The organism is Flavobacteriaceae bacterium (genome assembly GCA_003443635.1).
Lineage (GTDB): Bacteria > Bacteroidota > Bacteroidia > Flavobacteriales > Flavobacteriaceae > AU392.
On record CP031964.1, the window covers coordinates 3229600 to 3287270 of the forward strand.

At 30.0% G+C, this 57671-nt stretch carries 44 protein-coding genes, 1 tRNA gene and 1 pseudogene (1 of these 46 running past the window's edge); 24 read left to right on the plus strand and 22 right to left on the minus strand.

What is annotated here, in order from left to right; genetic code table 11:
* Positions 1-55: 55 nt before the first annotated feature.
* The 6 genes from D1817_14840 to D1817_14865 all read right to left on the minus strand — a co-directional run bounded on the left by D1817_14840 (position 56) and on the right by D1817_14865 (position 6171).
* Positions 56-1333 (minus strand): outer membrane protein assembly factor, encoded by a 1278-nt coding sequence (locus tag D1817_14840; GenBank protein ID AXT21098.1) that lies wholly within the window; start codon positions 1331-1333, stop codon positions 56-58.
* A 102-nt stretch (positions 1334-1435) separates the two neighbouring features.
* Positions 1436-2719, minus strand: a complete 1284-nt coding sequence (locus tag D1817_14845) for a hypothetical protein (protein ID AXT21099.1) — start codon at positions 2717-2719, stop codon at positions 1436-1438.
* The gene (locus D1817_14850) at positions 2716-3474 is read right to left on the minus strand and encodes a hypothetical protein (protein ID AXT21100.1); all 759 of its coding nucleotides are present in this window, start codon (positions 3472-3474) and stop codon (positions 2716-2718) included. Before D1817_14850 ends, D1817_14845 begins: the two co-directional genes overlap by 4 nt.
* Entirely contained in the window at positions 3461-4444 is a 984-nt protein-coding gene (locus D1817_14855) for a glycoside hydrolase (GenBank protein ID AXT21101.1), read from the minus strand. Before D1817_14855 ends, D1817_14850 begins: the two co-directional genes overlap by 14 nt.
* A 68-nt stretch (positions 4445-4512) precedes the next feature.
* The gene (locus D1817_14860) at positions 4513-5430 is read right to left on the minus strand and encodes a hypothetical protein (protein AXT21102.1); all 918 of its coding nucleotides are present in this window, start codon (positions 5428-5430) and stop codon (positions 4513-4515) included.
* A 30-nt stretch (positions 5431-5460) separates the two neighbouring features.
* The gene (locus D1817_14865) at positions 5461-6171 is read right to left on the minus strand and encodes a DUF547 domain-containing protein (GenBank protein ID AXT21306.1); all 711 of its coding nucleotides are present in this window, start codon (positions 6169-6171) and stop codon (positions 5461-5463) included.
* A 203-nt stretch (positions 6172-6374) separates the two neighbouring features.
* Here D1817_14865 and D1817_14870 point away from each other — a divergent pair, with 203 nt between their 5' ends.
* From D1817_14870 to D1817_14900, 7 genes are all read left to right on the plus strand, one after another.
* Positions 6375-7673 (plus strand): NAD(P)/FAD-dependent oxidoreductase, encoded by a 1299-nt coding sequence (locus D1817_14870; protein ID AXT21103.1) that lies wholly within the window; start codon positions 6375-6377, stop codon positions 7671-7673.
* 11 nt (positions 7674-7684) lie between these two features.
* Positions 7685-9283, plus strand: coding sequence for a 4Fe-4S binding protein (locus D1817_14875; protein AXT21104.1), 1599 nt, complete (start codon positions 7685-7687; stop codon positions 9281-9283).
* Positions 9284-9355: 72 nt separating this feature from the next.
* Positions 9356-10183: a hypothetical protein gene (locus D1817_14880; protein AXT21105.1), complete on the plus strand. Its 828-nt coding sequence runs from the start codon at positions 9356-9358 to the stop codon at positions 10181-10183.
* Positions 10180-10869, plus strand: coding sequence for a glycosyltransferase family 2 protein (locus tag D1817_14885; protein ID AXT21106.1), 690 nt, complete (start codon positions 10180-10182; stop codon positions 10867-10869). The genes D1817_14880 and D1817_14885 overlap by 4 nt, the downstream gene beginning before the upstream one ends.
* The gene (locus D1817_14890) at positions 10869-12359 is read left to right on the plus strand and encodes a glycosyltransferase (protein ID AXT21107.1); all 1491 of its coding nucleotides are present in this window, start codon (positions 10869-10871) and stop codon (positions 12357-12359) included. The genes D1817_14885 and D1817_14890 overlap by 1 nt, the downstream gene beginning before the upstream one ends.
* Before the next feature lie 104 nt (positions 12360-12463).
* Entirely contained in the window at positions 12464-13906 is a 1443-nt protein-coding gene (locus D1817_14895) for a mannosyltransferase (protein ID AXT21307.1), read from the plus strand.
* A 64-nt stretch (positions 13907-13970) separates the two neighbouring features.
* On the plus strand, positions 13971-14474 hold the full coding sequence (locus D1817_14900) for a DinB family protein (protein AXT21108.1): 504 nt from the start codon (positions 13971-13973) through the stop codon (positions 14472-14474).
* 69 nt (positions 14475-14543) lie between these two features.
* On the opposite strand, the gene D1817_14905 is transcribed toward D1817_14900, so the two are convergent.
* The 6 genes from D1817_14905 to D1817_14930 form a co-directional block, all read right to left on the minus strand.
* Positions 14544-15386, minus strand: a complete 843-nt coding sequence (locus D1817_14905; protein AXT21109.1) for an rRNA pseudouridine synthase — start codon at positions 15384-15386, stop codon at positions 14544-14546.
* 37 nt (positions 15387-15423) lie between these two features.
* Positions 15424-16374 (minus strand): carbon-nitrogen hydrolase family protein, encoded by a 951-nt coding sequence (locus D1817_14910; protein ID AXT21110.1) that lies wholly within the window; start codon positions 16372-16374, stop codon positions 15424-15426.
* Position 16375: 1 nt separating this feature from the next.
* On the minus strand, positions 16376-17281 hold the full coding sequence (locus D1817_14915) for a ubiquinone biosynthesis protein UbiA (protein ID AXT21111.1): 906 nt from the start codon (positions 17279-17281) through the stop codon (positions 16376-16378).
* A 48-nt stretch (positions 17282-17329) separates the two neighbouring features.
* The gene (locus tag D1817_14920; GenBank protein ID AXT21112.1) at positions 17330-18259 is read right to left on the minus strand and encodes a mevalonate kinase; all 930 of its coding nucleotides are present in this window, start codon (positions 18257-18259) and stop codon (positions 17330-17332) included.
* Between the two features lie 95 nt (positions 18260-18354).
* Positions 18355-19437, minus strand: coding sequence for a diphosphomevalonate decarboxylase (gene mvaD, locus D1817_14925; protein AXT21113.1), 1083 nt, complete (start codon positions 19435-19437; stop codon positions 18355-18357).
* A 98-nt stretch (positions 19438-19535) separates the two neighbouring features.
* Positions 19536-20747: an NAD(P)/FAD-dependent oxidoreductase gene (locus D1817_14930; GenBank protein AXT21308.1), complete on the minus strand. Its 1212-nt coding sequence runs from the start codon at positions 20745-20747 to the stop codon at positions 19536-19538.
* 76 nt (positions 20748-20823) lie between these two features.
* Between D1817_14930 and D1817_14935 the strand changes: the two genes are divergently transcribed.
* Positions 20824-21648 (plus strand): hypothetical protein, encoded by an 825-nt coding sequence (locus D1817_14935; protein ID AXT21114.1) that lies wholly within the window; start codon positions 20824-20826, stop codon positions 21646-21648.
* Positions 21649-21689: 41 nt separating this feature from the next.
* Positions 21690-22757, plus strand: coding sequence for a metallophosphoesterase (locus D1817_14940; protein ID AXT21115.1), 1068 nt, complete (start codon positions 21690-21692; stop codon positions 22755-22757).
* A 59-nt stretch (positions 22758-22816) separates the two neighbouring features.
* Here the strand turns inward: D1817_14940 and D1817_14945 are convergent.
* Both D1817_14945 and D1817_14950 read right to left on the minus strand, forming a co-directional pair.
* A pseudogene (locus D1817_14945) lies at positions 22817-26498 on the minus strand (phosphoesterase).
* A 129-nt stretch (positions 26499-26627) separates the two neighbouring features.
* On the minus strand, positions 26628-27470 hold the full coding sequence (locus D1817_14950; protein ID AXT21116.1) for an AraC family transcriptional regulator: 843 nt from the start codon (positions 27468-27470) through the stop codon (positions 26628-26630).
* A gap of 137 nt (positions 27471-27607) precedes the next feature.
* Between D1817_14950 and D1817_14955 the strand changes: the two genes are divergently transcribed.
* Complete coding sequence (locus D1817_14955) at positions 27608-28816, plus strand: phosphohydrolase (GenBank protein AXT21117.1); 1209 nt, start codon at positions 27608-27610, stop codon at positions 28814-28816.
* Here D1817_14955 and D1817_14960 read toward each other — a convergent pair.
* A complete protein-coding gene (locus D1817_14960; GenBank protein AXT21118.1) occupies positions 28806-31181 on the minus strand; it encodes a GAF domain-containing protein in 2376 nt (791 codons plus the stop codon). The two genes, D1817_14955 and D1817_14960, sit on opposite strands and share 11 nt — an antisense overlap.
* A gap of 184 nt (positions 31182-31365) precedes the next feature.
* On the opposite strand from D1817_14960, the gene D1817_14965 reads away from it, so the two are divergent.
* Positions 31366-31791 (plus strand): hypothetical protein, encoded by a 426-nt coding sequence (locus tag D1817_14965; GenBank protein AXT21119.1) that lies wholly within the window; start codon positions 31366-31368, stop codon positions 31789-31791.
* 56 nt (positions 31792-31847) lie between these two features.
* Here D1817_14965 and D1817_14970 read toward each other — a convergent pair.
* Together D1817_14970 and D1817_14975 are read right to left on the minus strand one after the other, a co-directional pair.
* Positions 31848-31932, minus strand: a tRNA-Leu gene (locus tag D1817_14970).
* Between the two features lie 61 nt (positions 31933-31993).
* On the minus strand, positions 31994-33472 hold the full coding sequence (locus tag D1817_14975) for an SLC13/DASS family transporter (protein ID AXT21120.1): 1479 nt from the start codon (positions 33470-33472) through the stop codon (positions 31994-31996).
* A gap of 166 nt (positions 33473-33638) precedes the next feature.
* On the opposite strand from D1817_14975, the gene D1817_14980 reads away from it, so the two are divergent.
* From D1817_14980 to D1817_15010, 7 genes are all read left to right on the plus strand, one after another.
* On the plus strand, positions 33639-35027 hold the full coding sequence (locus D1817_14980; GenBank protein ID AXT21121.1) for a dipeptidase: 1389 nt from the start codon (positions 33639-33641) through the stop codon (positions 35025-35027).
* 175 nt (positions 35028-35202) lie between these two features.
* On the plus strand, positions 35203-36063 hold the full coding sequence (locus D1817_14985) for an EamA/RhaT family transporter (protein AXT21122.1): 861 nt from the start codon (positions 35203-35205) through the stop codon (positions 36061-36063).
* A gap of 86 nt (positions 36064-36149) precedes the next feature.
* Entirely contained in the window at positions 36150-36515 is a 366-nt protein-coding gene (locus D1817_14990) for a BlaI/MecI/CopY family transcriptional regulator (protein ID AXT21123.1), read from the plus strand.
* A 2-nt stretch (positions 36516-36517) separates the two neighbouring features.
* Positions 36518-39241 (plus strand): hypothetical protein, encoded by a 2724-nt coding sequence (locus D1817_14995; protein AXT21124.1) that lies wholly within the window; start codon positions 36518-36520, stop codon positions 39239-39241.
* A 166-nt stretch (positions 39242-39407) separates the two neighbouring features.
* The gene (locus tag D1817_15000) at positions 39408-40844 is read left to right on the plus strand and encodes a TlpA family protein disulfide reductase (protein AXT21125.1); all 1437 of its coding nucleotides are present in this window, start codon (positions 39408-39410) and stop codon (positions 40842-40844) included.
* 115 nt (positions 40845-40959) lie between these two features.
* Positions 40960-43434: a hypothetical protein gene (locus D1817_15005; protein AXT21126.1), complete on the plus strand. Its 2475-nt coding sequence runs from the start codon at positions 40960-40962 to the stop codon at positions 43432-43434.
* Positions 43435-43576: 142 nt separating this feature from the next.
* Positions 43577-44677 carry a DUF4407 domain-containing protein gene (locus D1817_15010; GenBank protein AXT21309.1) on the plus strand — a complete coding sequence of 367 codons (1101 nt, stop codon included), beginning with the start codon at positions 43577-43579 and terminating at the stop codon, positions 44675-44677.
* Between the two features lie 33 nt (positions 44678-44710).
* On the opposite strand, the gene D1817_15015 is transcribed toward D1817_15010, so the two are convergent.
* The 3 genes from D1817_15015 to D1817_15025 form a co-directional block, all read right to left on the minus strand.
* Positions 44711-45289 carry a PhnA protein gene (locus tag D1817_15015; protein AXT21127.1) on the minus strand — a complete coding sequence of 193 codons (579 nt, stop codon included), beginning with the start codon at positions 45287-45289 and terminating at the stop codon, positions 44711-44713.
* A gap of 78 nt (positions 45290-45367) precedes the next feature.
* Positions 45368-45844, minus strand: a complete 477-nt coding sequence (locus tag D1817_15020; protein ID AXT21128.1) for a hypothetical protein — start codon at positions 45842-45844, stop codon at positions 45368-45370.
* 139 nt (positions 45845-45983) lie between these two features.
* Positions 45984-47297 (minus strand): hypothetical protein, encoded by a 1314-nt coding sequence (locus tag D1817_15025; GenBank protein AXT21129.1) that lies wholly within the window; start codon positions 47295-47297, stop codon positions 45984-45986.
* A gap of 136 nt (positions 47298-47433) precedes the next feature.
* Between D1817_15025 and D1817_15030 the strand changes: the two genes are divergently transcribed.
* Genes D1817_15030 through D1817_15055 form a run of 6 tightly spaced genes read left to right on the plus strand, consistent with a single transcriptional unit; the run spans position 47434 to position 55454 of the window.
* The gene (locus tag D1817_15030; protein ID AXT21130.1) at positions 47434-48393 is read left to right on the plus strand and encodes an ornithine cyclodeaminase family protein; all 960 of its coding nucleotides are present in this window, start codon (positions 47434-47436) and stop codon (positions 48391-48393) included.
* Complete coding sequence (locus D1817_15035) at positions 48386-49450, plus strand: proline racemase (protein ID AXT21131.1); 1065 nt, start codon at positions 48386-48388, stop codon at positions 49448-49450. Before D1817_15030 ends, D1817_15035 begins: the two co-directional genes overlap by 8 nt.
* Positions 49431-51446: a trehalase gene (locus D1817_15040; protein ID AXT21132.1), complete on the plus strand. Its 2016-nt coding sequence runs from the start codon at positions 49431-49433 to the stop codon at positions 51444-51446. The genes D1817_15035 and D1817_15040 overlap by 20 nt, the downstream gene beginning before the upstream one ends.
* Positions 51446-54481 carry an aminotransferase class III-fold pyridoxal phosphate-dependent enzyme gene (locus D1817_15045; protein ID AXT21133.1) on the plus strand — a complete coding sequence of 1012 codons (3036 nt, stop codon included), beginning with the start codon at positions 51446-51448 and terminating at the stop codon, positions 54479-54481. The genes D1817_15040 and D1817_15045 overlap by 1 nt, the downstream gene beginning before the upstream one ends.
* A 39-nt stretch (positions 54482-54520) precedes the next feature.
* Entirely contained in the window at positions 54521-54952 is a 432-nt protein-coding gene (locus D1817_15050; GenBank protein AXT21134.1) for a nuclear transport factor 2 family protein, read from the plus strand.
* Between the two features lie 25 nt (positions 54953-54977).
* Positions 54978-55454 (plus strand): GNAT family N-acetyltransferase, encoded by a 477-nt coding sequence (locus tag D1817_15055; protein ID AXT21310.1) that lies wholly within the window; start codon positions 54978-54980, stop codon positions 55452-55454.
* A 2-nt stretch (positions 55455-55456) separates the two neighbouring features.
* Here D1817_15055 and D1817_15060 read toward each other — a convergent pair whose 3' ends face one another.
* Positions 55457-56680: an aminopeptidase P family protein gene (locus D1817_15060; GenBank protein AXT21135.1), complete on the minus strand. Its 1224-nt coding sequence runs from the start codon at positions 56678-56680 to the stop codon at positions 55457-55459.
* A gap of 21 nt (positions 56681-56701) precedes the next feature.
* Positions 56702-57671, minus strand: partial view of an aminopeptidase P family protein gene (locus D1817_15065; GenBank protein ID AXT21136.1) — the 3' portion only. Its footprint extends 815 nt past the window's final position; only the last 970 of its 1785 coding nucleotides appear in the window; its start codon lies beyond the right edge, outside the window; it ends in the stop codon at positions 56702-56704.

The window sequence follows — 57671 nt, forward strand, 5'->3', positions numbered from 1 at the left end:
TTACAATATCAAATTTCGAATTTTTTGCTATAATTTCAAAACAATAAAGTACAGTTTAAAAATATTGTCCGACGCCAAAAACTAAACCATTGGTAGCATCTCTAGTAATACCAAAGCCATAATCAACTCTAAAAGTTGCATTAAAGATTTTTTTATGAATAAATCGGAATCCTATACCTGGATAAATCCGAACATTTTGAGAGTTTCCAAAGTCACTAAAATCTCCCCCAGGATTTCGCCAAGTTCCAGCATCTATAAATCCATTTCCTTGAAATACAATCGTCTCTTTTTCAAATAATGTGTATCTGTATTCTGTATTAACAAGGATTACACCTGTTCCTCTATCAATAGTATTACCAACACCTCTCACATTAAGGTTATTATCTACAGAAAATGGTGCGAATGGAGAATCAGGGTTAGAAGCTAAGCCTATGCGCAATCGATTAGCCCAGTTCCCGCGTTCTCCTACTCTTTTAAAATATAAAAAGTCATTCCAAAATATCAAAAAATCAGGAAGCGTAGCACTATTCTCTTGGTTATTATTTGTAGTAACATATTGCACATTTAAAGTACTTTTAAAGCCTTTTACGTATTGATAATAATAATCTAAATCATTATATTCATAAACTCCTTTATACAATTGTTTATCTAAATTAAAATCTTGTGGTATAGAAGGGTCTGTTGCTCCAAAAAGATATTCATAATCTTCATTAAAGAGCGTTATTCCAAGCTCTATACGATGATGAAAATTAAAAGCATATAAGCCTAAAACTTCAAATGATGTATTATTATAACGATATTCAGCACTTCCATTATTTAAAAAAACTGGCTCTTGCGTTGTGAGGTCTTGAAAATTCAATGCTAATCCTATTTTATTATTGAAAAGAAAGGGGGCACGTAGATTAATACCGTAAGAATTAAAAACATCACGTTGAAAAAATCCTCCAAAAGTGATATTACGACCTAATGTATTAAACTCGTACAAACCAGTTCTAAAAGCAAATTCATCATTATTAGTAGTATATAAACTAAGTTGTGGGTTGAGTGTAAAATTTTCTTCTACATAAAAAAACACATTGTATTTGTTTTCATGAGAATAAAATATTTGATAATATGCATGAGATACTGCCGGTAATCGTTTTAATCGAATTATATCTTGTTCAATAATAATTGAATCTAATTTAACTCCAGCTTTAGTATCGCTTATTAAACGTATAAAAGATGTTTTGAGCCTCTTATTCCCTCTTACATATAATTCAGCAACTTCTAACTCTTGAGCATTACCACTGAAGCTTATAACTAATATTATAAATAAAAGTAGTTGTTTTAACATTAAAAGACTATCTGAGTAATATGATTTACTTCAAAAATACTCCTTTTTTAATCATATATATTATATAATCTGACTCAACAATGTTAAATTATGTATTTCTAATTAAAAAAACTGTCCTATTCCGAAAACAAATCCACTATCAGAATTATTTCCTGTTCCAAATCCATAATCTAATCTAATCACAGCATTAAATATACGTTTATGAATAAATCGTATTCCTAAACCTGGATTAAAGCGGATAGCATCACCTTCAACTAATTGATCAAAATCATTACCTGGAGTGCGCCAAGTACCCGCATCAATAAAGGTATTACTTTGTATAACAAACCAATCTTTTTCATACAAAGTATGTCTATATTCAGTATTTATAACTACTGAAGCTGTGCCCCTGTCTACTGTATTACCAACACCTCTTATGTTAATCTGGTTGTCTAATGCAAAAGGTGCAAAAGGTGAATTTTCATTAGATGTATAGGATAACCTTAATCTATTCGCTAAATTCCCTTTTTCCCCTACTCGTATAAAATATTCTAAATCATTAGTTCCAACAAAAGCATCTTCTAAAAAACCATCTCCACCAGAATTAAATATATATTGAAAATTCGCTTGGTTTCTAAATCCAGAAACGTATTGATAATCAATATCTAAATCATTATATTCATATTCACTCGTAATACTAAAGTTTGTTGCATCTAATTGATTTGGTAAACCAGGGTTAATTTGATTATCTTCTATCTCATATTCTTGATCACCTATTAAAAACCCTAATTCTGCTCTATTATGAAAATTAAATTCATAACTTAAAAATGTTTGAAAAGTTTTATTTTGAAACCTATAATCAGTTCCTTCTTCTTGGTTATCATTAATAAAAATTGGTTCGAAAGTAACATTATCTTGATAATTTATACCAAATCCAAATTTGTTATTAAATAGGAATGGAGCTTCCCAAAATATTCCATAAGAATCAAATACATCTCTTGAATAGAACCCTCCAATAATTTGATTACGTCCAAGAAGATTAAACTCAAAAGCCGAAACTCTAAAAGCTACATCTTCATCATTATTAGCTTGAGAAATGCGAAGCCCCGGTATAATTGTAAAATTTTCTACAATTGAATATTTTAAAGTATAATCTGTTTTAGATTTTTTTACAATCGTGGATGTTGCTTTAGCAATACCAGCCAATCTATTAAGTCTCTCTACATCTGTCGCAATTTTTAAAGAATCATATACGCTTCCTTCTTTTACTTTAATTAATCGTCTTAAAAAAGATTCTTTTGTACGCTTTAAACCTTCGATTTCTATTTTAGATATAGTTTTCTCTTGAGCATATCCAGAAGTTATAACTATCATTGCTAAAATTAAAACTCCAACTATCTTTTTCATTCTACTATAAAGTTTTGATTAAGTATCAATAAATTAACCCAGTTATCTTCACTAACATCCATTACTGTGAAGTTATAATCTCTGTTTATTTCTAATTCTGGAGGTATTCCTTGGGTAATATTTAAGACTACGTTAGACGTATCATAATATTGAAAATTACTATCAAATGTATATGTTCCAGATAACAAATTATTTTGATTATCTGAAATAACTTGAAAATAAATTGCATTATCTCCAACAGCATTGTCTAACCAGTTAAATTTTGGCATTTTAGTTATTTCTTGATTAATTATAGCACTTTGCTGATAAACAGTTGGTTTAGAAATTTGCTTTGTTCGAATTGGATTGGATATTTTAATTTCTCCGTTTAATTCATAAGTAATTATTATCCATTTCTCAATTTCAGAACTCCTTGTAAACATCCCTAAGGCACCATTAAAAAAAGGCTCGCTTTGTAAATTTATTTGTGTATAATTTGAAAAATCATCATTGTTAGCATCTATATTTTCTGTTTCATAAAATCTAACATTAGTCCCTTCTCTTTCAATATAATAGTATGCCAATATATCATTTGTTTCTTGAGCACTTGCTGCACAAGCAATGACTGCACTTGTTTCAATATTTCTATTCTCTACGTATGCTTCTAAACTACTTAAAATTGGTTCTTCAATTAGAGTAATATCATCATTAGAGTTTGAGCATGAAACAATGCTTAAAGAAATAAATATGTATTTTATAATTTTATTTATATTCATTAAATTTTGCTCTCAATAGTTCTTCTACTGGCTTATTTTGTGGCGTAAATCTCGAATTATCTACTCCTCCTGAAGTTTCGTAATTATGAAACCATTTCCAAATAAATCCTCCTGCAAACCAATCTTCGTTCCAAAAACTATCAAACACTGCCTGAGTTGCATTAACCTGAGCTTTTAAGTTTACTACATTCAACTCTCTATCTGATCTCCACGGCTCTCTAGCTGTATAGTTTACGCTCCTATAGCCATATTCTGTAAATAAAATTGGTTTTTTATATTGATCTGAAATTCCTTTTATAACTATTTTATGAGGTTTCCAACCTTCAATACAAGCTTCAACACTAGGTGTTTCTTGATCACTTACGGGGAAATATGCATCTAAACCTATAAAATCTAGTTTGCTCCAAAATGGGGTTCGTTTAAATTCATCCCAATTTGCTGCGTAAGTTAATTTTCCTTTATATACTTTCTTCACTTCGTCTATTAAATCAAACCAGAATTCTGGACGATTTGTTATGAACGCTTCTAATTCAGTTCCAATACAAAAAATTTCAGCATTAATATTTTGAGCTACTTTAGCATATTCTAATATAAATTTCAGATATGAGCTCTCGAAGCTTTTCCAATCTGCCTCATTTTCCATTTTAATAAAACCTGTGTATGCGCCACGAGCAATCCATACTTGGGGTTTCATCATTATTTTAATTCCTTTTTTTTGAAGCTGTTCTGCATATTGTTGTGCACCAGTTATTGTTTCTCCATAATATTGCCTATTGTTATAAGCTACTGAAGCAGAATTCAAATCTCGCATAAATGCAAAAGGCATAATTGCTGCATAATTAGCATTTAATTTAACTACAGGTTCTACGTGTTTATCAGAAATAGGAATTCGTGACGACACAAAACTCACTCCATTAACCTTAGAATTCTGCCCTAGTACAATTTGTACCAAGAGCAGAATATTTAACATTATAGCTTTCTTAAAAAAGTTATAATAGGTTCCATTATATTTTTTAATCTTTCTAGACAAATAAAAATTTATTTTAATGTAACATATCGAAGACCTATGTTGTATGATTCTCCAAGTCCAGTATCATTCCCTCTTGCAAAATAAGACCATAATGTTTCAATATTAAGTCTTTTTGTTAATTGATATTTCGCTCCAGCTCCTACAGCAGTTAAATCTTGCTCAAAATCATTCCCTAAATCTATAAGTTGAAAATGTTGTATAAATGTTTGTATTGTAAACTTTGATGAAGGGAAGAAGCTTAGAAAAACACCAGGTGTTAAACGCAAACTATCATTTGCAAAACTACCATCAGATCTTCCATCTGCTCCAAAAGTTAAACCATCTCCAAAGTTTAATTCTGTATTTAAGTCAAAAAACAATTGCCATTTATTTCCTCCTAAAGGAAGGTCATAAAAAAATCTGTTTTGAAATGTAAATCCATCTTGATCAAAGAAAACTCCGTTGTCAAACTCACTTTCAATAAGTGGGATTACAAAAGACGTTTGTATCGAGAATTTTGGCAAGTTTTTAAATGGTACAAATTTAATACTAGGTGCTATACTAGTGAGTCCACTTCTTGCAGTCCCTGATTCGCCATCAAATTGAAATACATCAAAAGCTCCTCTACCACCTATTGTATTAGAACGAAATTCTAATACTAATCCTAAATTAATTCTTCTACTATCTGAAACTCCTATAAATGCGTCTAAAGTAGATGTGAAAAAGTTTTCTCTTGGTACAGTAAATGTATCTGCTCCACCTCTTTGATTAGATCTAGTTTGTGTAAATAAGTTATTGAACCATTTAATATCCACCTGTCCTTTTTTTATTAACTGAGATGGTGTTAAATTTTGAATTACAGAACCTTCATCTTTTTCTTCTTCTTGAGCGAATCCAAAGAATACAATTCCAAACAAGGCAACAATTAATAGTGTACTTTTTTTCATTTTATTTTTTTTAGTTGTTATTTTTAATATCTATTGTTTATTTAAATTCCAATTATAAGTGAAGTAACTTAGTTTATAATTATTCGGAATTTTTTCTGTTCTATAAGTATTTATAAAGTCAATTTCATTTCCATTCTTTATAAAATCTTCTTTATACCATTCTAATATCTGAGATCCTTCTACTCGCTTTTTTTTGGCATTTACCTTCAAAAAATTTCCATTTAAAGCAATTTTAGTTTGCTCATCCATTTGTGCATCTAAAGTATTTGGCAAATAAGCTTTGCTAATTAATGGCGGGCACCCTATAGCCCCACAAACCAATACAAAATGAAAACGAGCATCTTTAAATTCCGCTCTTAAAATTTTGTTTTCTATATCGTTTAATGTTATAGATTTTCCTGCAATTCTGTAAGTTGTTTTGTCAAAAAATCCAGCATTATCTAAAGGAGATTTTGTAGGATAATTATCTACAATTCCTTTTATTACAGATAAATTGTAAGCATTAATCCAAAACGCTTGATAAGCATTTGCATCACTTTTTGCAACTGTGATTTTCTCTATAAGGTTTGTTAATTCATTTAAAGATGCTGGAGCAGATTTTATTTTTGAATAAGCAACCTTTCCATTATTAACATAACTATTAAAAAAAGTATCTGCTTTGGCAAAAAACGTATTAATATCTTGTGTGAATCCTGAATTAGATATTAAAATTACAGTTAGTATAAGTATATATTTTTTCATTTTATTTTTTTTCAAGTTCATTTTAATTGTAGCTTCTGTCGAACAAAAATGTTGTTTACTTACATTTTTTAGAAATCATTATCTATTTCTTAACCTTACACTTAAATCAATAATATTAACTTATTTATACTAAATCTAAATAATTGATAGCTAATTAAGTTTGTATATTTATGTCCGACTTAGTAACGAACAACAACTAATTTATGGAACACATTGTTATCATTGGAAATGGAATATCTGGCGTTACAGTAGCTAGGCATATTCGTAAACTTTCAGACAAAAAAATCACTATTGTTTCTGCAGAAACTGATTATTTCTTTTCTCGTACTGCACTTATGTATATTTATATGGGGCATATGAAATTTGAACATACACAACCTTATGAGAATTGGTTTTGGGAGAAGAACAGAATTGAATTAAAAAATGGGTATGTATCTAAGGTCAATACTTCTAACAAACAGTTAGAGTTTGATAACGGAGAAACTTTGTCTTATGATAAATTAGTTATTGCATCTGGTAGCAAGCCAAATAAATTTGGTTGGCCAGGACAAGATTTAAATGGTGCAATGGGAATGTATCATAAACAAGATTTAGAAAATCTCGAAAAACGTGCGCCTAATAATAAAGTTTGTAAACGCGCAGTAATTGTTGGTGGCGGCCTTATAGGTATTGAGTTAGCAGAAATGTTAAATAGTAGAAACATCCCTGTAACATTTTTAGTTCGTGAGAAAAGTTTTTGGAATGGTGTTTTACCAGACGGTGAAAGTCAAATGATAAACAGGCATATTAAAAATCATCATATCGATTTACGTTTAGGGTTTAATCTAAAAGAAATTTCCTCTGACGAAAACGGAAATGTAAAATCTATTACAATTGCCGAAACTAATGAAGTTATAGAGTGTAATGTTGTTGGACTAACTGCGGGTGTTTCTCCAAACATTAATTTTCTTAAAGATTCTGGTATAGAACTAGGAAGAGGTGTTAAAGTAAATCGTTTTTTAGAAACTAATATTAAAGATATTTATGCTATTGGTGATTGTGCAGAACAACACGAAGGTATAAATGGACGCCGCCCTATTGAAGCTGTCTGGTATACCGGACGCATGATGGGAGAAACTTTAGCGCAAACTATTTGTGGTAATCGTATACAATATAATCCTGGACATTGGTTTAACTCAGCTAAGTTTTTAGATATAGAATATCAAACTTACGGATGGGTATTTTCCAAGCCAAGAGAAAATGAAGCACATTTTCATTGGAAACACGAAGATGACACTAAATGTATTACCGTAAATTATAATACAGAAACTAATGCTTTTATTGGCATCAATACTTTTGGTATTAGAATGCGTCATGAAACTTTTGATCGTTGGTTAACTGAACAGAGAGATGTAGATTATGTTATTAATAATCTTGCCGAAGCTAATTTTGATCCGGAATTTTATAAGACTTTTGAGTCAGAAATTCAATCAGCATTTAAAAATCAATTACAAACAGCATAACAATATTAAAAATGAGTAATAAATTAAATCATAGTATGTCTTTGGCTAAACCTGATCCACAAGACATTTCAAACAAACAAAAAATAGCATTAGCTTTAGGAGTAATTGGTTTGTTTATCTTAGTATTAGCGTTAGCAAATATAAATTTGCCCAATAAAGCTATATTTTTAGTTGTTTCTTTAGGGCTTATTTCTTTAGGTACAGTTATTTATTCAAGAGATATGTATTTATCTAAATTAGAGGGCATTAAAAATGATGGCCTTTGGTTTAAATCTATTTCATCCCGTGGTGCATGGGGTTGGATAGCAGGTATTATACTTACTGCATTTTATATCGTTTTATATTTTAAAGCAGAATTATTAGGTAAAGGGCAAGGTATTGATGGAGCTAATACTGGATTAATATCATTATTTGATCCTCTAAGTCAACTACTGGCAGGTCGAGATGCCAGTGAATGGTTTGTTTACGGCGTACTATATACATTAGCTATTTTTGCTTTTGGCTATAAATTTATGTTAAAATATAAGCATAATCGTTATCAGCAGTTACGTACAGCATCGGTTATGTTTTTCCAATTAGGGTTTGCTTTTTTAATTCCTGAATTTCTACATCGTTTAAATTCTGATTTACCATATAACAATTTAGCAAATATGTGGCCTCTTAATTATTATAACTTTGATCAATACAGAATTGATGGTTTTATTAATAGTGGCTCGCTTGGAATGGCATTTTTAATTTTTGGAATATTATCAATTTTTGTAATCTCCCCATTTTTAACTTATAAATACGGAAAGCGTTGGTATTGCTCTTGGGTTTGTGGTTGTGGAGGACTGGCAGAAACTGCTGGAGATTCATTTAGACAGTTATCCTCTAAAAAGATGTCAATTTGGAAATTGGAGCGTTGGATGATACATGCTGTTCTCGTATTTTCTGTAATTATGACTATTGCTTTAGTGTATACCTATTTAGGATATGACCCAAATAAATATTGGCTAACAAAAGGCACTTTCCTTTTATTATCTGGAGGATTCTTAACTTTAATTTTTGCAGCAGTTATGATTTTTAAACGCAAAGAGTTAGGTAAAGATACTAAATACGGTGCAATAGGCTACTTTGTTGTTTTAGGGTTACTAGTAGCGCTTCACCTTACAGGGACAATTAATGAAGTGTTTTTTATAAATAATGGAACACTTAGATCTACATATGGTATTTATATAGGATCTATATTTTCAGGAGTCATTGGTACTGGATTTTATCCAATATTAGGAAATAGAACTTGGTGTAGAATGGGATGTCCTATGGCTGCAATTTTAGGGTTTCAACAACGTTTATTCTCTAAATTCAGAATTACAACAAACGGTGGGCAATGTATTTCTTGTGGTAATTGCTCTAATACTTGTGAAATGGGTATTGATGTAAGAGCTTATGCTCAAAAAGGAGAAAATATTGTACGTTCAAGTTGTGTGGGTTGTGGTATATGTGCTGCTGTTTGCCCAAGAGGGGTTTTAAAATTAGAAAATGATTCTATGGAAGGACGTATTAACCCAACAGATGTATTGTTAGGAAACGATGTAGATTTAATGGAGTTAGTAAATTCCAAAATCAAGTAAATTATAATTAGATAGGTATTTGCATTCTTAACGACCAAACTTTAAGAAATTTTAGTTTAATCTATTCAGAATATGATTTTTAAGATGGTGAATACCTATTTTAACATATACACATCCTCATTTAAACTAAAAGGGAAAACCTCTATTTTAAATACAATTTCCTTATTTGTATTCCTTTCTATTTCAGCACAAAAGGTCTATCAAAAAACATATTATGATAATGGTAATTTAAAGGCTGAAGGTTGGTTAATTGGACAAATCGAAACAGATTACTGGAAATTTTATTATGAAAACGGACAATTAGAAAAAGAAGGCACTTATTTAACCGGTAAACAAAATAATTTCTGGAAATCTTACCATAACAATGGAAAACTTAAATCTGAAGGCTATTATAGATTGAATCAAAAAACAAAACATTGGAAGTTTTATTATGAAAATGGTTCACTTCAAAAATATGGTGATTATAAGGTTGATAAAGAAGAAGGATATTGGAAGTTTTTATATGATAACAAATCTTTAGAAAAAGAAGGTTTTTTCTTATCGGGAGAAAAAGTAAAATATTGGAAATTCTATTATAAAAATGGAACTTTGCATAAACATGGTATATATGCTATGAATAAAGAAACTAATTTCTGGGAATTCTATCGTATGGATGGCAAGAAAGAGAGTGAAGGACATTACAAATCAGGTAAAAAAAGTAGTTGGTGGGTATTTTATGACAAAATGAATTTAATTAACCATAAATGTCAATTACACGGTGAGAAAAAAGATGGTTATTGTTTACGCTACGAAAATGAAAAATTAGTTAAAGCCGAAAAATATAAAGACGGAAAAAAAATTAAAGAATGGACAGATTATAAGTCCTTTAGAAAAGATAACAAACTCTCCGACCTTAAATGACACTTATAAAAGTTATCATTCCTGCATTTAACGAAGCAGATTCCATAGTAAATGTAATTAATGATATTCCTGATACTGTTGACGAAATAGTTGTTGTTAATAACAATTCAACAGACAACACAGAGGGTGAAGCTATTAAAGCTGGCGCTACCGTTATAAAAGAGCCTAATCGAGGTTACGGATATGCTTGCTTAAAAGGATTAGAATACATAGCAAATTCTGATAAAACACCTGATATTATTGTTTTTTTAGATGGCGATTACAGTGATTACCCTGAACAACTGATCGAAATAGTAAACCCTATTATAACAAATGATATCGATTTTGTAATTGGAGCACGAGTAAAACGACTACGAGAATCAGGATCTATGACTCCTCAACAAGTTTTTGGAAACTGGTTAGCTACATTTTTAATGAAAATCATGTTTCGAGCCAAGTTTACAGATTTAGGGCCATTTCGAGCTATAAAATACGATAAGCTCTTAGCGTTAGATATGCAAGATGAGACCTACGGTTGGACAGTAGAAATGCAATTAAAAGCATTAAAACAAAAATTATCGTACATAGAAATTCCTGTAAAATATAAACGAAGAATAGGGGTCTCAAAAGTTTCAGGAACTGTAAAAGGTACTATCTTTGCAGGGTTCAAAATTTTAAGTTGGATTTTTAAATATAGTTTTAAGTAATGATATTAGAAACCATAATTATATTAATTTACTCAACAGCACTCATACTTATTTTTATGTATGCGCTAGCTCAGTTAAATCTATTATTTAATTATATCACTGCACAAAAAAAAGACACAAAATGTGAGCAGTTTAACTTAAAAAATAAAAACGAAATTCCTTACGTAACTATACAACTTCCTGTATATAATGAATTATACGTAATGGATCGATTACTCGATAACATTGCTAAAATAAAATATCCAAAGGATAAGTTAGAGATACAGGTTTTAGATGACTCTACAGATGAGTCTATACAAACTACGGCTAAACGTATTAAAGAATTACAAATAACTGGTTTAGATATTCAACACATTCGTCGTGAAAATCGAGTTGGATTTAAAGCTGGTGCACTTAAAGAAGGTCTTACTACAGCAAAAGGTGAGTTTATTGCTATTTTTGATGCAGATTTTCTTCCAAAAGAAGATTGGTTAGAATGTACAATTCCTTATTTTAAAGATTCAGAAATAGGTGTTGTACAAACACGATGGGGTCATATAAATCGTAATTACTCTACATTAACAAAAGTACAAGCCTTTGCACTAGATGCCCATTTTACCTTAGAGCAAGTAGGCCGAAATAGTAAAGGGCATTTTATTAATTTTAATGGTACAGCTGGGGTATGGCGCAAAGAATGTATTATTGATGCCGGTAATTGGGAAGGAGATACACTTACAGAAGATCTAGATCTTAGTTATAGAGCACAACTTAAAAACTGGAAATTTAAATATTTAGAGAATGTTGAAACCCCTGCCGAACTTCCTGTAGTTATTAGTGCTGCACGTTCTCAGCAATTTAGATGGAATAAAGGTGGTGCAGAAAATTTCAGAAAAATGCTTTGGAAAGTTTTACAGAGTAAAAATATTTCATTTAAAAGTAAAGTGCATGGTATTTTACATTTACTTAATAGCACTATGTTTTTAAGTATTTTAATTGTAGCTATCTTAAGCATTCCGATGTTGTATATAAAAAATGAATATGCACATTTAAAAACATACTTTATAGTAATGAGTTTCTTTGTTATAAGTACTCTTATTTTCTTTATATGCTATTGGTTTATGTATAAAAGTATTTATGGTAGTGGTATTAAAAATTTCGCTAAATATGTAGGTACTTTTTTCACATTTTTCTCGATAGCAATGGGGTTTTCGCTTCATAATTCTATAGCTGTTTTAGAAGGACATATTGGTAAGCGAAGTGAGTTTGTACGCACTCCTAAATTTAACATCAATACTTTAAAAGATAGTTGGAAAGGAAATAAATATTTAAAAAAGAAACTTTCTTTTAATGTAATTATCGAAGGCGCCTTAATGCTTTATTTTGGATTTGGACTATATAGTGCTTTTGTTGTAGGAGATCAAGGTGGTGATTTTGGATTATTCCCATTTCATTTAATGTTATTCTTCGGATTTGGGTTTGTGTTTTTCAAATCATTAACATCAAAAGTATAATATGCTTTTTGGGAAGTATAGTTTAATTTTCACAAAGCTACATTTCGTTTCTCGTTTAAATCTTTTTGACTTACAAAAAAGATAATTATTTTACTGATACAGCTATGCTTAATAAAGCTTATTTACAACAACATAAGATTCCTTTATTATTTACTATAATTTGTATTTTATTTTATCTAGCATTTGCTTATGATTTGCTAAGAACAGATTATGTAAAATTAATTACGCTTTATTCAGCACTTTTCTTTCTCTTTTACAAACTAGTACAATTTAAACTCGATATTAAATTTTTAATTGGAATTGCTTTCTTATTCCGTTTACTATTTTTAATAGCTATTCCAAACTTATCACAAGATTTCTATCGTTTTATATGGGATGGTCGAATGATACTAGAAGGGTTAAATCCTTATTTACATACTGTCACTTCTTTTATTAGTTCTGGAGAACTTCCTGTTAATCAAGCGCAAGAATTATACAATGGCATGGGAGCTTTAAATGCAGGGCATTATACTAATTACCCTCCAATTAATCAGTTATGTTTTGCAATTGCTGCTTTATTTGCAAGCAAAAGTATTGTTGGTTCTGCTATGGTAATGCGTTTGCTTATTATCGCTGCTGACTTTGGAACACTTTATTTTGGAAAAAAGCTTTTAAAAAAACTAAATATTCCAGTTCATAATATATTTTGGTATATCTTAAATCCGTTTATCATTATTGAGCTTACAGGCAATCTTCACTTTGAAGGAGTAATGATTTTCTTTATTATTTGGAGTTTATATCTCCTTAATTCTGGCAAATGGAAACTTGCCGCAATAGTTTTAGCATTATCCATATCTGTAAAACTTATTCCTCTTATTTTTTTACCGTTATTTTTTCAATGGTTTGTTAAACGTAAAAATATTGTAGTGAATGAAGCAAAGCAATATGTTGAAAAGAGTAGTAGGATTAACACCTCATTAAAAACAACTTCTCGCAATGACATATTTAAAGGAATAACAAAGCTCATTGGTTTTTACACAATAATATTTGGTACTATAGCATTACTTTTTGCACCATTTTTTTCAATACAGTTTATAAACAATTATGCACAAACTGTAGGTCTTTGGTTTCAAAATTTTGAATTTAATGCGAGTATATATTATATAGCTAGAGAAATAGGTTATTTATTTAGGGGGTACAATGAAATAGCTATTATTGGTAAAATATTTCCGATAATAGTATTCTTATATGTATTGTATTTAACTTTCTTTAAAAAGAATACTACAATTACACAACTTATTGCCACAATGCTATTTGCGTTAACCATTTATTTTTTTAATTCAACAACTGTACATCCCTGGTATGTTGCAACACTTTTAATACTATCCGTTTTCACAAATTATAAATTCCCTTTAGTATGGAGTTTTATCATCATTATAAGTTATTTAGCCTATGCAAATGCTGATAATACAGAGAACTTATGGATTATAGCTTTAGAGTATCTTGTTGTATATAGTGTGTTTATTTGGGAAGTTTTTTTCAAGAAACTCCAATTAAGGAATACTTAACACAGCTTCATTTTAATTTTCTTAATTTTAGATTTACTTTTTAAACTTATAAAACATTAAAAATATGAATCTTAATGAAGTATTACTTCCAGAATTTGAACAAGAGATGAATACAACTAAGAATGTTCTTAACGAGCTATCTGACGATTTTTTCTCTTTTCAACCACACGAAAAATCTATGAACACTCAAGAGCTTGCAAATCATATTGCAGAGATTCCAACATGGGTTAATGGTACTCTAGAACAAGAAGAAATGGATTTTGCAACTGCTAATTACACTCCTGCTAACTTTGGATCTAAACAAGAAGTGATCGATTTTTTCGAAAAAAATGTTGAAGCTGCAAAGCAATCTCTACAAAATACGACTAACGAAAAAATGCTGGCAAACTGGTCTCTCAGAAATGGTGATCAAATTTATTTTACAATGCCACGAGCTGCTGTTTTAAGAACTATGGTAATGAGTCATATTGTACATCATAGAGCGCAACTTGGTGTTTATTTACGAATGAATGATGCCAAGGTTCCTGCAAGTTATGGCCGTTCTGCCGATGATATGGGAATGATGTAATAAAAGTGGAAAGTATTCTATATAAAAAATGCCTTATTTAAATCTAAAATAAGGCATTCTTATAAGCAGTTATAACATCTTTAAATTACTTATTTCTAACTCAGTTAAGTGTTTCCAATGTCCTCTCGGAATATCTTTTTTGGTTAAATGACCAATCATTACACAATCTAACTTAATGATATCGTATTTAAAGTGTTCAAAAATAGAACGAATAATAGTATTTCCAGTGTTCTTTATTTTTAATCCTATTTCTTTTTTAGGAGAACCTTCTATATAACTTATTTCTTCAACGGCAATTAGTTTACCATCAATTTTAAATCCCTCCTTTATGGCTTTTAGGTCTTCATATTTTAAATTCTTGTCTAATTCTACATGAAATAAGCGAGCTACTCCATTTTTAGAATTCGTGAATTTTTCAACAATAACCTCATCATTTGTAAAAAGTAAAAGTCCTGTTGAGTTTCTACCCAACCTACCAATGGGTTTTATTCTAGATGATGTTGCATTAGCAACCAGATCCATTACTGTTTTTCCTTTACTTTCACTAGTAGTTGTTGCAAACCCTTTAGGTTTATTAAGTAACACATAAGCTTTTTTTTCTGGAGAGATTCTAGAACCATCAAATCTAACCTCATCACCTATCTTTACTTTATAGCCCATTTCAGTTACTACTTTACCATTAATAGTAACGCTTCCTATAGAGATATGCATATCTGCATCGCGACGTGAACAAATACCTGAATTCGCAATATATTTATTTAACCTAATCTCATTAGGGTTTGACGTAGGTTTAGAGGTCGTTTTTTTCTTTACAGGTTCCTGTCTTCTTTTCGTATAACTTTTAGCTGGATTAGATTTACCAATACGCGCTGAAGCTTTTTCTTTTCCCTTGTTTCCCCGTTGCTTACTCATTACTTAATTTTTTGCAAAGGTAAAACAATCCTTTACATTAGCTATTATATTCTACAGTAGATTGTCGGTCTCTATTTACGGTAAGTTTTGTAACGTCTGGTCTTGAGTAATGACCTACAGCATCAAAATTTTGACGTTCTTCATACACACGATTAAAATCTATTTCTTGAATAATTAAACCATCTTTATGTAATACAGGCTCAATAATCCATTCACCATCTGGTCCTGCAATACAACTACCTCCATTTGCTAAAACATCTGGTGCTTTTTCTAAAATCTTATCTAAATGAGGTGTATCTTGAGGGAAATCTTCTTTTTTCATTAAACTCGATACTGAAACTACAAAAGAACGAGATTCTCTTGCAATAAAACGTGTAATATCTTTTGTATTGTGATCACTTCCAGGCCATACTGCTATATGTAAATTTTCGCCTAAACCATACAAGGCTGTTCTAGGTAGTGGCATCCAATTCTCCCAACAGTTTAATCCACCAACTGTGAACTCTTTAAGCGAATGTACTTGTAACCCATTACCATCACCAGGTGCCCAAGTTAAACGTTCGTCATATGTTGGTTGTAGTTTACGATGTACAGATTTAATTTCACCTTCTTGATTAATATATACTAAAGATGCATATAAACTATGCCCTCCTCTATTTTTAGCACGTTCTATAATTCCTAAATAAATAGCAATATTATTAGCTTTGGCCAATTTACATATAGTATCTAATTCTCCCGCTTCAATTTGAATTGAGTTTCTTGTATAATGTGCATGTAATTCTTTAACAACATCTTTATTCCATTCTGCACCTCCAGTTAAAGCTAACCAAAAAGGATATCCTGGAAGTAATCCTTCTCCAAAAACAATAAGTTCGCAATTTTCTTTAGCAGCATCTAAAATTGAACTTTCAATTTTTTTAAGTGTTTCGCCTTTATTTAACCACACTGGTGCTATTTGAGCCATTGCAATTTTTAAAATATTTTCCATTTTATAAAATTCGTTTTAAAACTATATCTATATCTATTAACAATATACTAAACACTCCCAAAACAATAATAAACTTAAGTATATTATGAAGTATAAGGTAATGTGTTTTTGTTTTTGATTTCCACAACAATATTAAAAATATTATTAGTAATAATACACTTAAATAAAAGAAATAATACATCTCTCCTATCTCAAACTTTGTCACTAATAAAAATATTGGTACTAATGTAAACAGCACTAATATTGTAAGCATTATTTTTGAAATTTCTTCGCCATAAACAATAGGAATAGTTTTATACCCCAGAGCTAAATCGCCTTTTATATTTTCTAGATCTTTAGTAAGTTCTCGCATTGCAATAATTAAAAATAAAAATGTAGCATGAACGAAAATAACTTTGTCGAAATTCTTGTAATACACAAAGACTGCAAAAAATGGAGTTATAACAAGTATTGCTGATGTTAAATTCCCAATAACAGGTAGTTTTTTTAGTTTATGTGAGTAAAACCAAATTCCAAAAATATAAATTGAGAAAAAAATCACAGTCTTAAATGATACATAACTTGCCATAATAACTGCAAGAAAGTTTAATACAAAATAAAATGAGAGCTTTGTGTTTTGACTTACTAATCGATCTAACATTGACTTTTGTGGCCTGTTAATTAAATCTTTTTCGTAATCATAAAAGTTATTAATAATGTATCCTCCTGCAATAGTTGCTGCAGATGCTAAGACTAGCATTAATAAATTCAAATCTAATACAACTTCTCGTATCAGCTTATCATGAGCCAAAATGTAGATTGAAGTTAGGTATTGTGCTATTATAACAATTAATATATTATAACCACGTACTACAGAAAACATACTAAAAAACTTTAGTAAAATGTGTTTCTGTTTTCTTGTAAGCATTATATTAATTTTGAATAAATTCTGAAATAAATTCAGAATAGCAAGAGATTAGAAGTTATAAACGACTTCTAATTTATAATCTGAAAGTGATGCTTTTGCACGATCAATATCTTCAGTAAATCCTAAAATATAACCACCACCACCTGAGCCGCACAATTTCAAATAGTACTCATTAGTTTCAATTCCTTTTTTCCAAAGCGTATGAAATTGTTTTGGAATCATTGGTTTAAAATGATTTAAGACCACTTTAGATAATTGTTTTGTATTATTAAATAATGATTTAATATCGCCTTTTAAGAAATCTTCAACACAAGCATCTGTATGTTTTATAAATTGATCTTTAAGCATTTTACGAAATCCTTCTTGCTTCATGTTATCCATAAAAATACGAACCATTGGTGCTGTTTCACCTGTGATACCACTATCTAATAAAAACACAGCGCCTTTACCTTCACAATTCTGACAAGGAATTCCTGTAGCTTCTATATTATCTTGAGAATTAATTAAAATAGGAATACTTAAATAACTATTTAATGGGTCTAACCCTGATGACTTACCATGAAAAAACGCTTCCATTTTCGAAAAAATAGTTTTAAGTTTTAATAATTTTTCTCTGGTTAAATTTTCTAAAACTGTAATCTTTTCTTTTGCATATTTATCATAAATAGCTGCAACTAAAGCACCGCTACTTCCTACCCCATATCCTTGCGGAATGGAAGAATCAAAATACATTCCTGCATCAATATCGTTATGTAATTTTTCTGAATCAAAAATTACCAATCCATCATCAATTGTATCTAAATAGAGTGCAAACTTTTTTAAATTCAAATTAGAAGCGATAGCCTCATCTGAAGTATTATTATCTACTTTTAATGCACCATTATAAAAATTATAAGGAATAGACAATCCTTTAGAATCTTTAATAATACCATATTCTCCGAAAAGTAAAATTTTTGAATAAAAAAGAGGTCCTTTCATATAGCTTATAAATTGACAATTATCAGTTTATACAATACTAACTAATAATTATAAGATTTGTTATAGTTTTAAAACTTTTTTTCAACAAAGTACTTTTAATTAATTGCTTTTGCTCCAAAACCTATGGTATCACAAATATAATGACCGTTTTGACAATACACAACTAACTCGTTATTAATAAATTCCAAAACTTCATTAGTATCATTTTCAGGATAAAGCACATGTACATTTGCGCCTGCATCTAAAGTAAAGCCCACTTGACATCCAGACGCTTCTCTAAATTTCCATATTTTATTAATTATGTTTAATGTATGAGGCTTCATTAAGATAAAATAAGGCATGCTCGTCATCATCATTGCATGAAGTGTCAAAGCTTCACTCTCTACCAAAGTTATAAATTCTTTTAGATTTCCAGATTTTAAAATCGTTTTTAATTGGTTTAAATTATGATGTGCTTGCTTAAAGCGCTCTTCTGCAAATGGGTGATTGTGCATTAAATTATGTCCAACAGTACTACTTACTTGTTTCTCTCCTTTATCTACCAATAAAATTGTGTCTTGATAGTTTTTAAAATTATCATGTACTTCAAAAGGATATTTTACACCAAATAAATCTGAACTCCCCTCGATACCTTCATGCTCTCCCCATACAATTAAATCGCCTTCAATGCTTCTGCAAGCACTACCAGACCCCAAACGAGCCAAAAAAGATGCTTTTTGATTAAAAAATACATTCCCCATTTCTGGATGTAATTGTTTTTCAATATTCATTAAACATAACGCTAAAGCACTCATTCCACTAGCAGAAGAAGCTATCCCAGAACTATGTGGAAATGTATTAGAAGTTTCAATCTTAAAATGATAATTTTTTAAAAATGGAACATAAATTTCAATGCGTTTAAAAAAAGTTTCTATTTTGGGTTTAAACGCTTCTTTTTCTTCACCATCTAAAAAGATTTGAAAAGAAAAATTATCTGTATTTTCTTTCGGCGAAAAATGTAATGTTGTTATCGTTTTACAATTATTTAATGTAAAACTAATCGATGGGTTTTTTGGGAGTTGACCTTCTTTTTTTCCCCAATACTTTATAAGTGCAATATTACTTGGTGCTTCCCAAGTTACCGAACCGTTTTCAAATGGATTTATATACGCTTTAGGAATAAATTGTTGTTCTGTCATTCTTAATTTTCTGCACACAAAGATACTAACTTTAGTATTGTTTTATAATCTATGTACTTACAAATACTTTTTAATTTTCATTAAAAAAGATCAGCTTTTTATTTAGAAATTTCTTTAGCAGCAATATAAGCTCCAGTCCAAGCATTTTGAAAATTAAATCCTCCAGTAACTGCATCGATATTTAAAACCTCACCTGCAAAAAATAAGTTTTTATGTAATTTACTTTCGAAAGTTTTAAAATTTATTTCTTTTAAATCTACCCCACCTGCTGTTACAAATTCTTCTTTAAAAGTACTTTTTCCATTAACATTAAAAACTGCTTTTGTAATTTGATTTGATAATTGCTCTAATTGACTTTTATTTACATCTGCCCATTTTGTATTTTCAAATATACTTGCTGCTATTACTAGTTTATACCATAATCGTTTTGGTAGATCAAACACTACAGAATTAACAACTTTCTTTTTAGAGAATTTTTGTTTTATCTCTTTTAAACCATTTAATGTATCATCATATGATTGTGAAATAAAATTCACTTCAATTTTAAATTTATAATCTCGCTTTGCCAATTCTAAAGCACCAAAAGCAGAAAGTTTTAAAATTGCTGGCGCACTCATTCCCCAATGTGTAATTAATAACGGTCCTGAAGATTCTAAAGAAGTGTCTAAAATTTTCACTTCTGTATTTTGCGCAACTATGCCTGGAATATCTTTAATACGTTCATCTTTTATATTAAATGTAAAGAGTGAAGGTATAGGCCTAACAATTTGATGATCTAATTGCTTTAATAGATTCCATATTTTGGTGGAGTTTCCTGTGGCTATTAATAATTTTGAAGCGGTTAAAGTGTTTTGGCTAGTTTTTAATTCCCAGTAAGTTTCTTTCTTATTGATTTGTTTTACAGAATGATTTTTAAATACTTCAATTTTATGCTTATCAATCTGATTTAAAAAACAATCAACAATAGTTTGCGATGAATTAGACATAGGGAACATACGTCCATCATCTTCTATTTTTAGTTCTACACCTCTTTTTTCAAACCATTCTATCGTATCACCAGTCATAAATTGATGAAATGGACCTAGCATTTCTTTTTCGCCTCTAGGATAATTAGTCACTAGTTCTGAAGGCGTAAATTCTGCGTGAGTTACATTACATCTTCCACCGCCAGATATTTTCACTTTATTTAAAACTGTCTTACCTCGTTCTAAAATTACTATTCTTAATTCAGGATTTTGTTCGGCAATATTAATTGCTGCAAAAAAACCTGCTGCCCCGCCTCCAACTATTATTACATCGTAATGACTCATATCTGTATAAAACTGTGTAAATTTAGCATTATTTAAATTCTTTTTTAACGTGAATAAATTTCTATCAGTTTTATTATTGATCTTAGTAAGTTGCTCAACAGGTAACTTAACTGTTATTGCAGATTTACCAAAAACCTTAAAAGAAGTTTCTGGCACAGAAACTCTTATCGATTCAGATTTGATATGGGTGCATAACGATTCTGGTAATAGCCCTAAAATTTATGGTTTAAATCAAAAAGGTACAATTATAAAGGAATTAAATATTGACTCAAAAAATAAAGATTGGGAGGATCTAACTTCTGATAAAAATGGGAATTTATATATAGGTGATTTTGGAAATAACGAAAATAAACGAAAAAAACTCTCTATTTTAAAAATCAAAAAAGAAGATCTACAAAGTGATTCTCTCGTTCCTATCGAACGTATTTCATTTTATTACCCAAATCAGAAGCAGTTTCCACCAAAGAAAAAACAACAGTATTTTGATAGCGAAGCTTTTTTTCATTTTAATGACAGTTTATATATTTTTACTAAGAGTCGTGTAAAAGGGGATTATGGAGCTACTTCAATATATAAAATTCCTGCAATACCAGGAAATCATGCAGCTATACTTATAGACAGATTTAAAACTTGTGATGATTCTAGGTGTTGGATTACTTCAGCGGACATAAGCAATGATGGTAAAAAAGTTGTGCTTTTAACACCTAATGTTGTTTGGTTATTTACTGATTTTAAGGCAGATCATTTTTTTAAAGGAAATGTAACTCCGTTTCCTTTAGATATATCTTCACAAAAAGAAGGCATTTGTTTTAAAAACAATACTACACTTTATATCTCTGATGAAAGATCACACAATAGAGGTGGAAATTTATATGAATTCAAATTAGAAACAGAAGATTAATACTACAAACTATCTATCTTATTAGTTAAAATAAAAAAACAATGATTAAAAAAAATATCAAACTCGGATTTTGCTTGGTGTTATGTTTTATTTCTATGAGTTTATTTGCTCAAACAAGCAATAAAGATTCTCAGGAACAAAATAACAGTCACGAAAAATTAATAATAAACGATGGGCCATATGTTTTTATTGAAGAAAATAAACTTATTGAAAAAACAATAGTTGATGGAGAGGTTTTTGTTAAGAATTTACCGTTGGATGCTTATGATTTAATCTATAACCCAGAAGGTTCTACATATAAAAATGTAAATAAAATTGCAGCTTTAAGTGATATTCATGGTCAGTTTGATTTAGCTGTTGAAATATTAAAAAATAATAAAATAATAGATGATGAATTAAAATGGATTTATGGAGATGGACATTTAGTTATTGTTGGAGATGTTTTTGATCGTGGTCATAAAGTAACAGAAGTTCTTTGGTTATTATACAACCTTGAAAATCAAGCAGAATCAAGAGGTGGGAAAGTTCATTATTTATTGGGAAATCATGAGTATATGATATTGCACAATGATTTAAGGTATATCAATAAAAAATATGAAGCTGTATCAAAGTTATTAGAAACGAATTATAGAGAACTTTTTAGCGATAAAACCATTCTTGGAAAATGGCTCCGTTCTAAAGCTACGATGGTAAAAATAAATAATGATATTTATGTACATGGAGGGGTTTCTGAAGATTTTATATCGGTAGGGTTTGAAATTGAAACTATAAATAAAAAAATGAGAGAAGCGATTGATCTAAATAAAGAACAAATGAAAACTACTTCTTTTTATAATGATTTTTTTGGAGCCAAAGGACCCATTTGGTATCGTGGTTATTTTTACGATAATATGAAAGATCAAGAAATTATAGATATTCTAAAAAAAACTAATTCTAAGCATATTATAGTTGGGCATTGTTCAAATAAAAAAGTAGTTCAACTTTATGACAACAAAATTTTTGGGGTCGACTCTAGCATAAAAAATGGAAAATATGGAGAAATATTATTAATTGAAAAAGAATTCTATAATCGTGGGACTATGAAGGGTGAAAAATTATCTTTTGATTAAAAAAAACGATTTAGGCTGATAAGAGCTTAAATCGCTTTTTTATATTATTTTTTTAAGTTTTAAAATCCAAATCCTAGTGCAAATGCTAATCTTAGGTCATCATCACTATTAAAGACAGAAAGATTCCCTGTAATTTTATTTGCTGCATTAAGAAAAATTCCGCCTCCAACAGACGTGTTCCATGAATCAGAATTAAAAACTGGATTACCTACTAAATCATCATCTATCCATACACGTCCATAATCAAAGCCTCCATAAATACCTATATTTAAAGGTAATAATCCAGTTTTAACCCTTCGAAGGTTTAAACGTAAATCTGTACTTTGATAAAATGCATTTTTCCCTGTAAAACGTTCATTTCTATAACCTCTTAATCCATTATTTGCTCCAATTGAAGCTGCTTGATAAAACTCGAAATCATCACCAAAATTTATATGTCCTTTTGCTTTAGTAGCTAATACTAATTGACCACTTGGTATTAACTTGTAATCAATTCCTAAAGAAGGAATGAAATAACCAAAGCTGTTTGATTCATCAATATTGGTTTTATATCCAGCTTGCAAACTAAATTCCATTCCTAGTGTAGGAAACGCTTGGTTATCTTTATTTTCGAAAGAATATCCTGCATTTACACCCACAAAATCTTGCCCTTCAAAAATTCTTGATGGTAATAAGTTTGGAATATTAACAAATCGACCTTGAGTATTTTCAACTTCAATAGACTCATAACTAGCTCCAATTTTAAAAGTAGCTCCCAATCTTCCTCTCCAAATTAATGAAGGCGAAATATTAACATTTCTAATTCTAACACGATTAAAATCAAGGTCTACAATGTCATTTGGCTCAAAATTAGGAGTGCTATTACCAAATCCAAAAAAGTTTCTGCTAAAATTAGGGCTTGTAAAAGCTGCTTTAACACCAACACTCCAATTCCCTATAATTCTGGCAAACTCACTATCAAGTGCTAAATCAAAACCACTAGTGGCAAAATAATATGACCCTGATAAAGTATGTTTTGAAATAAGTTGAAACTGTATAGGTATTTACAAATCCTACTCTAAAGCCATCATCTGGATTAGCTCCAATTGTTGGAATAAATTGATTTGAATTATTTTTAAACTTTGTATAGTCATAAGTATTAACTTCATAATCGTCAGTCAATTTTTTTATTCCCTTATTCGTTATAAATTCACTCTCTTTAGATTTATAGTCATAAAGTTTTACTCTTTTCCCATTTAGAATATTGTAAGTGTCTTTGTTTTGTCCACCAATTAATCGTAATGGAATAAGCTTATCACCTTCACCCTTCACTTCAAAAACATCTTTATCATCCAAAGCATAAATCCATATTTCCTTAGTGTCAGCTCTATTATAAACTCTCTGATAGAACATCCCTCCTTTTTTTCCTTTTTTAATACGATAAGCAGAAACTTTAGTATTACCATTTGGTAAACGTTCTATTTCAAACATATCGTCTTTATTTGTTCCTTTTATAATTGCATATTTATTGATGTGCTTATAATAGGAATCAGAAATTTTTTGAAGATTTGTACGTCTTCCTTTTAGTTTCTTTTTAATTTCTTCTACTGTCGCATCATTAACTTCCTCTGGAAAATTAGTAAACGCCTCATTAATAACTTCATCAGTTATATTTTCTGTAATACGTTTAACCTGATCGTTCCATAATTCTTGATCAGCCTCATTTATTAATGTTATATCTAAAGGATAAGGTTCTAAATTAAACCATTTAACACTTTTGATATCTTCATCATAAGATCTCAATAACCTTATATCTGGAATGATTTCAGTCGCGAAACTTAATAATGCGCCATCAGACATAATTGAAAACGCTTGATCTCTATCTCGAGGAACTGGTCTATAAATAGTTTTCTCATTCTCTTTAAATACTGCCCATCGCCATTGATCCTGATGCCTGTCCCAATCTCCTATAAGCATATCAAATAAACGTGCACGTATATATGCTGCTTCATCAAGTATATGATCTTCGTTTTTTTGCAACTTTTTTAGCATATCATTAGTACTCATAAGCTCATTAGAAAACCCAAAACTAACTTTGTCTCCATGACCATCGGCAGCACGTTCTTCAATCATATATAATTCATCTCCAAAATCATCATTAAATTGTCCTAAGGAATTTTGTTTTGGCACATAATATAATACAGGATTTGTATGATATACTCCCGCTGCATCTGCTAATGTTCCTACTGCTAAAGGAGCATATGGATGTGATCCTGTAAATACATCTAACAACAATTCTTCTGTATATGTATCATTAAACTGTCCTTCAATATATTGATCTTTAAAAGCTACAGCTTGAAGGTATTGCACTGCATTTTTACGCAATGCTCTCATTACATATTCTCTTCCTTGTGAATCTTCTAAACGTAACGACTTGGATTGATGTCCTCCTCCTTTTCGTGTAGGTATTAATCCTCCAAACAATGTATCTAAACTTACTATTGGTACATTTACATTTGTGCTATAATATTTACGATAGCGTTCACCCCAAAGTTTTTTGTATAATCCTCTTTTATTAGTTTCATCTGTACTATAGACTGAAGCTGTTTTAGTTGATGGAAATGTAGCATTGTATTCTGGAAATTCTTTTTTCTCATCTGGAGATAATACTTCGGTTTGAAAAGTAATTTTATTTTTTTCAACATTATAAAATCTCACATATGATGATCCATCAGAAAACACATCTAATCTAGCATATCCTTGATTCCCTGATGAGAATAAGCCTCCTGATACATTTCTTGTAGGATTCGTTTTTGATCCAGATCCACTTATAATTTGAGGCAAATTATCTTGTATTATATACTGTTGGCTATGTTCATGGCCAGATACAAAAATTACCTTGTCATTTTCTTGAGATAATGTTACTATTCGTTTTTTGAATTCATTATATATTTTATTTTGCAAATCTGCAGGAGAAACACCACTCGTTTTTCTAAGCACATTTTTAAGTGTTCCTAAAACTGGTAAAGGTGTCATATGCTGTCCAAAAGAATACTGCCCGCCATGTGGTCCGTTAGAGAACATTGGGTGATGCATTGCAATTAAAGTTGTTTTACCTCTAGCTTTTTTTATTAACCCTTCTAATTCATCAAAAAACCTACTTCTAGTTTTTATTTCACAATCATCATTTATAGTTGGGTGTTTGTTCCAATCGGTTAAGTACCACTCAGAATCTATTACTATCATTACAATATCATCACTAATATCTACCTTTTCGATCGGGCAACCATTTTCGGGCAAAAATGTATTTTTTCCTAGCTTATCTTCAATATATTTTTCTTGTCTTTTTAATCCTTTTATACCATTAGAATACCAGTCATGATTTCCAGGAATAAATATTGTTTGCCCTTTAAAATCTTTAACAACTGATGTTTGTACATTAAGCTGGTGTTCTGCGAATGCTCGACCTTCATCTTCTTTTTTAGGTAACCCAGATGGATATATATTATCGCCTAAAAACAATGCCGTACTCTCTTCTGTAGCTTTATTTAGCTCTACTCTTAATTGTTTTAAAACAACAGATTCTTTTCCTAAAGGAGAATTACCAGCATCTCCGATAAGGTAAAATGAGTGTTCTATTTTTTTGTCATTCGGAAACGTTTCATTTCCACTATCGCCTTTATATTGTGGTTTATATGTCGCGCAAGCATCAAGTATTAATACTAGAAGAATTATTACAAATAATTTTAATTGTTTTTTCATAGATGGTTGATATTTTTCAAATACAATAATATAGCATTATTCTTAACATTAGCTTTTACAAAGGTATTTATATTTGTTTTCTTAAAAAATGAAAATATTACCTATAAACAGGGTTATTTTTCCTAAATATCAAAAATTTTGACTCTTATAAGTTTTAACAGAAACTCCCATATGCTTTTTAAAAAATTTATAAAAATGTGTTGACTCTGTATAGCCTAACTCAAAAGCAATTTGTTTTGATGTTTTATCAGAAAACCTTAATAACCGTTTTGCTTCTAAAATTATACGTTCATTTATCACTTTTAAAGGCGACTTATTATTATTGTTATATTTCAAAAATAGATTTGAAAGTGATTTTGGGGATTTATTTAATAAAGCAGCATAATCTGAAACTTTATGCTTTTCTCTAAAGTATTCTTCTACCAACAGGTTAAACTTTCTGATCACATCCATGTTTGATTGTTTTATTTCTGGTTCTGGCATTACTTTCTTTAATAATCTAACAGATTTTATCAATAATCTTTTAAGTAATACTCGTAACATTTCTCCCTGAATATGATCTTTAGTTTCAAATTCTTCTTCAAAGAAGTCAAATAATAATGCAAAGCTTTTTCGTTCTTTAGTTGTCAATTTAACAATTGGGGGAGTCGAAGATCCCATAAATAAAAACCCATTACAAGATACCTCTTGGTCGTGATCACGAATACAATAAAACTCTCTATTAAATATATAAGAAATCGCACCTTTAGTATAAGGTTCTAATCGAAGCATATTAAGAGGGGTACAAAATAGTATATGATCTTTTTTAAGAATAATATGATAACCATCTATTCCTATCATTATATCTTGCTCTTTAGCCCAAATAATTTTATAATAATCTCCCGTTCCTAAGCGTTGATCAAAAGATGCACAATTAAAATCCGTTAAAATAAAATTGCTCTGGTCTGAAAACCTAGTATATTTATAGTTCATCTTTCAGTGATATTTTAGAAATATACTATTAATTTGCAAAAAGGACACTATATTATAATTGATTCTATTTCTCAGCGTTTAGATATCGTGAATTTTGATAATAAATTTAATTCTTAATTTAGCCCAAATATTTTTTTATGGAAAATTTATTAAAAGAAGTTGAAAAGTACGTTACTTCCCTATTGGTATCTGAACTACCTCATACTTTTTACTACCATAATTTAAGTCACACACAACGTGTTGTAAAAAAAGCGCATTTACTGATTGAAGGAGAACAGCTTAATAGTGATGAAAATCATAATTTAATCATTGCTTCATGGTTTCATGATGTTGGTTATGTTAGAGGTTGTGATAATCATGAAGAGAATAGTGTAGAAATTGCTAAATCCTTTTTAAGTAATTTAAATATTAACAGCTCTGATATTGCTGAAATCTCTAACTTAATTATGGCTACTAAGATGAGTCATACTCCTCAAAATATAGCTGAGAAAATAATTCGTGATGCAGATTGCGCCCACTTTGCTTCAAAAAGCTACACAAACATTAGTGATTTACTTAGAGAAGAATGGGAGTCACAAGGCACTCGGAGTTTTTCTGATATTGAATGGATTGAAGAAAATATTTCATTTTTTTCTGAGCACCATACTTTTCATACTAATTATGCACAAGAACATTGGCAAGAAGGGAAAGATAAAAATCTAATTGTTTTATTTAAAGCTCTAAAAAAAGAAAAAAAAGAGCTTAAAAAAGAAAAGGCAAAATCTGAAGAGATTGCATTAAAAAAGAAAAAAGCTAAAACGCCTGAACGAGGCATAGAAACTATGTTTAGGGTAACCCTTAAAAATCATATTACATTAAGTGATATTGCAGATACTAAGGCAAATATATTACTTTCTGTAAATGCTATTATAGTATCTTTAGTACTCTCAAATTTAGTATCTAAATTAGACAACCCTTCAAATAGTTATTTGATCTATCCAACTCTTATTTTTGTCTTGTTTACAATAGCAGCAATGATATTATCTGTATTAGCAACACGTCCAAATGTAACAAGTGGAAAATTCACAAAAGAAGATGTTGCTAACAAAAAAGTGAATTTATTATTTTTTGGAAACTTTCATAAAATGAGCCTCCCTGATTTTGAATGGGCTATGGGAGAAATGATGAAAGATCGAGATTATTTATATTCTTCAATGAAAAAAGATTTATACTTTCTGGGTAAAGTTTTAGACAGAAAATATAAAATTTTACGCATCACTTATACTGTTTTTATGATTGGTATTATAGTATCTGTAATTTCTTTTGCAATTGCTTTTCAATTTCAAGAAGGATTTGTTAGGCTTTAAGCTCTTTCATTAAATCTTCATAAGTATAAAACAACTCTTTATCATCATTTTGTTTGTGGTAAAGCACACTTACTCGAATAGCTTTTAATCCTGTTACTGCTTGTAAATCTTGAAGTTCTACAATTTCAACATCAGTATCTAAATAGCGCTTCGATTGTAAAAATTTAATATACCCTAAATACTCTCTTTCATCTTGTTTTTGAGAATATACAATGGTGATCTTACCTTTTTCTGTAATACGTTTTTTGGTTCCTTTTATAAAAGCTTTATCTACACGTTTCTTTACAATTTCGTATCGAGCATTATAGGTTCCATCTACATCAAATTGTTTTTCATCCATTCTAAAGCTTATAGACAAAGGTGAACTAAACACTAAAATCATAGAGGCTACATCTAAAGAAATTGGAAACTCTGAGCGCATTTGATAGTAGCTATTTTCCATTTCGCACATTATTTGTAATTGCCATAATCTAAGATTATAAAGATATATAGGGTCAAACGATTTTTCTTTAGTTATGGATTCCCCTACATACATATTATGCTCTACACCATCAGTTTTAAAACGTTCAAAATAATGCGGATACATTATTTGAGCCTTCACTTGTTCAGCATCTAATAAAGAAGCCATTTTTTTATTGATTTGCCTAACTGTATCGTCGTAATCTTTTCGGTGTTTATATAACGTATTTAGTTTATCGTCTATCTCATTAAAGTAAGATTTTATCTCCTTAGTCAGTTTATTTAAACCAGATAAATGCTTAAATAAAGGGGTAATTTTTTCTACAAAAAAGTTTGAAATTTGTTGTTCACTATCTACTTGAAAATGTTCTTCAAGTGCTTTTAAATAATTGTTTATTTTAAAACTTAATTGTTCATAGATTGGAAGCGGCTCATTTTCAAATATTTGATTTAAAATTAAATTTGCAGCTTTAAGTTGAGTGCTTAAATCTTGTTTTGTTGCCCAATTTCTAGCGTTAGAAGATCCTTTAATATCTATTTGTCCATAAAGTGGATAAACATCTTCAAATGCAATTCTATTAAATGCTACAGAATTACCTTTAGCACGCTCTTTGATGAAAATTCTTGCTTCATTCTCAAATTTCCAATGTACACTAGGGTGAATAGATGTACATTCTTGCTGAATAACTGCTTCAATTAAATTCTCTTCTTCTTTTTTAGAACGCTGTACAGCAGTTAAAATATAGGGCATTACATCTATTAACTTGTTCGCGTTAATACTATTCAATGCTTTTGATTTATGAGATACTAGTTCTAAAATCCCCAGTAATTCTTTATCATCAGCTATAGGAGCTAAAATAGCACTTTTAACGCCTTGCTCTTTAAGTATTCTATACTGTGGTGCTTTCCCTTTAGATAGGTCATAAAATTTATCAATATCAGATATTGAATAAAATTTCTTGTCTTTTAATAATGTTTCATAAGATACATTACACAATGTTAATGAGCATTTATTAACATCTAAATCATTTAAAAGAAAACTTTCTATACCTTCGCCATAAACACGCTCAAACGTATCTTCTACCTTATTATAAGTCGAAAAACCTACTTTAAGCTCTTTAATATTTAACAAAGACCTAAAAACATTATGAAAATCTTCCATAAAGTTTTCATCTCCACGTTTGTTCTCTCCAATTAAGTTAGACTTAATATTTGATATAGATTGATCATCAGTAACATCAAAAATATTAGAAATTACAAATCCTTTAAATATGTAGCTTTTAGGTGGAAATTTTTCTTTCCATAATTCTATATTATCAAAATTATCTAATAATTCATCAACATCTTCTTGAGTTATTTTTATAGCATTCTCTGATGGGATAATTTCTGTAAAATCCGCATTATATAAAATTTTATAATAACGCATAATTCCATTAGCATCAGGTATTTCATAAAAAAATGGGCGTTTAAAATTTAAATTATAGCCATAACAAAAATTAAGAATGATAGTACACGCGATAATATATATATCATCTTCAGGCATATTCTTAATTGTTAACTCAAAATCATTTCCAGCATTTTTTACGATTTTCTTAAATCGTTCAGAAGAGTTAAATATTAAATTATGAAAAGGAACTGAAGCTGTTTTAATCTCATTATCAGTTAATACTTGACTAAATGAGTCTTGAAGTATAATACCTATTTCTTTTTCATACTTTTTTAACAGAGCAATATCAGTAAACCCTTCTCTTAATTCTGGGAAAGGTTCTTGAATTTTTAACACTCGCTTAGCTTTTGACGCTTTAAATTCGTCATCGCTTTCTGCAAGTACTTCATACTTTTCAATAAGTTTATTAAAACTTATTTTAAGCAATAAAGGAGATTCGTATTGGTCGTTAATAGACATCATTTGAGGATTAATTATCTTGCAAAAATACTAAATGTTTACTATAAGACGAATAAATATCGATTTTGTGACACTTTTAATCGTTAATTTTAACTAAAACTGAATCAGTAAGTTAGCCCATTTCTCATTAATTTTTTAATTTTTAATATATTTATAACATATAATTAACTAAAAAACTAGCATTATGTTATCTAAAACAAATTTAATTTCGACACTCGTTACCACGATTTGGGGCTTTTTTGGAGGCTTTTTAATTTGGGTTATTGTTGGGGATCCTTTACTAAAGGATAATATGTTAACTGCAGGATTAATGAGAGATCCAGCAGATTATACTTTTTTAATTTTAGGATGTCTTATTACAGGTTTTGTATTTTCTACAGTGTACTCTAAATGGGCACGAGGTATGCATAGCATTTCTCAAGGTATACAGTTTGGTATTTGGCTTGGTATTTTTATAGGTTTAGGTAGTGGTTTTATTGACCATGCTACCTCTAACATCCTTAATTTAAATGGCACTTTAATAAACGGAGTACTTTACATTGTACATTTTGCAATTATGGGTGTATTAGCGAGTATTATTTATAAAAAAATTAGAACTTCAGCAGAATAATTAACATCATTAATAAACTAAAAAAGCTTCAACTAACGTTGAAGCTTTTTATCTTATCGTGCGGGCGGAGAGACTCGAACTCTCACACCTCGCGGCACTAGATCCTAAGTCTAGCGTGTCTACCAATTCCACCACGCCCGCGATTAAGGACTGCAAATATAAACAATACTTTCAAATTGCAAACTTTAGTATTTAAAAAACATTATTTTTTAAACACTGATGGAAAACTTTGTAAATCTATATTCCAAAATATCGGTAATAATAAATAAATAGAAATAGCAATTACAATTACAGAAATAACATTTAACAGAAACCCTGCCCTGATCATATCTTTAATTTTAATAGTTCCTGACCCAAATACAACAGCGTTTGGTGCCGTAGCTATAGGAAGCATAAAAGCACAAGAAGCTGCAATACAAGTTCCTACCATTAATCCATAAGGATGTACATCTAAAGCAATAGCCAAAGTAGCTAAAATTGGCATCATTAAAGTACACATTGCCATATTTAAAGTTACTTCGGTCATAAAATTAACTACAAGAATTATGACAAATAGCACTATAAAAAATGATATTCCGTCTAACCCCCCTAGTTGTTCTCCTATAAGTATAGTTAATCCAGATTCTTGAAATCCAGCTGCAACAGCAAATGCCCCGCCAAAAAGCAACAATACTCCCCAAGGAAGTTTAATAGCTGTTTTCCAATCCATCAAACGCTCTTCTTTTTTAGAAGTCGATGGGATTACAAACAATAACAATGCTCCTATTAATACAATAATAGTATCATTTACAGCAGGGAAAAATGGTGTAATTAAAAAGCGACGGGTAATCCATGCAAATGCAACAACACAAAATACAACTAACACCCATTTTTCTTCAGGTTGAATTTTCCCTAATTTATCTATTTCAGTTTGTATAATATTTTTCTCTCCCAGAGTATCTTTGTTACTAATTTTAAATACCCCTCGAGTTAAGTGTAACCAACATACAAATAATAATAAAACAGCTATTGGAAATCCAACATACATCCATTGATCAAATGGAATATCAATATCATAAAAGCGCTTTACCGCATCTGCAAAAATTAAATTTGTAGGTGTTCCTACCAATGTTGCCATTCCTCCTATTGATGCTGCATAAGGCAATGATAAAATGAGTGCTTTTGCAAAACGAGAATCTTCAGCAGATTCTATTTCTGAATCTTCTTTATTGATAGTTTTTGATTGCTTAATAATGGATAGTGCAATGGGGAGCATCATTACTGTTGTTGCTGTATTTGATATCCACATCGATAAAAATCCTGTTGCAATAATAAATCCTAAAATTAGTTGTCGTTTTTTAACACCTACCAATTTTATAATATTTAGTGCAATTCGCTTGTGCAGATTCCATTTTTCCATCGCCAAAGCCAATACAAATCCTCCAACAAAAAGATAAATTAAAGGGTTAGAATACGGTACTGTAGTTGCTCGTAAATCCATTACTCCTGTTAATGGGAATAACACTAAAGGCAGCAATGAAGTTACTGCAATAGGCACTGCTTCAGTTACCCACCAAAATGCAATCCAAACAATAGATGCAATCATAGCTTGGGCAGGCTTAGGAATGCTGTTGGGCAATAAAATTTCTAATAATAAAAATAAAATCGGGCCTAAAACAATAGATATATTCTTTTTATTCAAATGTTTTGTTTTAAAAGAAAATTATAAAATACTCGTAAATATATAATTCTCAACGAGCAATTTGAGTAATAACACGTCAAAAAAAAAGTTTTAACAAATCTATAGTGCTAATCCATTCTATTTTAAAGTATTCTTTTCCTATTTTTGGATGAAATAAATCATTTATATGCAAAACATTAAATCATACATCGACACTCATAAAGACAGGTTTTTAAACGAATTAATAGAGCTTTTAAAAATCCCTTCGGTTAGTGCCGATTCAAATTATAAAAACGACGTTTTAAAAACTGCTGATGCAGTAGCAGAACGTTTAAAAGAAGCTGGATGTGATATTGTAGATATTTGTCCAACCGATGGTTTCCCTATTGTGTATGGCGAAAAAATAATTGATTCAAATTTACCAACTATTCTAGTTTATGGACATTACGATGTACAACCTGCAGATCCTCTAGAATTATGGGATTCTGCACCTTTTGAACCTATTATAAAACAAACCAAATTACATCCAGAAGGCGCTATCTTTGCTCGTGGTGCTTGTGATGATAAAGGGCAGGCTTACATGCATATAAAAGCATTAGAGTTTATGACACAAAACAACCAATTACCTTGTAATGTTAAATTTATGATCGAAGGTGAAGAAGAGGTTGGTAGTGTTAATCTATCTAAATACGTAAAAGAAAATCAAGAGAAATTAGCTAATGATGTGATTTTAATTTCTGATACCGGGATGATCGCTAAAGATGTACCATCTATAACAACAGGATTACGCGGAATGAGCTATGTAGAAGTTGAAGTAACTGGACCTAATCGAGATTTACATTCAGGATTATATGGAGGTGCTGTTGCTAATCCTATTAATATTTTAACTAAAATGATTGCTTCTCTCCATGATGAAAACAATCATATAACGATTCCTGGTTTTTATGATAAAGTAGAAAATCTCACAGAAGCGGAACGTGCAGAAATGGCAAAAGCTCCTTTTTCGTTAGATGATTATAAAGCTTCTTTAAATATTTCAGAAGTTTATGGTGAAAAAGGTTATACGACAAATGAACGCAATTCTATTCGCCCTACTTTAGATGTTAATGGTATTTGGGGTGGTTATATTGGTGAAGGTGCTAAAACTGTTATAGCTAGTAAAGCAAATGCCAAAATATCAATGCGTTTAGTACCTAATCAGAACTGGGAAGAAATCACGCAATTGTTTCAAACACACTTTGAAGCTATTGCACCTAAAAGTGTGACTGTAAAAATTACACCACATCACGGAGGTCAAGGCTATGTTACTCCTATTGATAGTATAGGTTATCAAGCAGCTTCTAAAGCATATGAAACTACTTTTGGCAAAAAACCAATTCCACAACGTAGCGGAGGAAGTATTCCTATTGTTGCTTTATTTGAAGAAGAATTAAAAAGCAAAACTATTTTAATGGGTTTTGGTTTAGATAGTGATGCGATTCATTCTCCTAATGAGCATTTTGGTGTGTTTAATTATTTAAAAGGAATCGAAACCATTCCTTATTTTTACAAATTCTTTACAGAACTCTCAAAATAATTTTTTTAAACCATTTTATTCTAAAATAAATCTAGAATAAATGAACGTGTTCTATCATCATTTGTATAAAATTCAGATAATCTTAATCGTTAAAACTTAAAGAGCAATTAGCAATAAAATAGAAGATTAGTTTAAAAGGTTTTCGTTTTTATGGAAATTCAAAATACATTTTTTTATGAAAAAGAGCCATATTAACCATCTTTTAGAATTAAGCTTAGCAACAGTATTTATAAGTACTTCTGGCGCTTTAGGTAAATTTATTGAGATGCCAACTCCAGTATTAGTATGGTGGCGCTCTGCATTAGCATTAGTGTTTCTCTTTATTTATTGCAGGTATAAAAAGATTAGCCTCAAACTTAACAACAAAAAAGATTGGGTCACTTTTATATTAAGTGCACTCTTTATGGGAGCCCATTGGATCACTTATTTTTATGCTTTAAAGCTGTCAAATGTTGCTTTAGGGATGCTATCACTATTCACATTTCCTATAATGATTGCTCTTCTAGAACCATTATTTATAAAAATAAAATTTGACCCAATACATATATTATTAGGAGTTTTAGTATTATTTGGCATTTATATTTTAGCACCAAATTTTAATTTAGAAAGTTCATACGTTCAAGGCATTTTATTGGGATTACTCTCTGCTTTGTGCTATGCATTACGCACTTTAATTTTAAAGCAACATGTTGGTAATTATAATGGTACAATGCTAATGTTATATCAACTTCTTATTTTGAGTATTGTTTTAACTCCAGTATTAACATCAATGGATACTTCTGGTATAAAAACACAATACCCTTATGTAATTATTTTAGGTTTAGTTACAACAGCTATAGGGCATACAATGTTTTTACATAGCTTAAAATACTTTAAAGTAAGCACTGCTAGTATTATTAGCAGTGCACAACCCATTTATGGAATTATTATTGCTTTTTTCTTTTTAGGTGAAACTCCAACGTGGAATACGTTTTTTGGAGGTTTACTTATTATAAGTACAGTTATTATAGAAAGTATTAGATCCCGAAAACCTTAAGTTTTAACATTTTTAACATACTCTACATTTGTAGAATTAATTTTTTTACTCTATGTTTGTAGAGTAAATTCTAATTACGTAGAGCTATGCAATTATCAAAAACTGAAGAACAACTAATGCAATATTTATGGAAATTGGAAAAAGCGTTTATGAAAGATCTCTTAGAGGTCTACCCAAATCCAAAGCCAGCAACTACCACTGTAGCTACATTATTAAAACGAATGACTGATAAGGGATTTGTTGCCTATACACTCTTTGGGAAATCGCGAGAATATTACCCTTTGGTAAAGAAAAAAGATTATTTCTCAAAACATGTCAATGGACTTATAAAAAACTTTTTTAATGACAGTGCTTCACAATTCGCTTCCTTTTTTACCACTCAAACAGATTTAAGCAAAGAAGAATTAGAAGATTTAAGAGCATTAATTGATCGTGAAATTAAAAAGAAATAATTATGTTTTTATACCTCTTAAAATTCAGTTTTTGTTTAGCTATATTTCTAGTGTTTTATAAACTCTTTTTAGAAAAAGAAAACATTCATTTCTTTAAACGTTTTTATTTATTAGCTGTTATTGTATTAGCTTTTAGTATTCCTCTAATCACATTTACTACCTATATAGAACCTATAGCTTTTACCCCTGTAGAATTAGAGTTTGACACACCAATACTATTTAATGACACTACAACTGAAGCTTTAATTCAACCTTCTAGTAGTAGTAATAGTAATTATTGGTCTACTATTTTATGGAGTTTATACGGTTTAGGAGCTCTCGTTTTTGGAGTTAAATTTATTAGAAATTTATCTAATATCATTTTCAAAATAAAACGTAATCCAAAATATGAAGCATCTAAAATCACGAATGTTTTATTAAAAGACGATGTGACTCCACATACTTTTTTAAGATATATATTTTTTAACAAACACAAGTTCGAAACTCAAAAAATACCTCAAGAAGTATTCTGGCATGAAGAAACTCATGCTAAACAAAAACACTCTATTGATGTCTTAATTATTGAATTTTTACAAGTTATATTTTGGTTTAATCCTCTTATTTATTTTACTAAAAGAGCTATTAAACTAAATCACGAGTTTTTAGCAGATCAAGGGGTTTTAAATAAAGGTATTGTACCTTCTACATACCAACAAATAGTATTAGCATTTTCATCTTCAGATACATCTTCTGAACTATCAAGTGCTATTAATTATTCATCCATTAAAAAACGATTCACTATCATGAAAACTAAAACATCAAAACACACTTTCTTGTTTAGAAGTTTAATTCTTCTTCCTTTATTAGCAATCACCTTATATAGTTTTAGTAATAAAGTTATTAAAGAAAAAGAAATACTTAAAGAGAAAGTTATGAATGCATCTCTTAACGTTTTAGAAGCTCAACCAAAAAACAATCAAGCTCCTGAAAGATTAATGCAAGAATACAGAGAATTCATAATAGATTTTCAAAAAACTAACATTATTAAAAATGATAAATACAAACGTGCTAAAGTTATTTACTATAATTTAATGTCAGACACACAAAGAGCATCTGTTGCAGAACTACCTAAAAGGATCATAGATTTTGAAGGGCGTTTAGCTGAAACAAAAGAAAAAAAGCCTAATAAGGAAGTTTTTAATTTATGGAAGGATAAAAAAAATTATGCATTATGGTTAGATAATAAAGTTATTGATAACTCAGAATTAAATAATTTAAGTAATAATGACATTGCTTATTACACAGATAATTTTGTTTATAAAAATGCACGTAGTAATAAGTTTCCACAATCACATCAAGTTCATCTTTATACTCCAAATGGGTTTGATAAAATTTACAAAAAATCAACTATCAATGCTTATAATAAATTATCAAAAACTTACTCAGAGAAACTATCAAAGTACCTTAAGGGAAATCGTTCAGATAATTCAGAATTAAAAATTTTATACTATCAAGGTGAAGCTCTATATACTAAGATTTCTAAAAAAGATATAGAGAAATATGATATCCGTCCTTTGACTGCTGTTCCAACTCAACAAAAATCTCAAAAGAAGGCTTCTAAAAAACAAGCCGCTTACAAAGTTTTAAAAACACCAAATAAGGATATTGTATTGCTTGATCACTGGTACATCACTATTAATGGTGAGAGATATTATTATCCATACAAAGGTGACCTTAAAAAGTATTACGATAAAAACGGAAATGAAGTCTCTTTAGATGTTATAAAAGAATACAAAAGCATGTATAATTTGCTCGAGCAACTCAAAAATAAAACTCCGCATTATGTATACAAGCCTAAAGTAGAGCAAGAAGAAATGGATCGAATATATTCTGATTTAGGAGGCATGTATTTTAGAATGTTAAGAGCAGATAAAAGTAAGGTTATTCGTCCAAAAAACCCTGTATACCCATATGTTCGCCTTAAAAAAGATGGAAAAGTTACTTATAAAAAAAGAGACGAATTAACTACAGAAGACAAAGCTTTACTACCAAAACTTCCACCACCTGCTTTTTATCCTAATAACAAATCAAAAGCAAAAGGAGGTCCAAATAATACTTATGAAAATGAAAACTATAATATCGTAAGCAGCACGCAACAAGCAACTCCAGAGCAAGTAAAAGAATACGAAAAATTAGTAAACATTTATAGTAAACATATAGAAGTAGATTTCTCAATCAAATTAAAAGATATGTCACGTATTAAATATATATATGATTTAATGTCTACTTCACAAAAAAAGACTGCTACACCTTATCCGCAATCACCTCCTTCATTAAGTATTTTTATTACTAATGACGGTAAATACTTGATTAACGAGAAAGAAACAAGTTTAGTCGAAATTGAAAATATAATTAAAAAATTCTCTAAAAATGAGTTAAATAAAGCTTTTGTTTTTACAGGTAAAAATGATGGTCAACGGTATAAAGATTATTATAAACCTTTAAGAAAATCAACTAATACTAAAATAAGAAGTTTAGATGAAACCTATATCAGTATTTATTCGGATGAAATCAAAAAATCTAAAGATATGCTTGGGCACAATCTCACAAAAAGAGGGTATGATATAAATGGAAATAACAAATATAGAGTTGTAGAACTAGCATTTACCAATCCTGAGCTTACATCATACACTATTGAATTAGCAAAATTATTAGAACGAAATGGCATAAAAAACATAGCTTATTAATTAGTTGAAAATAATTTAAGAAAGAAAGTTATCTTGAATATAAGAAATAACAACCGTGTTTAAAAAACCTCACAAAAATATTAATAGAGATAAAAGTGTATTATATACATTGACAGAAATATTCTCCTTAAGGCAGGTTTAATAAAACAAGTAGATAAATATAGTCATGGTAGATTTGATCAATAAATTAAAAAATATGAAGGAATATCACTCTTTCAACAGCAAAGTGTTTTGTTTGTTATTTTTATATCTTTTATTAGCATGTGAAAAAAGTAACCAACAAGCCACACATTTTGCGCAAACATTAAATAACACTGTTTCCATTAGCAATAATGTTAACGATTCAATTAGTATCTCGGTTAAGCTGAAAAGTGATGAAGAATTCGGGTTTAACATTCTTGATAAGTACTTTAAAAGTCATTTTGTTTACTTTCCAAATAAAAAAAAGAGAGATACTACTATAACCAAAAAAATACCAAGAACATTCAACAATCAAATCTTTACTTATGGAGGTTTTTATAAAGGAGATCCCAAACTTTATAAAAATTACTATGTAGTTGACAAGCAAATTAATCGTTTAGATTTTGAAAAAAATAAAGGTGATGTTAACCTAATTTACCCTGATAGTGAGCAAATTATTGCTACTACTTTATTTTTAGATTATGAGCAATTAAATACAGAAATCCATCAATCTAAAGGGAATAATAAAAAACTGAATGAAGAGAATTTAATAAAAATATATGATTCTTATAAAGAAAAATATATGTCAGAAAATAAGTTATTGCTAAACGAATTAAACCAAACGTATTTCATTTATACACTGCAAAAAATATATCCTTTTGATGAAAGAATTGATACTTATATAAAAAACATTAAAAAACCCCAGGTAATTAATAAATATATTAATAAGCTATTTGTCGATTACATAAAAAACAGGATACATCAGCCTGATTTCAATCAATTCTTATACTCAAACAAGTTTTCAGATGAGTTTAAAAGATTATTGTCTATTGGAATGTTCAATTTCTTAAGATTAAAAGAGAATAAAACAAGTGTAAAATATAAATCAGCTAAAGAATGGCTAAGAACAACTAATTTATACAAAAACGATTCCGTATACATTAAAAAAGAAATCACACCGCTTAATAATACATTATTTAAAGAACGATTAAATAAATTAAAGCTTGTTGATTCGCTTGAAAAGGAAATTTCTTTTTCTAAGCTCTTAAAACAGCATCCTTCATCTTATTATTTAATCGATTTTTGGGCAACCTGGTGTGCACCTTGTATTCAAGGCATTCATACGATGAAAACATTGGATATGCCTAAAAATGTCAAGGTAATTAGCTTGAGTTTAGATAAGATAAAGGATAAAGAAAAATGGAAGGCTAAAACAAAAGAGTTGGAACAACCCATTACCTATTGGTTGGATGATACAAACGAAGACGTTATATCTTTTTTAAAGTTTATAGAAATACTATCTATACCACGTTATCTTGTAATAGATAAAAACATGAACTTAATAGATCCAGCGTTTTATGCTCCTCACCAATCTCAATTTTTATCAAAATTACAAAGTGTTAAAAATCATAAGTATTGGTAAACAGTAAAATTACTTATGTATGAGTTAGACATAAAACTTGAATGTCTTTAAATGATCAAGTATTTTTAATGAACAACCTCGATACAGAACGTTAGAGGGCATAAGTTAAATAATTATGTTTTTATATCTCTTAAAATCCAGTTTTTGCTTAGCTATATTTCTAGCATTTTATAAACTCTTTTTAGAAAAAGAAAACATTCATTTCTTTAAACGCTTTTATTTATTAACTGCTATTGTACTGGCGTTTAGTATTCCTCTAATCACATTTACTACCTATATAGAGCCTATAGCTGTTACTCCTTTAGAGCTTGACACAACAATAACATTTAATAATACTACAACAGACGCTTTAGTTCAGTCTTCTAGTAATAATTACTGGTCTGTTATTTTATGGAGCATATATGCCTTAGGAGTAATCTTATTTGGTATTAAGTTTATTAAAAACCTCTTTTCTCTTATCCATAAAATAAAACGCAATCCTAAATATAAAAAAACATCCGATATTACTAATGTTCTATTAAAAGACGATGTGACACCACATACTTTTTTAAGATACATATTTTTTAATAAACACAAGTTCGAAACTCAAAAAATACCTCAAGAAGTATTCTGGCATGAAGAAACTCATGCTAAACAAAAACACTCTATTGATGTCTTAATTATTGAATTTTTACAAGTGATATTTTGGTTTAACCCTCTCATTTATTTTACTAAAAGAGCTATTAAACTAAATCACGAGTTTTTAGCAGATCAAGGGGTTTTAAATAAAGGCATTGTTCTCTCTACATACCAACAAATAGTATTAGCATTTTCATCTTCAGGTACATCTTCTGAATTATCTAGTGCTATTAATTATTCATCCATAAAAAAACGATTTACGATTATGAAAACAAAAACATCAAAAGGAGCTATTTGGCTGAGAAGTTTAGTTCTTCTACCACTATTAGCATTAACGCTTTATAGTTTTAGCAATAAAATTGAAATTGAAAATGATCTATTAAAAGGAAATAAAACAGATCAAACTCAGAATAAACTTATTGAAGAAAATATTTTAAATAAAGCTGAAAATTTAAAAGACAATTTTTTAATATACATAAATCATAAAGGACAATATATAGTTAATAGAGAAGCTTTAACATTACAATCTATAAAAAATAAGATTAGTGCTCTATCAAAAAAAGAATTGAATCTTAGAGTCAAATATAGTAGCCCTGTTAAAAATATAGAAGATGTAGTAGAATTATTAAAGAATATAAAAGATTTAAAAGTAAATTCAACAATATACCATCAAGTTACAGAAGATATTCAAACTAAAAAAGCAAATGAGATTAATGAACTACTAGAAACTATTGGAAATTTAAAAGTTGTTTCAATAAACATACCTACCCCAAAAATGCCAGTTGATTTTATCATTAACGATAAAATCAAAAAAACATTAAATCAAGATAAAGCTACTCCAAAGCAAATTGCAGAATATAATAAATTAGCTAAGTATTACAATTCACAGAATCCCAACAATATTGTATTTAAATACAAAGATCTTAATCGTGTTTATAAACTTTATAATTTAATGTCCGAAGTACAGAAAAAAAATGCAGAGCCTTTACCTAATTTTCCGCCACCGCCACCGCCTTTAAGGCCCTCTGAAAAAAACTCAAAAAAATATGCTAGCAAACCACTAAAAGGTATTCCACTTCCAAAATTACCTAAAAATCCAACACAGCAAGAAAAGAAGGCATATAATAAAGCTCTTGAGGAGTATAAAAATCAAGGTTATGGCTATACTTATACATATAAAAATAATAATGGAAAAATAGTAGATGCTACTGTTATTACTAGTGATGTTGCACCTCCACCACCGCCAGCTAGAAAAAGACCTCCACCACCTCCACCTCAGATAATTAAAGAAAATAAAAATGAACCTAATCCACCAAAAGTGCCAGAACCTCCTCAAATTATTGAGGTTAGGGAAATAAAAAAGAGTTCAAAACTTCCAGAAGTAATTGAAGTTAGAGAAGTAAAAAAAGATTCAAAACTCCCTGAAGTAATTGAAGTTAAAGAAGTGAAAAAAAACTCAAAGCTTCCAGAAGTAATTGAAATTAAAGTAATAAAAAAGAATCAAAAAAAATTACAAAGTGAACAAGTCATAGAACAAAAATTAGTTTTAGCTGAAAAAAATGCAAAATTTAATGAAAAACAAAAAATCACAGAACTAAAAAATATTGCTCAAAAGCAAAGAAAAGAAAGATTGTCAAAAGAGCAGCAAAAAGAGAAAGAAGATGCCCTCACTGAAGAACGTCTAAAAGTTGTAGAAGGAAATCTAAACAGAGTTGTTAAAGGAAAACAAACTAAAACTGTTGAGGGAAAACAAAAATATCTGGAAGAAAAAGTTAAAAAAGATGCCCTCTCCAAAAAACGTTTAAAAGTTGTAGAAGGAAGACTAAATAGAGTTGTTAAAGGAAAACAAACTAAAACTGTCGAGGGAAAACAAAAATATCTAGAAGAAAAAGTTAAAGCACAAAAAAAGGAAAGGCTTTCTGAAAAAGTAATCAAAGCTTATGAAGAAAAAGCTAAAAAAGAAAAAAACTAATCTATTTAGCAGATAAAACTATAAATTTAATTTATCCTATCAAATTTACTTTAATATTAAAGGTTTGATAGGATTTCTTACCAATTCTGTAACAAATCAATTAAAAAAGCGTTCTAATAGTTTATCAATCAAATCGAAAGTTATGTTAAAACGATTTTTTATTATATGTTCTGGATCAGATACTGATATTTTAGAACATTGTTCTAAAGGCGAACAAAATAAATATGCTGGTATTGGTGCTACTGTTTTTTTTACAGCACTCTTGGCTTTTATTGCATCTAGCTATGCCTTATACACCATTTTTGATAATCTTTTAACCTCAATCGTATTCGGATTTGTTTGGGGGTTACTTATTTTTAACCTTGATCGATACATTGTTTCTACAATTAAAAAACGAGACAATATAATTGATGAATTATTACAAGCTTCTCCTAGGATTATATTAGCAATTATTATTGCAATTGTTATTTCAAAACCTTTAGAGCTAAAGATTTTTGAGAAAGAGATCAATCAAGTATTATTAGAGCAAAAAAACGAACTCACACTTGCAAATAAGGAGCAAATTGCATTGCAATATACTCCACAAATTGAGGCACTTAATACAAATATTACTGAGCTTGAAACCGAAATTTCCACAAAAGAAGCTGAAGTTAATGCTTTATATGATGTTTATATTAGTGAAGCAGAAGGTACAGCTGGCACAAACATCTTAGGCAAAGGGCCTGTATATAAAGAAAAACGTGATAAACATGATGCTGCTTTAGCGGAATTACAACAACTCAAAACAACTAATGCAGAAAAGATATTAGCTACAGAAAATCAAATTGCATTATTACAAGCAGAATACACAGATAAAGTTGAAACTTCCCAACCTATAATTGATGGATTTGATGGTTTGATGGCCAGAGTAAATGCTTTAGGAGAACTACCATGGTTACCATCCTTTTTTATATTTTTACTATTTCTCGCTATCGAAACTTCTCCAATTTTCGCCAAGCTATTATCTCCAAAAGGTGAATACGACATAAAACTTATAGGAAGTGAAGAAGAATTAGCCACTTGGTCTAAACAAAATGCACATCAAAGAAGTGTTTTATTAAATGCAGACAATAATTTGAACGATCGCGTTTATGGGGATATTGGTGATGAAGAAGAATTGTATGCTTATAAAAAGAAAATGGCTAGTGATCTACTAAAATTACAAGCTGACGCTTTTTATAAAAAACAAAAAAGGTTGTTATAAAAACTCTAAGATTTAATCTTCTTTTAAAAAAGATTAAATTTTCTTAACGTATTTGGTAATGATTACAATTTGTGTCGGCCCTACTTTACCTTCAATATATTCAGCGTTTGTATGATCTAAAGAGATACGACGTACAGCTGTTCCTTGTTTAGCAACCATGCTTGATCCTTTTACTTTTAAATCTTTAATTAACACTACAGAATCTCCTGCTTGTAGTACAACACCGTTTACATCACGATGTATAACTTTATCTGTATCGTCTTCCCCTTCTCCTGTGGCTTTAGCCCATTCTAAAGTATCATCATCTAAATACATCATATCTAACAAATCTTGAGGCCAACCTTCCACTTTTAAACGATTTAACATACGCCAAGCTATAACTTGAACCGCACGATGTTCACTCCACATACTATCATTTAAACAGCGCCAGTGATTTACATCGATATTCTCTAGAGTATCTATCTGATTAATACAATTATTACAAGCATATAAATTATCATTCAAACCACCTCCTTGCTTTGGTAAAACCTGGTAGATATTTAAATTTTCAGTTGAAGCACATAATTCACATTTAGAATCACTTCGTTTTACTAACTCTCTTTCTAAACTCATTAAGTCGGCTGTTTTACAAACAAAAATAGCATAATCTCAAATAAGATTATGCTATTGTATATAAAAAGCTTTTTCTTTTTAAAGTTCTAAATTTAGTTTATTCATTACTTGACCTAAACTCAAATTTTGGTTCTCTGGTGCAGCTGCAAATTGTGATGGCACAATAACAATTCTAAATATTTGATTTTGAGTAAATGTTGCATCTAATGCATCAAAATCATCACTTTCTAGTATTAAATCTAGATCAAAAATATTAGCAGTATCATCGAAAATAAAATTAAATCTATATTGTGCAAAACCTGCATTATCAAAGAAAAAAGTACGTGGTAATGGTTCAAAAACATCTACACCTTCATTAGCAGTTGCCTCAGGGTCTAAAATAAAAACTAATGGTACATCAGATTCAAAAACATCTACATTACTAGGTACTACAATATTAACAGCAGCACTAAGTCCATCATTAGACACAAAATCTACATTGCTGACCTCAAATGTTTGTCCAATAGTATCAAAATCGACACCATCGTTAAAGTCATCATCATCAACACATGACATAAATAGAAACATAAAGCAGGTTGATATTAAAAAGAATTTTTTCATTTTATTAAGTTTTAGTATTATTTTTAATTTGTTATATCAAAGGTAATGCCAATTTTAATATTGTTCTTTTTAAAACTATTATTTTTCTAGTTTATTATAAAGGGTAAAGTCGTATTTCTTTCCCCAACCACGTTTGTAATTTATTATAAATTTTTTGCTGCTCTTTTTTAGAAAAATGTCTAATTCTTGTCCCATGATGACCACCTTTTAAAACCATTTTCAAAGCATCTACTTTTGGTTTCGGGTTTGGAGCGCAAGCTCTCCAAGTATCATACTCCCCATAAATATATAAAATATGATCTCCTTTACGCTCAACATATTTACGCACTTTTTTGATATAATTAGGGTTATAAGTAAGATCTACGTTTTTAGGAGCAAATCTAGTATTTGATGAACTCTTTACTACTTTAAGCAAATCTTCTACAGGAGAAAAGTCAAAACCATAATATCCCAATTCTCTAATATGTTGGTAAAATGAAGGCAATAAATTAAAATACGTCTTATCACTATAAAACTGTATACCAACAATTTTATTCATATAATCAAATAGTTCTTTTGGAGAAGCGTTTTCACTTGGAATTTCATCACAATTCCCTCCCCATTGCCAAAAAGAAAAAGAGAATTCTAAAGCAGCATACTCTAAAGCTTCTTCAATTGAAACTTCATTAAACTGTATCTGATTCTTTTTAGCATGAATATTAATTTCTTCTATTAAAGCTTCTCTATTTAACAATAAAGCTCTCTGAAACTGTTTTACTTTAGTTCTACATTCTGCAGATCCTACGCTATTAATATGTGCTGTAGTTCTTGGATCTTCTTGAGTATTTATTAAAGGTGCAACATAAGGTATTGCTACATCAATATCTTTAGGGTATTTGCTTTTATAGATTAAAACTGTTTCTCCTCCTTTACTTATTCCTGTCGAGATCCATTTGTTTTTATACAACGATTTTAATTTTAGTACTAATAAATGATAATCTTCAATTGCCTGATCATTAGTTAAATATTGCCAAGGTATGGGATCAGGTCTTGATGCGCCATAAAAACGATACTCAACCATTATCTGATTAGATTTTAAGAGTTTGCTTAATTCATAAGTTCTATAACGTGCATTATAGCCTTCCGTAACTAAAACTGTTGGTTGATTATAATCTGAATGAGACATGTATATATAGTGCTCAAAAGTGCCCGATTCTGGATTAGAGTGATCTAAAAGTTGTTTTATAATTACTTGATAAACTTGTTTAAAATGATCTTTAGTTTCTAATGCTTTAATTTTTGCTGTCGGAAATAATTCTTGTATTCTATTCTTAAAACTTACTGAACTAGTAGTATTTTGTGAGTTAACATAATATATAGAAACAATACTTAATAAGAGTATAGTAATAATACGTTTTAATGAATTCATAGTTACTATTTTTATGTTTTAAAGATACCCTAAGAGTAATTTTTTAATTTATACTATATTATCCAACAATAGTATAATTTTAATTAAAAATGAGTTAATATGTGATTAAAATTTAAGATTTAGCTACTTTTAGCTAATGGATAATATCACTCAAATAGACAATCATTTTATAGAAAAAAACACTGATTTTTCAGAATTAATTTCTGCTTTAAAAGAAGGGTTTTCATCTAATGAAACTATTATTCCGATGCGGCATCATCATGATTTCCCTAATCCTGAAGTAAATTCGGATTCTACATTATTATTAATGCCTGCTTGGAACCCTAGTAAAGTATCTGGAGTAAAAATTGTAACTGTAAGTCCTGAGAATGGGCAATTTGATTTACCTTCTATACAAGGTACATATATTTATTTTGATGCAATTAAAGGCACTATAAAAGCTATATTAGAAGCTAAGAGCTTAACAGTTAAACGTACTGCTGCAGCATCAGCTTTAGCATCTTCATATCTTTCAAAAAAAGATTCTTCTTCACTTTTAATGATTGGGACTGGTGCACTTTCAATTAATTTAATAAAAGCACACTCAAGTGTACGTCCTATTAAACAGGTATACATTTGGGGAAGGAATTTTGAGAAAGCCACTTCACTATGTAATCAATTAAAAAATGAAGAGTTTAAGTGTTTTCCAATAAAAACTATTGCTGAGAGAATTGGTGAAGTAGATATCATCTCATCTGCTACATTATCTAAAACTCCTCTGGTTTTAGGGAATTATTTAAAGCCTGGTCAGCACATAGATTTAGTTGGTGCTTACAAAAAAGATATGAGAGAAGCAGATGATAATGTTATTATAAAATCTTCAATATTTGTAGACACTTATGAAGGTGGTTTAAAAGAAAGTGGAGATATTGTTATCCCATTGCAAAACAACATTTTAAAAAAAGAGGATATTAAAGCAGATTTGTTTGAGCTTTGCTCAAATACAAAAGAAGGACGATCTAATACTAAGGAAATTACTGTTTTTAAATCGGTAGGTTATGCTTTAGAGGATTTAGTAGCAGCGTCTTATTATTATAATAAATACACAAATGAATAAAACATACCAAAATATAAAGCGTCATATTAATTTTAAACCAAATAAAGATTGGTTACAAATTAAGACCATTGATATGCATACTGGAGGTGAACCTCTTCGTGTTATTGTTGATGGGTTTCCAGAATTAAAAGGGGGCTCTGTTTTAGAATACAGGCGTTATTGTAAAGATCATTTTGATTATTTACGAACAGCTCTTATGTTTGAACCTCGTGGACATGCAGATATGTATGGTTGTATTTTATTACCTCCAAATGATGATGAAGGCGATTTTGGAATCATCTTTTTACATAATGAAGGGTATTCAACTATGTGCGGGCATGCTATTATTGCTATTTCTACATTGGCTGTACAAATGAATTGGATTGATGTAAAAGAAGGTGATAATTGTATTAAAATAGACGCACCTTGTGGCAGAATAACTTCGTTTACTAATGTAAAAAATGGTCAGGTCACTGGAGTTCGTTTTCACTGTGTCCCAAGTTTTGTAGTTGAGTTAGATAGAGTTGTATATGTTAAAGGTTTAGGTGATGTTACTTACGACTTAGCTTATGGCGGTGCCTTTTATGCCTATGTAGATATGGCAAAACATAATTTTGATTTTGATTTAAGTCCAAACTCATATCGCTCACTAATAGCCAAAGGAATGGATATTAAACATGCAGTTATGGAAGCCGATAAAAATATTTTACATCCGTATGAAAATGATTTAAGCTTTCTTTATGGTACTATTTTTATTGATGAATCAGAACATCAGAATTTGGATAGTAGAAATGTATGCATCTTTGCAGAAGGAGAAGTAGATCGAAGTCCGACAGGTTCAGGAGTTTCCGGAAGGGTAGCCATACATAATGCCAGAAAAGAAATTGATTATGGAGATACCATGACTATCGAAAGCATTACTGGTTCTGTTTTTAAAGGATCTATAGTTAAAGAAGAAGATTACGGGCCTTATAAAGCTGTTATTCCTCAAGTAGAAGGAACAGCGCATATCACAGGAATGCAAACTTTTGTGATTGACCCCAATGATCCCATGAAAAATGGATTTATTTTACGATAAATACAATCAGATGAAAACATTTATTTACATTTTATTAATTGCTTTATTATTCGGATGTAAGCAAGATGTACATCAAAACGCTTCAGTTGATTATTTACCTTATAGCAAAAATATTCTTGATTATAGGCTTACACCAAAAGATTCATTAGATAAATCCGGATTAATATTTTCTGATCAAGGCGCATGGTTTGCCTACAGTTTACAAGAAGAAAATCACGAATCTATCGGATTTAAAGGTCCTTTTTTAATGACCCAACAAAAAGGAATTTGGCTGTGTTCTTCTTTTACAGATCTTACGATAAAGCAAGATGAAAGCTTTGTGAATTTAAAAAAAGAAGAAAGTAATAGTTATTCCAGTCATTTAGAACAAAGTTTTAGTAATAGTAATCTTGTCATTTCACAAAAATTAGTCTACAGAAATGGACATACTGCATTATTAAAAACCAAAGTAAAAAATACAAGCAACCAAGAACTTAATTTACAATTACAATGGGGCCATTCTCCTATTTTAATTAAAGGAATTTCATTGGCTTATAACGAAAATCTATTAGAAATTCATTCTGAAAAAACACCAGCTATAGGGCATTTAAAATTCCCTGAAGAAGCCCAGATTAAATTGATTGACAGCTTACAATATACTGCGCAACATGACCTAACTTTAAAGCCTGATCAACATAAAGAATTTATTATTTCTCAGAGCTTTATATTTCCTGAATACTCGTGGGAAGATGAAAAAAAGCACTTAGAAAATTTAGATTTTGAATCTACTTTAAAAGCTCGTCAATCTGAAAAAAACAGACAATTAGAAGCTTTAATTGAAAATTTAAAGCCACAATTTCAAGATAGCATATATGCTGAAGTTTTAGCCAAAGCACATCTAACATTACAAAATAATTGGCGTATTCCCGCCGGAGAAATTAAACATGAAGGATTATTCCCCAGTTACCATTACAAATGGTTTAATGGGTTTTGGTCTTGGGATTCATGGAAACATGCCGTAGGTTTATCTTTCTATGATACTGATCTCGCCAAAAAACAGATGAAGTTAATGTTTGAGTTTCAAGATGAAGATGGTTTTGTAACTGATGTAGTATATCGAGAAGGAGGGCACAATTACAGAGATACAAAACCTCCATTATCAGGGTGGGCTGTAGCAAAAATATTTGAGAAAGATCAGGATACAAGTTTTATAACATATATGTACCCTAAACTAAAGAAATACCATTATTGGTGGTATCAAAAACGAGATCATGATCAAGACGGATTATGCGAATATGGATCGACAGATGGAAGTTTAATTGCCGCTAAATGGGAAAGCGGTATGGATAACGCCATTCGTTTCGATAATTCTAAAATCGTTAAAAATGTAGAAGGTGCTTATTCTTTAGATCAGGAAAGTGTTGATTTAAATGCTTATTTATATGCTGAAAAACTATATTTGGCTATGATTGCCAAAGCCTTAGGGGAAAAGCAAGATGAGATACAATATAAAGAAGAAGCTGAAGATTTAAAGATTAAAATTCAACAGCAATTCTTTGATACTGAAGATGGCTGGTTTTATGATACAAATCTTGAAGGAGATACATTTATAAAAGGTGAAGGCAGTGAAGGTTGGACAGCACTTTGGGCAAAAGCAGCATCGCAAGAACAAGCTGCATCTGTAAAGAATTTAATGATGGATTCTAAAAAGTTTTTCACAACAGTACCTTTCCAAACCATGAGCGCTGATCATTCAAAGTTTAATCCTTTAAGAGGATATTGGAGAGGTCCCAATTGGTTAGATCAGGCATATTTTGGCGTAAAAAGTTTACGTAACTATGGTTTTAATAGTGATGCCGATAAGGCTACTATTCAAATCTTAAAGGGAGCAGAAGGTATTTTAGATAAAGGCAAAGCTATAAGAGAGAATTATCATCCGCTTACCGGACAGGGATTAAATGCTAAGAATTTTAGTTGGAGTGCAGCGCATATTATTATGTTGTTAATGAATGATTAATGAGTTATGATAATTTAAAAATAACAATAGATCAAGCTGAAACCATTGTTTCAACAGTTTTTAATATTCATGGAAAAGCTTCTATACTTCCTGGCGAATTAGATTTTAACTTTAAAATTAAAACAGAATCTGAATCAGCTTATATATTAAAAATTTCTCGTTCTGCAGAGAATGAAAACTATCTTGATTTTCAGCAACAATTATTGCATTGGGTTCATAAAAACAGTAAAGACATTGTTGCTCCTAAAGTTATAAATAACAGTAACGGAAATTCTATTTCTGAAATCATTGATGATTATGGGAATCGTCGAGAAGTCAGATTATTGTCCTGGATACCTGGCCGGCTTTGGAGTCAAGTTAATCCTCAATCAAATGATTTGCGTTTTAGTTTAGGAGAACAGTGTGGTACATTAACTAAAATATTGCAAGGTTTTGATCATGCAGAAGCTCACCAGAACTTTTCATGGGATATAGCACAATCGTTATGGACTAAAGAATATCTTAATCTATTTGATAATGAACAACAATCATTATTATCTTATTTTCAGAATGCATTCACATCTATTCTTCCTGAATATTCCGAGCTTAGAAAAAGTATCGTCCATAATGATGCTAACGATAATAATATTATTGTTTCTGATTCTTTAATACAACCTAAGGTAAAAGCAATTATTGATTATGGAGATGCTATTTATACGCAAATTATAAACGATGTTGCTATTACTTGTGCTTATGCTATTATGCTTATGCATTACAATGATCCTTTAGAAGCAGCATTACCTATTTTAAAAGGTTACCATTCTAAATTTCCATTAGAAAGTGACGAGCTTAAAGTATTATATTTTACTATAGCAATGCGATTAGTAATTTCGGTAACTAAATCTGCTATAAACAGACAAAAAGAACCCGATAATAAATACTTATATATTAGTGAGAAAGCTGCTTGGGAGCTATTAAAAAAATGGCACCATATTGATGAAGAATACGCTTATTATAGTTTTAGAAATGCTTGTGGATTTCTAGCTCACCCAAATGAGCACAATTTCAAAACCTGGTCAGAAAAAAATCATTTAAAATTCTCAACAATATTCCCTTCAATTAAAAAAGAGAGGATTATTTCTTTAGATTTAAGTGTATCCAGCAAATGGGTGGGTTTACAGGAAGAATTTAATGATCTTGATTTTTTTCAATATAAAATAAACAAACTCCAAGCTGAACAATCCGATAGAATCATAGCCGGAGGTTACTTAGAGCCTCGTACTTTATACACATCAAATGCTTATGATAAAATAGGGAATTATGGTCGCGAAAAAAGAGCAATTCATTTGGGGGTTGATTTTTGGCTTCCGGCACAGACTCCTGTACATGCCCTGTTAGACGGAGAGATTGTAACTTCATTCAACGATGCCGGCAACAAAACTTATGGAGGCCTTATCATCTTAAAACACAGTATAGTTGATTTTGAGTTTTTTACACTTTATGGGCATCTTTCAATTGCCAGTATTCATTTAAAAAATGTTGGTGATATTATAAAAAAAGGAGAATGTATTGGGTATTTGGGTGATAGCTCGGAAAATGGAGATTGGGCGCCTCATCTTCATTTTCAAGTAATGCTGTCAAAATTAAATTATAAAAATGATTTTCCAGGTGTTGCCTATAACAACCAAATAAATGTTTGGAAAAGCTTATGTCCAGACCCAAATTTGCTCTTCAAAGCACCAGAGCTCAAAACTAAAAATGTTGAAACAAATGATTCTTTAATTTCATATAGAAAACAACATTTGGGAAAAAGCTTATCTATAAGTTATAAGACACCTTTAAACATTGTTCGAGGTGCAAATCAATATATAATTGATGCTTATGGGCGTCACTTTTTAGATACTGTAAACAATGTAGCACATGTAGGTCATGAACATCCATCAATAGTAAAAGCTGGTCAAAAACAAATGGCCTTACTTAATACCAATTCGCGTTATTTACATAATGCTATTAACGAATTGTCTAAAACATTAATTGATACGCTTCCTCCGGAATTAAATGTTATTCATTTTGTAAATTCTGGTAGTGAAGCTAACGAATTAGCAATTAGAATGGCTAAAGCTGTTACTGGTCAGCAAGATATTATTGCTTCTCAACACGGATATCACGGAAATACAAATATGTGTATAGATATTAGTTCTTATAAATTTGATAGAGAAGGTGGTAAAGGCAAGCCCGAATATACACATATAATTCCGATACCTGATACTTATAGAGGAAAATATAAAGGTGATTTAGCAGCAGAACACTATGCCAAAGAAGTCCAGACACTTATTGAAAACATTCAAAATAACAATAGAAATGTTTGTGCTTTTATCATAGAACCTATTATTAGTTGTGGTGGTCAGATAGAATTACCCAAAGGGTTTTTAACTAAAGCTTATAGTTATATCAAACAGGCAAACGGAGTATGCATTTCAGATGAAATTCAAACAGGTTGTGGACGTATGGGAAGTACTTTCTGGGGATTCCAATTACACAATGTTCTTCCGGATATCGTTACTATTGGAAAACCTCTTGGTAATGGGCACCCTATAGCAGCCGTAGCCTGTACTCAAAAAGTTGCTAATGCATTTGCTAACGGCATGGAATATTTTAATACGTTTGGTGGTAATCCTGTGTCTTGTGTTATTGGTAATGAAGTTCTTAATGTAGTAAAGCAAGAACAGCTTCAACACAATGCTTTAGAAGTAGGTTTATTTTTAAAAAATGAATTAGAGCTATTAGCTAAAGATTTTAAAATTATAGGAGATGTTCGAGGGAAAGGGTTATTTTTAGGTTTCGAATTGATAAGTGAGGATATAAAGCCTCTACCGCATCAAGCAGAATATCTGATAAACAGAATGAAAGATTATGGAATCTTAATGAGTACTGATGGTCCCGATCATAATGTTATAAAAATAAAACCTCCTTTGACATTTACTAAAGATAATGCTAAAGATGTTATTCATTACTTAAAGATAGTTTTTAAGGAAGATATGATGTCTAACTATTAATTTTTACTTTATATTTATTAACTATAAAATCATAAAGCTATGAAATCACTAGTATTCTTATTTTGTTTATTTATTTCTATCTCTAGTTTTAGTCAATCTACAGAGCAACAGGATAAAGATAAAATTATTTCTATAATGAAGGCTCAAGAAAAAGCATGGTCAAACCATAATATTGAAGGTTTTATGAAAGGGTATTGGAAATCTGATTCTCTTAAATTTTATGGTAGCAGTGGCCTTACTTATGGGTGGAATAAAACATTATCAAATTATAAAAAAAGATATCCAACTAAAGATCATACAGGGGCATTAAATTTTAAAATTAATGATCTTTCTAAAATTAACAATGATGTCTATTTTGTAATGGGAGAGTATCATCTTACTCGAAAGGTTGGCGATGCGAATGGTATTTTTATGATTATTTTTAAAAAGATTAACGGTGAATGGAAAATTATTGCCGATACTTCAAGCTAAATCCATAATTAATATTTTAGATACAATGATTCCTATCGTTAGAAAAGCGACATTAAAAGATTTACCAATTCTATTAGAGTTTGAACAAAGTTTAATTGAGGCAGAGCGACCAATGGACTCTAATATTAAAGAAAATCCTATAAGTTATTACGATATTTCGTTATTTATAAAAAATGATGATGCCGATGTATTTGTTGTAGAACTCAATAACGAAATTGTAGCTTCAGGTTACGCAAAAATTAAAGAAGACAGGCATTATTTCAAGCACGATAAAATAGGATATTTAGGGTTTATGTTTGTCCCGGAACAACATCGCGGAAATGGCTATAATAAATTAATTATGGATGCATTATTAAAGTGGTGTAAATCGAGAGAAATCTATGAAGTTCGTCTCGATGTTTATGATAACAATCCTTCAGCAATCAAAGCTTATGAAAAAGTGGGTATGAAAAAATACCTCATCAATATGAGTTTAAATATTAAAGGTCTAGATTTAAAATAAAATCAATCTTTTGAAATTCCAAATGGATCCTCAATAGTATAAGCTGGTTCAGTAAACCATTTAGGCCCATTTTCAGTCATATAAATGTGATCTTCTAATCGAATACCAAATTTATCAGGCACGCATATCATCGGTTCATTACTAAAACACATTCCGGGAGTTAAAATTGTATTATCATTTCTAACAATATAAGGCCATTCATGAATATTTAGACCAATTCCGTGCCCTGTACGATGAGGCAATCCCGGTAATTTATAATCAGGACCTAATCCATTTGCTTCTAAAACTTTTCGAGATGCAACATCAATAGAAGCACATGTGCTTCCTAACTGAGCTGCATTAAAAGCTGCTTGCTGTGTTTCTTTTTCTAAATCCCATATATTTCTTTGTTCTTCATTAATCTCCCCATAAACATAAGTACGAGTAATGTCCGAAATATAATCATGGAGCACACAACCTGTATCTACTAAAACAATTTCATTTTCTTCTAAATTTTTAGGGGTTTTCACACCATGAGGAAATGAAGAATCTACTCCAAACAGTACAATACAAAAATATGACCCGGAAGGAATTCCGTATTTAATATGCGCTTGGTGAATAAAGTCGACAACTTCTTTTGAGCTAATACCTACTCTCATTATTCTTGCTGCTGCTTTCTGAACTTCCATTGTAATATCCATTGCAGCTTGCATAATAGCAATTTCTGCATCAGATTTTATCATTCTACAACCAGCTGTGATGTCTTTAGCATTAATTAACTGATAAGCAGATGCATATTGACTAATTCCGTCAGTGATAAAAAAAGGTGTGGATTCATCAATACCAATGGTTCCTGAATTTATATTTTTTTCTTCTAATAACGTAACAAATAACTCATAAGGGCTCTGATGTTCTTCCCAGCAATGCACCTCGCCTTTAACACCCATAAAATCTAAAATAGTCCCTTCTTCAAATTGTGGTGCTATATAATCTACTTCTTTATTTGGCAATACTAAAGCACCTACCATACGTTCACTACCATTCCATTTAGTACCTGTAAAATAGAATAAATTTGTTCCTGCATGAAGATACATAGCAGCAATATTTTGCGCTTTCATTAATGTAGAAGCTTTTTCAATTCGTTGTTGAAATTCTTCTTTTTGAATAGGTTTTACTAAATGTGCAACTGGTTTAATTTTTTCTAACTCTTGTTCTATACTAGAACCTCCTATTCCTAATGTATCCATTCTTTATTCTTATTATTTATTTTATAATTTTTCACACATTACTTTCAACCAATCTTTTTCTTCATTATCTAACAATGGAGATAATTGATTGTATACCATTTTATGATAAGAGTTAAACCAATTTTTTTCAGAATCTGATAATAACGATTTATTAATTAATTGCCTATCTATTGGGAATAAAGTAATTGGACTATAACCTATAAATTCGCCAAATTCTGTTTGTTGTTTTACTGATGAAACCACTACATTTTCAATACGAATACCAAATGCATCCTTTTTATAACAACCAGGTTCTATTGTTGTTAATTGATTTGGTAAATGCTCTGTATTCCCCCTATGTGTTGTCATACTTGATGCAAAGCCTTGAGCTGGTTCATGTACCATTCCAAAACTTCCTATGCCATGCCCTGTACCATGAGGGTAATTTAACCCTTGTTTCCATAAGTGCAATCGTGCAAAAGCATCGATTTGCATGCCTACGGTTCCTTTAGGGAATTGTAATTGCTCCAATTCTATATACCCTTTTAAAACCAAAGTGTATGCTGTTTTTAAATGTTCAGATGGAATGCCTCCCAACCATACCGTACGTGTAATATCTGTAGTTCCATCTTTATATTGTGCTCCACTATCAATTAACAATATGCCTTCATTCTTAACCATAGCAGAACCTTTTTCAGGTGCCGTATAATGTATAATTGCTCCATTACCCTTATAACCTACAATAGCTGCAAAAGATTCTTCTGTATAATGATCTTGTTGCTTTCTAAAATCTTCCAGTTTTCTGCCAATTTCATATTCTGAAATCGTTCTCTTTTCAAGTTCTTTTTCTAACCAAATAAAAAACTTAGTAAGCGCTACACCATCTTTTACCATACAATGTTTCGCTCCATCAATTTCTGTATCGTTTTTAATCGCTTTAAGTTCTTTTACAATCGAATTTTGAAATACAAATTCACTTTGAACATTAGAATAAACAGCATAATTTAAAGAA

Coding starts and splice junctions, on each gene's coding strand:
- D1817_14840 (AXT21098.1), bottom strand. CDS start 1,333: ATGTTAAAACAACTACTTTTATTTATAATATTAGTTATAAGCTTCAGT.
- D1817_14845 (AXT21099.1), bottom strand. CDS start 2,719: ATGAAAAAGATAGTTGGAGTTTTAATTTTAGCAATGATAGTTATAACT.
- D1817_14850 (AXT21100.1), bottom strand. CDS start 3,474: ATGAATATAAATAAAATTATAAAATACATATTTATTTCTTTAAGCATT.
- D1817_14855 (AXT21101.1), bottom strand. CDS start 4,444: ATGTTAAATATTCTGCTCTTGGTACAAATTGTACTAGGGCAGAATTCT.
- D1817_14860 (AXT21102.1), bottom strand. CDS start 5,430: ATGAAAAAAAGTACACTATTAATTGTTGCCTTGTTTGGAATTGTATTC.
- D1817_14865 (AXT21306.1), bottom strand. CDS start 6,171: ATGAAAAAATATATACTTATACTAACTGTAATTTTAATATCTAATTCA.
- D1817_14870 (AXT21103.1), top strand. CDS start 6,375: ATGGAACACATTGTTATCATTGGAAATGGAATATCTGGCGTTACAGTA.
- D1817_14875 (AXT21104.1), top strand. CDS start 7,685: ATGAGTAATAAATTAAATCATAGTATGTCTTTGGCTAAACCTGATCCA.
- D1817_14880 (AXT21105.1), top strand. CDS start 9,356: ATGATTTTTAAGATGGTGAATACCTATTTTAACATATACACATCCTCA.
- D1817_14885 (AXT21106.1), top strand. CDS start 10,180: ATGACACTTATAAAAGTTATCATTCCTGCATTTAACGAAGCAGATTCC.
- D1817_14890 (AXT21107.1), top strand. CDS start 10,869: ATGATATTAGAAACCATAATTATATTAATTTACTCAACAGCACTCATA.
- D1817_14895 (AXT21307.1), top strand. CDS start 12,464: ATGCTTAATAAAGCTTATTTACAACAACATAAGATTCCTTTATTATTT.
- D1817_14900 (AXT21108.1), top strand. CDS start 13,971: ATGAATCTTAATGAAGTATTACTTCCAGAATTTGAACAAGAGATGAAT.
- D1817_14905 (AXT21109.1), bottom strand. CDS start 15,386: ATGAGTAAGCAACGGGGAAACAAGGGAAAAGAAAAAGCTTCAGCGCGT.
- D1817_14910 (AXT21110.1), bottom strand. CDS start 16,374: ATGGAAAATATTTTAAAAATTGCAATGGCTCAAATAGCACCAGTGTGG.
- D1817_14915 (AXT21111.1), bottom strand. CDS start 17,281: ATGCTTACAAGAAAACAGAAACACATTTTACTAAAGTTTTTTAGTATG.
- D1817_14920 (AXT21112.1), bottom strand. CDS start 18,259: ATGAAAGGACCTCTTTTTTATTCAAAAATTTTACTTTTCGGAGAATAT.
- mvaD (AXT21113.1), bottom strand. CDS start 19,437: ATGACAGAACAACAATTTATTCCTAAAGCGTATATAAATCCATTTGAA.
- D1817_14930 (AXT21308.1), bottom strand. CDS start 20,747: ATGAGTCATTACGATGTAATAATAGTTGGAGGCGGGGCAGCAGGTTTT.
- D1817_14940 (AXT21115.1), top strand. CDS start 21,690: ATGATTAAAAAAAATATCAAACTCGGATTTTGCTTGGTGTTATGTTTT.
- D1817_14950 (AXT21116.1), bottom strand. CDS start 27,470: ATGAACTATAAATATACTAGGTTTTCAGACCAGAGCAATTTTATTTTA.
- D1817_14955 (AXT21117.1), top strand. CDS start 27,608: ATGGAAAATTTATTAAAAGAAGTTGAAAAGTACGTTACTTCCCTATTG.
- D1817_14960 (AXT21118.1), bottom strand. CDS start 31,181: ATGTCTATTAACGACCAATACGAATCTCCTTTATTGCTTAAAATAAGT.
- D1817_14965 (AXT21119.1), top strand. CDS start 31,366: ATGTTATCTAAAACAAATTTAATTTCGACACTCGTTACCACGATTTGG.
- D1817_14980 (AXT21121.1), top strand. CDS start 33,639: ATGCAAAACATTAAATCATACATCGACACTCATAAAGACAGGTTTTTA.
- D1817_14985 (AXT21122.1), top strand. CDS start 35,203: ATGAAAAAGAGCCATATTAACCATCTTTTAGAATTAAGCTTAGCAACA.
- D1817_14990 (AXT21123.1), top strand. CDS start 36,150: ATGCAATTATCAAAAACTGAAGAACAACTAATGCAATATTTATGGAAA.
- D1817_14995 (AXT21124.1), top strand. CDS start 36,518: ATGTTTTTATACCTCTTAAAATTCAGTTTTTGTTTAGCTATATTTCTA.
- D1817_15000 (AXT21125.1), top strand. CDS start 39,408: ATGGTAGATTTGATCAATAAATTAAAAAATATGAAGGAATATCACTCT.
- D1817_15005 (AXT21126.1), top strand. CDS start 40,960: ATGTTTTTATATCTCTTAAAATCCAGTTTTTGCTTAGCTATATTTCTA.
- D1817_15010 (AXT21309.1), top strand. CDS start 43,577: ATGTTAAAACGATTTTTTATTATATGTTCTGGATCAGATACTGATATT.
- D1817_15015 (AXT21127.1), bottom strand. CDS start 45,289: ATGAGTTTAGAAAGAGAGTTAGTAAAACGAAGTGATTCTAAATGTGAA.
- D1817_15020 (AXT21128.1), bottom strand. CDS start 45,844: ATGTCATGTGTTGATGATGATGACTTTAACGATGGTGTCGATTTTGAT.
- D1817_15025 (AXT21129.1), bottom strand. CDS start 47,297: ATGAATTCATTAAAACGTATTATTACTATACTCTTATTAAGTATTGTT.
- D1817_15030 (AXT21130.1), top strand. CDS start 47,434: ATGGATAATATCACTCAAATAGACAATCATTTTATAGAAAAAAACACT.
- D1817_15035 (AXT21131.1), top strand. CDS start 48,386: ATGAATAAAACATACCAAAATATAAAGCGTCATATTAATTTTAAACCA.
- D1817_15040 (AXT21132.1), top strand. CDS start 49,431: ATGGATTTATTTTACGATAAATACAATCAGATGAAAACATTTATTTAC.
- D1817_15045 (AXT21133.1), top strand. CDS start 51,446: ATGAGTTATGATAATTTAAAAATAACAATAGATCAAGCTGAAACCATT.
- D1817_15050 (AXT21134.1), top strand. CDS start 54,521: ATGAAATCACTAGTATTCTTATTTTGTTTATTTATTTCTATCTCTAGT.
- D1817_15055 (AXT21310.1), top strand. CDS start 54,978: ATGATTCCTATCGTTAGAAAAGCGACATTAAAAGATTTACCAATTCTA.
- D1817_15060 (AXT21135.1), bottom strand. CDS start 56,680: ATGGATACATTAGGAATAGGAGGTTCTAGTATAGAACAAGAGTTAGAA.